Source organism: Aminicella lysinilytica (genome assembly GCF_004362975.1).
Lineage (GTDB): Bacteria > Bacillota > Clostridia > Peptostreptococcales > Anaerovoracaceae > Aminicella > Aminicella lysinilytica.
Map to the genome: position 1 here is coordinate 57672 of NZ_SNXO01000003.1, position 43908 is coordinate 101579.

39 protein-coding genes and 6 tRNA genes (1 of these 45 cut by a window edge) are annotated in these 43908 nt (G+C 47.5%); 40 read left to right on the top strand and 5 right to left on the bottom strand.

The genetic code is table 11. The features are described from left to right. On the top strand, window positions 1–941 hold the 3' portion of the coding sequence (locus tag EV211_RS01340) for a hypothetical protein (RefSeq protein ID WP_133527636.1). 199 nt of this gene lie to the left of the window's left edge; the window shows 941 of its 1140 coding nt (coding positions 200–1140); the start codon falls outside the window, past its left edge; it ends in the stop codon at window positions 939–941. Between the two features lie 5 nt (window positions 942–946). Here EV211_RS01340 and ychF read toward each other — a convergent pair whose 3' ends face one another. Together ychF and lgt are read right to left on the bottom strand one after the other, a co-directional pair. After that, a complete protein-coding gene (gene ychF / locus EV211_RS01345; protein WP_133527637.1) occupies window positions 947–2044 on the bottom strand; it encodes a redox-regulated ATPase YchF in 1098 nt (365 codons plus the stop codon). Then, on the bottom strand, window positions 2041–2799 hold the full coding sequence (lgt, locus tag EV211_RS01350) for a prolipoprotein diacylglyceryl transferase (protein ID WP_133527638.1): 759 nt from the start codon (window positions 2797–2799) through the stop codon (window positions 2041–2043). The genes ychF and lgt overlap by 4 nt, the downstream gene beginning before the upstream one ends. A gap of 65 nt (window positions 2800–2864) precedes the next feature. On the opposite strand from lgt, the gene sfsA reads away from it, so the two are divergent. From sfsA to EV211_RS01395, 9 genes are all read left to right on the top strand, one after another. Beyond that, window positions 2865–3566: a DNA/RNA nuclease SfsA gene (sfsA, locus tag EV211_RS01355; RefSeq protein ID WP_133527639.1), complete on the top strand. Its 702-nt coding sequence runs from the start codon at window positions 2865–2867 to the stop codon at window positions 3564–3566. A gap of 133 nt (window positions 3567–3699) precedes the next feature. After that, complete coding sequence (locus EV211_RS01360) at window positions 3700–4950, top strand: Y-family DNA polymerase (protein WP_133527640.1); 1251 nt, start codon at window positions 3700–3702, stop codon at window positions 4948–4950. Beyond that, a complete protein-coding gene (locus EV211_RS01365) occupies window positions 4947–5210 on the top strand; it encodes a hypothetical protein (RefSeq protein WP_133527641.1) in 264 nt (87 codons plus the stop codon). Before EV211_RS01360 ends, EV211_RS01365 begins: the two co-directional genes overlap by 4 nt. A 133-nt stretch (window positions 5211–5343) precedes the next feature. Then, a tRNA-Met gene (locus EV211_RS01370) sits at window positions 5344–5420 on the top strand. A gap of 4 nt (window positions 5421–5424) precedes the next feature. After that, a tRNA-Val gene (locus tag EV211_RS01375) sits at window positions 5425–5500 on the top strand. Between the two features lie 339 nt (window positions 5501–5839). Continuing rightward, window positions 5840–5916 (top strand) — tRNA-Asp (locus EV211_RS01380). Window positions 5917–5986: 70 nt separating this feature from the next. Beyond that, window positions 5987–6062, top strand: a tRNA-His gene (locus EV211_RS01385). A 15-nt stretch (window positions 6063–6077) separates the two neighbouring features. Then, window positions 6078–6152 (top strand) — tRNA-Gln (locus tag EV211_RS01390). Window positions 6153–6230: 78 nt separating this feature from the next. Then, window positions 6231–6305: transfer RNA gene (locus EV211_RS01395), tRNA-Cys, on the top strand. Window positions 6306–6410: 105 nt separating this feature from the next. On the opposite strand, the gene EV211_RS01400 is transcribed toward EV211_RS01395, so the two are convergent. Both EV211_RS01400 and EV211_RS01405 read right to left on the bottom strand, forming a co-directional pair. Continuing rightward, window positions 6411–6599 carry a (2Fe-2S)-binding protein gene (locus EV211_RS01400; protein WP_166635329.1) on the bottom strand — a complete coding sequence of 63 codons (189 nt, stop codon included), beginning with the start codon at window positions 6597–6599 and terminating at the stop codon, window positions 6411–6413. A gap of 144 nt (window positions 6600–6743) precedes the next feature. Then, complete coding sequence (locus EV211_RS01405; protein WP_133527643.1) at window positions 6744–7583, bottom strand: transglutaminase domain-containing protein; 840 nt, start codon at window positions 7581–7583, stop codon at window positions 6744–6746. Between the two features lie 469 nt (window positions 7584–8052). On the opposite strand from EV211_RS01405, the gene EV211_RS01410 reads away from it, so the two are divergent. The 5 genes from EV211_RS01410 (at window position 8053) to EV211_RS01430 (ending at window position 12853) form a co-directional block, all read left to right on the top strand. Continuing rightward, window positions 8053–8553, top strand: coding sequence for a YbaK/EbsC family protein (locus tag EV211_RS01410; RefSeq protein WP_133527644.1), 501 nt, complete (start codon window positions 8053–8055; stop codon window positions 8551–8553). Window positions 8554–10035: 1482 nt separating this feature from the next. Beyond that, window positions 10036–10476 carry a 4Fe-4S dicluster domain-containing protein gene (locus tag EV211_RS01415; protein ID WP_133527645.1) on the top strand — a complete coding sequence of 147 codons (441 nt, stop codon included), beginning with the start codon at window positions 10036–10038 and terminating at the stop codon, window positions 10474–10476. A 22-nt stretch (window positions 10477–10498) separates the two neighbouring features. Then, window positions 10499–11065 carry a 5-formyltetrahydrofolate cyclo-ligase gene (locus EV211_RS01420; protein WP_133527646.1) on the top strand — a complete coding sequence of 189 codons (567 nt, stop codon included), beginning with the start codon at window positions 10499–10501 and terminating at the stop codon, window positions 11063–11065. After that, window positions 11055–11996, top strand: coding sequence for an AEC family transporter (locus EV211_RS01425; RefSeq protein WP_243108527.1), 942 nt, complete (start codon window positions 11055–11057; stop codon window positions 11994–11996). Before EV211_RS01420 ends, EV211_RS01425 begins: the two co-directional genes overlap by 11 nt. A 38-nt stretch (window positions 11997–12034) precedes the next feature. After that, a complete protein-coding gene (locus EV211_RS01430; protein WP_133527647.1) occupies window positions 12035–12853 on the top strand; it encodes an Mrp/NBP35 family ATP-binding protein in 819 nt (272 codons plus the stop codon). A 59-nt stretch (window positions 12854–12912) separates the two neighbouring features. Here EV211_RS01430 and cysK read toward each other — a convergent pair whose 3' ends face one another. Continuing rightward, a complete protein-coding gene (cysK, locus tag EV211_RS01435) occupies window positions 12913–13845 on the bottom strand; it encodes a cysteine synthase A (RefSeq protein ID WP_133527648.1) in 933 nt (310 codons plus the stop codon). Between the two features lie 169 nt (window positions 13846–14014). On the opposite strand from cysK, the gene EV211_RS01440 reads away from it, so the two are divergent. From EV211_RS01440 to EV211_RS01560, 25 genes are all read left to right on the top strand, one after another. Then, the gene (locus tag EV211_RS01440; RefSeq protein ID WP_133527649.1) at window positions 14015–16588 is read left to right on the top strand and encodes a translation factor GTPase family protein; all 2574 of its coding nucleotides are present in this window, start codon (window positions 14015–14017) and stop codon (window positions 16586–16588) included. Window positions 16589–16650: 62 nt separating this feature from the next. Continuing rightward, window positions 16651–18051, top strand: coding sequence for an aminopeptidase (locus EV211_RS01445; RefSeq protein WP_133527650.1), 1401 nt, complete (start codon window positions 16651–16653; stop codon window positions 18049–18051). A gap of 11 nt (window positions 18052–18062) precedes the next feature. Beyond that, window positions 18063–18890 carry an NAD(+) diphosphatase gene (gene nudC, locus EV211_RS01450; RefSeq protein ID WP_133527651.1) on the top strand — a complete coding sequence of 276 codons (828 nt, stop codon included), beginning with the start codon at window positions 18063–18065 and terminating at the stop codon, window positions 18888–18890. 10 nt (window positions 18891–18900) lie between these two features. Further along, window positions 18901–19806, top strand: a complete 906-nt coding sequence (locus EV211_RS01455; protein WP_133527652.1) for an NAD(P)/FAD-dependent oxidoreductase — start codon at window positions 18901–18903, stop codon at window positions 19804–19806. Between the two features lie 95 nt (window positions 19807–19901). After that, window positions 19902–20606: a UMP kinase gene (gene pyrH / locus EV211_RS01460; protein WP_133527653.1), complete on the top strand. Its 705-nt coding sequence runs from the start codon at window positions 19902–19904 to the stop codon at window positions 20604–20606. Window positions 20607–20618: 12 nt separating this feature from the next. Beyond that, window positions 20619–21176, top strand: a complete 558-nt coding sequence (frr, locus tag EV211_RS01465; RefSeq protein ID WP_456298055.1) for a ribosome recycling factor — start codon at window positions 20619–20621, stop codon at window positions 21174–21176. A gap of 60 nt (window positions 21177–21236) precedes the next feature. Next, window positions 21237–21959: an isoprenyl transferase gene (locus tag EV211_RS01470; RefSeq protein WP_133527655.1), complete on the top strand. Its 723-nt coding sequence runs from the start codon at window positions 21237–21239 to the stop codon at window positions 21957–21959. A 2-nt stretch (window positions 21960–21961) separates the two neighbouring features. After that, the gene (locus EV211_RS01475; RefSeq protein WP_133527656.1) at window positions 21962–22762 is read left to right on the top strand and encodes a phosphatidate cytidylyltransferase; all 801 of its coding nucleotides are present in this window, start codon (window positions 21962–21964) and stop codon (window positions 22760–22762) included. Window positions 22763–22775: 13 nt separating this feature from the next. Next, the gene (locus EV211_RS01480; RefSeq protein WP_133527657.1) at window positions 22776–23915 is read left to right on the top strand and encodes a 1-deoxy-D-xylulose-5-phosphate reductoisomerase; all 1140 of its coding nucleotides are present in this window, start codon (window positions 22776–22778) and stop codon (window positions 23913–23915) included. Further along, window positions 23915–24910, top strand: a complete 996-nt coding sequence (rseP, locus tag EV211_RS01485; protein WP_133527658.1) for an RIP metalloprotease RseP — start codon at window positions 23915–23917, stop codon at window positions 24908–24910. Before EV211_RS01480 ends, rseP begins: the two co-directional genes overlap by 1 nt. Then, the gene (ispG, locus tag EV211_RS01490) at window positions 24907–25953 is read left to right on the top strand and encodes a flavodoxin-dependent (E)-4-hydroxy-3-methylbut-2-enyl-diphosphate synthase (RefSeq protein WP_133527659.1); all 1047 of its coding nucleotides are present in this window, start codon (window positions 24907–24909) and stop codon (window positions 25951–25953) included. The genes rseP and ispG overlap by 4 nt, the downstream gene beginning before the upstream one ends. Next, entirely contained in the window at window positions 25950–29669 is a 3720-nt protein-coding gene (locus EV211_RS01495; protein WP_133527660.1) for a PolC-type DNA polymerase III, read from the top strand. The genes ispG and EV211_RS01495 overlap by 4 nt, the downstream gene beginning before the upstream one ends. Window positions 29670–30147: 478 nt before the next feature. Then, entirely contained in the window at window positions 30148–30693 is a 546-nt protein-coding gene (locus tag EV211_RS01500) for a ribosome maturation factor RimP (RefSeq protein ID WP_133527661.1), read from the top strand. Window positions 30694–30717: 24 nt separating this feature from the next. Further along, window positions 30718–31992 carry a transcription termination factor NusA gene (nusA, locus tag EV211_RS01505; protein ID WP_133527662.1) on the top strand — a complete coding sequence of 425 codons (1275 nt, stop codon included), beginning with the start codon at window positions 30718–30720 and terminating at the stop codon, window positions 31990–31992. After that, window positions 31973–32257: an RNase P modulator RnpM gene (rnpM, locus tag EV211_RS01510; protein WP_243108528.1), complete on the top strand. Its 285-nt coding sequence runs from the start codon at window positions 31973–31975 to the stop codon at window positions 32255–32257. The genes nusA and rnpM overlap by 20 nt, the downstream gene beginning before the upstream one ends. Beyond that, window positions 32247–32576 carry a L7Ae/L30e/S12e/Gadd45 family ribosomal protein gene (locus tag EV211_RS01515; RefSeq protein WP_133527663.1) on the top strand — a complete coding sequence of 110 codons (330 nt, stop codon included), beginning with the start codon at window positions 32247–32249 and terminating at the stop codon, window positions 32574–32576. Before rnpM ends, EV211_RS01515 begins: the two co-directional genes overlap by 11 nt. Then, window positions 32576–35458: a translation initiation factor IF-2 gene (gene infB, locus EV211_RS01520; RefSeq protein ID WP_133527664.1), complete on the top strand. Its 2883-nt coding sequence runs from the start codon at window positions 32576–32578 to the stop codon at window positions 35456–35458. The genes EV211_RS01515 and infB overlap by 1 nt, the downstream gene beginning before the upstream one ends. A gap of 15 nt (window positions 35459–35473) precedes the next feature. Then, window positions 35474–36226 carry an EFR1 family ferrodoxin gene (locus tag EV211_RS01525; protein WP_133527665.1) on the top strand — a complete coding sequence of 251 codons (753 nt, stop codon included), beginning with the start codon at window positions 35474–35476 and terminating at the stop codon, window positions 36224–36226. 13 nt (window positions 36227–36239) lie between these two features. Then, window positions 36240–36620, top strand: a complete 381-nt coding sequence (rbfA, locus tag EV211_RS01530) for a 30S ribosome-binding factor RbfA (RefSeq protein WP_133527666.1) — start codon at window positions 36240–36242, stop codon at window positions 36618–36620. Beyond that, window positions 36610–37587, top strand: coding sequence for a DHH family phosphoesterase (locus EV211_RS01535; RefSeq protein WP_133527667.1), 978 nt, complete (start codon window positions 36610–36612; stop codon window positions 37585–37587). The genes rbfA and EV211_RS01535 overlap by 11 nt, the downstream gene beginning before the upstream one ends. Beyond that, complete coding sequence (truB, locus tag EV211_RS01540; RefSeq protein WP_133527668.1) at window positions 37577–38566, top strand: tRNA pseudouridine(55) synthase TruB; 990 nt, start codon at window positions 37577–37579, stop codon at window positions 38564–38566. Before EV211_RS01535 ends, truB begins: the two co-directional genes overlap by 11 nt. Next, a complete protein-coding gene (locus tag EV211_RS01545; protein ID WP_133527669.1) occupies window positions 38563–39507 on the top strand; it encodes a bifunctional riboflavin kinase/FAD synthetase in 945 nt (314 codons plus the stop codon). The genes truB and EV211_RS01545 overlap by 4 nt, the downstream gene beginning before the upstream one ends. Window positions 39508–39512: 5 nt before the next feature. Continuing rightward, window positions 39513–40754: a phenylacetate--CoA ligase family protein gene (locus EV211_RS01550; RefSeq protein WP_133527670.1), complete on the top strand. Its 1242-nt coding sequence runs from the start codon at window positions 39513–39515 to the stop codon at window positions 40752–40754. Between the two features lie 170 nt (window positions 40755–40924). Beyond that, window positions 40925–41191 carry a 30S ribosomal protein S15 gene (gene rpsO / locus EV211_RS01555; protein ID WP_133527671.1) on the top strand — a complete coding sequence of 89 codons (267 nt, stop codon included), beginning with the start codon at window positions 40925–40927 and terminating at the stop codon, window positions 41189–41191. A 118-nt stretch (window positions 41192–41309) separates the two neighbouring features. Continuing rightward, a complete protein-coding gene (locus tag EV211_RS01560; protein WP_133527672.1) occupies window positions 41310–43415 on the top strand; it encodes a polyribonucleotide nucleotidyltransferase in 2106 nt (701 codons plus the stop codon). Window positions 43416–43908: the final 493 nt, after the last annotated feature.

The following is a 43908-nucleotide window of genomic DNA, read 5'->3' on the forward strand; positions in this document are numbered from 1 at the left end:
CAGTTATCGGAGCTAAATATACGGGAAATCCCATAGTTCCGCCTATTACCATAAATCTTTCCAACGGCAGCGAACTGGTATGCGGTCGCGACTACACTATAACTTTTGCGGATAATATCATGCCGGGCACAGCCAGCTACGTTATCACCGGCACCGGCAGGTACGGCGGCATGCACAAAGGTACCTTTGTTATAGACAAAGCTGACATAGGCAGGGTGGCATCGGTCATGGCCCTGGGTGCGGCCGTATACAATGGCAGGCAGCATACTCCGAAGTTCAGCCTGGCAGCCCCATCACAGTATGGCCCTTTGATCAAGGGGAAAGACTACACAGTGACTTATGGAGATAATGTTGAAGTTGGCCTCGGTTATATAACAGTAAATGGTATGGGGAACCGCTTTAAGGGGTCGGCTCAAACGGCCTTCTATATAGAAAGAGCCAATATAGCATCAGCATCGACTGCCGCTGTAGCCGATGAACTATACACTGGCCTCGCATTCACGCCTCAGCCCCAGTGGGCAGTATATGAAGGAATGAATCTGATAAACGGTCAGGATTATACTTTGTCATATATCAACAATGTTGCAGAAGGCACGGCAAGCGTAGTCATGACGGGTATCGGAAAATATCAGGGAACTAAGGTTGTACCTTTCAGAATCGTCAAGATACCGGAAATCGTAACAGGATTCAAAGTAAAGAAGCAGAGCAAAAACAGGATAAAGATGTACTGGCATAAGGCCAGCAATGTGGAAAAGTATCAGATACGCATCTGCCAGGATAAAAAATTCAGGAAAAGCGTAAAAAAATACACCATTAAAAACTATAACAGTGCATTGAAGGTAGCATCCAAATACAGGAAATGCTACATACAGATAAGAGGCTGCGCGACCCTCAATGGAAAGACCATCTACGGGCCGTGGAGCCGTATGTGCAGAAAATAATTACCCTACACGTTGAAGAGGAAGGTGATGATATCGCCGTCCTTGACAACATATTCTTTACCTTCGGAGCGGAGCAGACCTTTTTCCTTGGCTTTGGACATGCTTCCATCACAGCTGTCCATAAGGGCAGCATAGTTGATGGTCTCAGCGCGGATGAAGCCTTTCTCGAAGTCGGTATGTATCTTACCGGCTGCCTGAGGAGCCTTGGTGCCATTTGTAATGGTCCAGGCCCGGGTCTCATCCTCTCCGGTGGTGAGGAATGAAATCAGATTCAACAGTTTATATGAAGCCTTGATCAGTTTGTCCAGACCGGATTCTGAGATGCCCAGCTCCTCCAGGAACATAGTCTTCTCATCGTCGTCCAGTTCTGAGACTTCCTGCTCTATTTCGGCGCAGATAACGACTACTTCAGCGCCTTCGCCTTCTGCGAAGTCGCGTACAGCCTTGACATATTCGTTGTTGGAATCGTCGGCAGCATCGTCTTCAGCTACATTTGCTACATATATTATCGGTTTATAGGATAAAAGCTCCAGAGTATCAACGAAGGCGGCCTCGTCGTCGGTGAGCTCCATAGCTCTGGCTGATTTTCCTGTTCCCAGGAACTCGTTTACCTTCTGGAGGATGACCAGCTCCTTTGCGAGACTTTTGTCGTTCTTGGCGCCTTTTTGAGCCTTTTGGATGCGTTTGTCCAGAGACTCCATGTCAGCCAGTATAAGTTCGGTGTTTATAGTTTCTATATCATCGAGAGGATCTATTTTCCCTGATACGTGGACTATATTGTCATTTTCAAAGCATCTTACCACGTGCACGATGGCCGCTACCTCTCTGATGTGACCGAGGAATTTATTTCCCAGGCCTTCACCTTTGGATGCGCCCTTTACCAGACCTGCTATGTCGCAGAATTCTATGGTAGTGTAGATGGTTTTCTTGGAATGATGTATATCGCTCAGCACTTTGATGCGTTCGTCAGGGACCGTAACGACTCCGACGTTTGGCTCAATAGTGCAGAAAGGATAATTGGCAGCCTCCGCGCCGGCCTTGGTTATGGCGTTGAAGAGGGTGCTTTTGCCTACATTTGGAAGGCCTACTATGCCTAATTTCATTGCTTGTTTGCTCCTTTGCTAAGTTCTTTTTTGTACAAAATAATATATATCACGAGGCAGACTATGAAAGCCACCGCGCTTATTACCTGTGCCTGCCTGAAAGGGCCGATCATGAGACTGTCCGTGCGCAGATGCTCCACGCAGAAACGTTCCACAGAGTACAGCATGCCGTAGAGACATACGATCTGACCCGGGAAAGCCCGTCTTTTGTCCACCCACAGCAGAAACCAGAACAGCGCGAAGCACCATAATGATTCATATAAAAATGTAGGATGAACGTATTGCCCGTCGACCAGGATCGCCCATGGCAGATCCGTTGGAGTGCCGTGAGCCTCGGAGTTGAAGAAATTTCCCCAGCGCCCGATGGACTGAGCCAGTGCTACTGCAGGAAAGACCAGATCGGCCATTTCCAGGAACCTGATCTTATAGTGCCTGCAGACCAGCAGAGCGACTATGAGCCCTGCGATGATGCCGCCGTGTATGGCAAGGCCTCCCGCTCGCGTATTGAGAATCATACTGGGATATTCTGAATAGTAACTCCAGTTAAAAATCACATAATAAGCTCGCGCTCCAAGGATGGAGAAGGGGATGAGCCATATGGCGAAGTCGATCACGTGCTCGCTTTCTATGCCGTGTCTGGGCGCCCGTTTGTAACATATTATTATGGCCAGTACGAACCCCAGACCGATGAGGATCCCATACCACATTATGTCGACGCCGAATATTGTAAAGGCGATTGGACCCGGTGATGCCATGAAAATCCTCCTTTCTGCAGTAAAACATATTCCATTATACCGTGATTTCTGTTAAAATTCAATGTATGAAGTACGAAAACATTGTAAAAGGAAATTTCATAGAAAGGCCCAATCGCTTCGTGGCTCTGGTGCGCATAGGCGGCGAAGAAGTGCGGGTCCACGTAAAAAATACCGGCCGCTGCAGGGAATTGCTGGTGCCGGGGGCTGTAGTTTACCTGGAGGACTTCGACGGCCGCATGGGAAGCCGCAAGATGCGATACTCTCTCATCGCCGTGGAAAAAGGCGACCTGCTGGTGAATATGGACTCACAGGCCCCGAACAAAATAGCCGCTGAAGGGCTTTTGTCTGGCCGTATTCTTCTGCCGGACATGGACAGACTGACGGTAGTAAAGGCCGAACAAAAATACGGCAATTCGCGTTTTGATTTTTACATAGAGGACGAGGCGGGCCGCAAAGGCTGGCTGGAGGTGAAGGGCGTGACTCTCGAGGATGACGGCGTTGCCAGCTTCCCCGATGCGCCGACGGAGCGTGGACTCAAGCATGTCAACGAACTGTGCCGGGCGAAAAGCGAGGGCTTCTCAAGTTACGTTTTGTTCATAGTTCAAATGAAGGGTATGCGTTGGCTGGAGCCGAATGATGACCACGACCCGGATTTTTCAACTGCGCTCAGGCAGGCCAGCACGGAGGGCGTCCATGTGATCGCCTGGGATTGCCGGGTTAAGCCTGATGAAATCGAGGCTGACGAGCAGGTCATGGTAAGGCTCTGATATGCGCCCGTAATTATTTATACAAATAATCAAAACACCTGTTGAAATCATTTCCGGCAGGTGTTATACTATACCTACTAAAAGAACATTTGTTCGTGTTTGAAAGATGCTATTGATCGGGAGGTGTGTGAGTATGACTGTATTGCAGGTAGACGCCAATTCTGCATATCTGAGTTGGACGGCGGCAGCCCTGCTGGAACAGGGATATCCCGTCGATATAAGAACGGTACCGGCAGTGATTGCCGGAAACCCTAAGAACAGGCATGGAATAATTCTGGCCAAGTCCATACCTGCCGGGAAACTGGGCATAGGCACGGGTGTCAGCTTGTTTGAAGCTCGCCGGAAATGTCCTGAACTGCTGGTCTTTCCGCCGAACTTCGATCTGTATCTCGGGTGCAGTGATGCTATGTATGAAATTTTAAAGGAATATTCCCCGCTTATAGAGAGATACAGCGTAGACGAGTGTTTTTTAGATCACAGGACGTGCGCAGGTCATCCTGCGTCGCCTGTGGAAACAGCTTATGAAATAAAGGAACGTATTAAAGCCGAGTTGGGCTTTACTGTAAATGTAGGAGTGGGCCGCAACAAACTGCTTTCTAAAATGGCCTGCGAACTTGAAAAACCGGATAAGGTCCACTGCCTGCTTACAGATGAAGATATACGAGATAAGATGTGGCCTCTGGATGTGAGGGAGTTGTTTATGGTAGGCAGGGCCACTACACGCAGGTTGGGAAAGATAAATATCAGAACCATTGGCGGCCTGGCGAAAACCGATCCCTTGTTACTGAAGGCTATGTTTAAAAGCCACGGCACGCTTATATGGGAATACGCCAACGGCATAGATAATGGCCGGATAATACCAAACGACCAGATCGTGCAGAAGGGCATAGGGAACAGCATGACGATCAAATATGATCTTTTGGATCCTCAGGAAGCCAGGTCGTATTTACTGTCTTTGACAGAAAGGGTAGGCGGACGATTGCGCCATCACAGGTGCAAAGCCAGTCTTGTAGTTGTCAGCGTATGCACCGGTAGTTTTATTCGGTACACGCATCAGCTCAAGCTGCCTTTCTTCACATCAGATACTACGACCATATACAGATATGCCTGCCGGCTTTTATCAGAATCCTGGAAAGGTGAGCCTATAAGGCAACTGGGAGTGCGGGTAGGTGAATTCGTTCGTGATGATGAATACCAGCTGACAGTTTTTGACGTGGAAACAATAGAGAAGGACGAAGCCCTTAACGATGCTGTAGATCAGATAAGAAGCAGATTTGGCTCAGAGGCTATTTACCGCGGTGTCTTCGCAAACTCTGATCTGAACCCTATTGAGGGTGGAGTAAACGGCGGCAATTTTCTTATGATGGGAGGTTTCAGACAATGAAAATAGTAGCGAAACCGGTGGATATGATAGCAACATTCAGCGTGCAGGGAAAACCTACGCCGTATAAATTCAGATATGAAGATCGCTCAGGGCGGCGTATAGAGGTCAGGATAGATAAGATAATAAGTGCTGACAGCAGAAAACTTGCCGGAATAGATTCTATAGTATACACATGCCAGTCCGAGATAGATCAGACACTGCGGATCTTTGAATTGAAGTATATAGTGGGGCAGTGCAGGTGGGAGTTATATAAGGCATAATAGCTCAGGTCTGGAATCCATGAGCTTATATAAGAAATAAAGCAAAATAACGATTATAAACCAAAAAACAGGTTGACAGGGGCCGGGAATTTTGGTAGTATATTTCTTGCAGTGATTTCACATAATGCAATGTGGCGGTGTAGCTTAGTTGGCTAGAGCGTCCGGTTCATACCCGGAAGGTCGGTGGTTCGACTCCACTCGCCGCTACCATTATGGGCGTTTAGCTCAGCTGGGAGAGCATCTGCCTTACAAGCAGGGGGTCATAGGTTCGAGCCCTATAACGCCCACCAAATCACTACATTCAAAGTATATGTAAAGTATATGCAGAGAAAATTGCGAAGGACTGAGCAACGCAGTAATTCACAATTTTAAAGATTCAAAGTATACGCAGAGAAAATTGCGAAGGACAAGGCGCACAGTGTGAGGAGCGAGAGAAACGTACTTTTGTACGTGATCGAGGACGAGGACTGAGCAACGCAGTAATTCACAATTTTAAAGATTCAAAGTATACGCAGAGAAAATTGCGAAGGACAAGGCGCACAGTGTGAGGAGCGAGAGAAACGTACTTTTGTACGTGATCGAGGACGAGGACTGAGCAACGTAGTAATTCACAATTTTATCAAGTATGAGGCCAAGTAGTTCAGTTGGTTAGAATGCCAGCCTGTCACGCTGGAGGTCGACGGTTCGAGCCCGTTCTTGGTCGCCAATTTTTTACTTAATTGTTCCATTATGCTTTGCATTTGCAGGGCATATATGGTACAATTACAGTTACTATGGTGGGTATAGTCAAGTGGTTAAGACACAGGATTGTGATTCCTGCATGCGTGGGTTCGAGCCCCACTACCCACCCCATTATATTGTTCGCGATGGGGTATCGCCAAGTGGTAAGGCAATGGATTCTGATTCCATCATGCGCAGGTTCGAATCCTGCTACCCTAGCCAATATCGAGACGCGATCTAATCGCGTCTCACAATTAATGAACTGGGCAACACAGCAGTTCACAATTTTATCAAGCATATGGCGACATAGCCAAGTGGTAAGGCAAAGGTCTGCAAAACCTCTATTCCCCAGTTCGAATCTGGGTGTCGCCTCCAAATGAAAACCTGTAATCGCAATGATTACAGGTTTTTCTTTGCATTAATATTTTTATGGCAGATAGCGAAATGGTCAAGTTTTTGCGACTTTTCTGTGACAACTTATTAGCTGTTCACCTCAGACAGTATCATATCGAGATCTTCCCGGCAGCCGCCGCACTTGTCGCCAACTTTGGCGACCTCGCAGAGGGTCTTAAGATCTCTGATGTTGTTTTCCTTTATCATGTCTTCAATTTCACCACGGGTGACATGATAACAAAGGCATACTTCGTAATCTCTGGATTCCTTATCCATATATAAACCTCCAATCCGATTTTCTATATTAATATACCACAAATAAAAAAGATGTACACACACACCGTACATCTTTTTTATTTATCTTATTGTAGAAGTATAAGTTATAAGAGTTGTTATATATTAATTATAGAAGTAACAATTTTAGTAGTTTGAAGCTGCTGTAGGGTATTCGCTTGTGAATGATGAAGTCTTGAATGCAGATGCTCTGCTATGACTCTTGAATCCTTTGGATCCTTTCAGGAAGTAGCTGTAGTGGCTATCTCCTGCATCCCATGTAGAATCTACGTTATAATATTTGCTTCCAACCTTTACTATGTTCCATGCATGTCCTTCGCCGTAGCTTGAACCTGTTATAACTTTTGCATCAACGCCTGCTGCATCGCACATTCTGTAGAACAATGTTGCATAACCCTGGCAAACTGCTTTGCCTTTGTTCAGTGCTGCATATGCAGTGTACTTAGTTGCGCTGGATGAATTGTAGTCATACTTTACATGCTGGGTGATCCATTTATATATTGCCTTTGTCTTGGCGTAATTGCTCTTTCCGCTTAATTTAAGTGCCTTAACTGTTTTGTTGAGCTTTTTTTCAAATGCTTTATCCTGGCTCAATGTTGTCTTATATTTCATCTTGTATGTGAATTCGTAATGTGTATTTCCGTTTGATGTGTAGTAACTCCAGTTAACATTGTATCCGTTATAAACGCTGTACTTGTAGTAGTCGCCTATATCACTGCTTGCGATCGCGTTATTGAAAACGCTCTTGCTTACTTCTGATCCGCTATCATTAGAACTTACAACGCTTACTTTGATGGTGTTGCTGTGGTTTATTATATTCTGCATCATATACTGTCCAGCTGCTGCCGTTGAAGTATACTCTGAGCTTGCATATGTATTCTGGGTGGTTCCAGTTAACAGCATTACTGCTGCAACTATAGTTGCCATCGCCAGTATTGTTATTCTCTTCATCATGTTGGTCTTCATGATTTCCACCTCCTGTAACTTGAAACTTATTATCTCTTTTTGTAACTATATAGTAACCTATAAGTAACCAAAGGTCAATAGTAAAAGTTACTTTTTAGTTACCTTACGATTAAAAAACTTTGAAAAATAATTTTGCCAAAGAACATAATACAATATATTGTAGAAATATAGAAAATTAATAAATTATAGCACAACATATTGCGTAAAATGAGAAAACTGCTCAGCGTAATTCTTACCTTTATTATGTATATATTGGCCATAAAGTTACTTTTAGGTTACCAAAATACGTTGAAAACTAGTAATATCAATGGTTGGAGAGGCTGACGCCGTAACCATCGTTAATTTCCATGAAATCTGAAAAAATACATCGAATGGTGTTACCTAGAAATAACTGTGATATAATATAAGGTTAATGTATTGTCAAATATGTCAAATTTGATGTAAAATAACACTGGGAGGCTGATAGAAAATGGATAATAATGAAACTAGATTATATGAAATATTTAATGAAACAGGGATCACTGATTATGTGGTCCATGAGCATGATGCGATTTTTTCCACAGAGGATGCTGAAGAAAAAGGTTTGATCATGGAAGGCCTTAACTTGAAAAATCTTCTGATCAAAGATAAGAAACGTGGGAATTATTATATGCTGATCATGGATGACAATCATCATATGGATACCAAGCATTATAAGCAGGTGACAGGTTGGACCAAGATCAGATTCTCTACTGAGGAGGAAATGTGGGATCTGCTCCAGCTGAAACCCGGATCGGTCACTCCATTTGCTTTGTTTAATGATGTAGATAAACAGATCACCGTGGTACTGGAGAAGATGATCGTAGATGCTTCTGATGATGAGCTGGTCAATTTTCATCCATGCCGGAACACGGCGACACTTTCATTAAAGAAAAAGGATTTTATGAAGTTCCTTGACTATGTGGGTAACAAAGTTATAGAAGAGCAATGACCGTCAGGAGAGAACTGCTGGCCGTAAGCAAAAAATGGTAAAGTAAAGGGGCGGTTGTGACCAAACAACCGTCCCTTCGTCGATAATAATTTCAATTCACAGCGTTTAAAAAAACACTTCCTTCTTTTCGGTAACTATAAAGTAACACACTCCGCAGCACTTGTCAATAGAAATAGTTAATTTTGGGTTACTAATATCTCAACTATATTTCACAGGGCGCAGCTAAGGTAACCGACAGTCTGATAAGGCAAAAAGTATACAGGATATTTGTTAAAATACCATTGACTATTGAAGTAAAAATGTTATACTTTATCTACTCAAAGCGATAAAGCGATGAAGAGCAAGGGATGAAGTAGAAGCCTTTGCGTAATAAGTCTCATCCGTAGGGATGTGGCGTATGAAGGAGGGTGAGTCCACCAGAGGTGAATATTAACAATCATAGAGATTAGTATCAGCTGTATAGTTGGATCTGTGGTTATCCGGCAGGAACATGAAACGTGAAACGGGAAGCAAGGATCAGGGAACATAGGAGCATGTACCAGGAAACATAGGAGCGTGAACCAAGGGAACGTAGGAACGAGAAACAGGTGACGTAGGAACGGGAAACAAGGGACATGGAACGTGAGCCAGGAGTCGTGGAACATGGAACGTGGAACAGAGAACGGAAGCCGAGGATCTGTGCCAAAGCAGAAAGTTATGATAATCCGCCGTGAGGCTGGATGATAGATAAGACGGACGCTTTGGAGGGAATTAATATATGCAGCTGATACTTTTTTATTGCAATTGATGATCACGACCGGGCAGGAAGTCCGGCTTTTTTATTTGCTGATAAAAGTAATTTGGAGGCAAAATAAATTCCACAAACTTTGGATACTCACAATAGAAAAGGGCCCTTGCCATTAGCAACAGCCCTTAAAACAATCGATCCATATTTAATTTTCTTTTCAGAAAACATATCGTAATCTATGTCAATTTTTCTTCCTATCTATAAATCAACCTCGGAATACTGCTTTGCCACGTTCTCGTAGCTCCAAAACTCATTCTGCAGTTTCCACAACTGTATTACGATAACTATTGTGGGCTAGCGTCCTGCTCCAGCAACTTCTCTTATCAAGTAGTCGATCAGTGCTTTCCGGTAGGTTATCACCTGCGCCCGTTTCAGTCATACTGTCTGATTTCTAATCCTACTGATCAAGTTCCTGAAGCGAAAGGCTACGCCCTGATATGTCTCCTGGTCCGGTAATTCTATGCTGCATTGGCCCTCACTCCTTTCTTTCTTTCTTCTGGATGTACTTTATTTAGTACATCTTCTATGGCTACATAGTAACGCTTTAACGCAAGAAAGTCAATAGCTTTATTGAAAATACCAGAAAATACCAAGATTTACCTTGGCTTCATGATGTTTACTTAAAATGATATTCATGTTATTATATTCTCTGTATCGTGGCAGCGTAGCCACGGAGAAATCGAGGAGTCAAAATTATGCAATTATTAGAAAGAGTACCTGATTGTAATGGTTGCGGTGCCTGCGTCGTCGGATGCAAGGACCGCTGTGTCAAGATGATAAAGGATGAAAACGGATATTTCAGACCGGTGGTAGACGAGGGCGGATGTAACAAATGCAACAACTGCATTCTGTACTGCCCGTTGTACAATCCGGTGGAATTGCCTGAGTTCAGCCAGTATTACGACTATAGCGACGACTATTATAACAGAGATATGCCTAAGACATACAGAGCTACTTTGCGCGAGGCCAAGACAGGGAAGGTTACGGAATTTGCAGGGACCCTTTGTCAGATAGCGGGACTTAAGTCGCTGATGGGCGATAAGCTCAGACCTAATCTGAAGCTTTATCCGCTCCATTGCGACCCTGATGAACCTAAGAGACCTGAATGTGTGAAATGCCAATATATTAAAAGGTAAGCAGCATTTAAGAAAGGCAGATATGGAAGTTAAAGAAAGAAAAAAAGAACTCAGAAAGAAGATCAGAGTCATCGACCGTTCTCTGACGCCTGACTATTGCCGGGAGGCAAGCAGGATCATCTGTCAGAAGATAACGAGGCTGGAAGAGTACAAAAAAGCCAGCATGGTATTCTGTTTTGTCGGCGTAGGCGCAGAGCCGGACACGACGGCTATAATAGAAGACGCCCTGCACCGGGGAAAACGCGTATGCTTACCTTTGTGTATGGATGACACGACTATGCAGGCTATGGAAATCACCGACATTGACAAAGATCTGGTGCCGGGGGCTTATTATGACATACCGGAGCCGAGGCAGGGCCTGCCTGTAGTAGATGCCTGCGACATAGACTTCGCACTGATACCCTGCGTTACCTGCGATCACAAAGGCAACCGCCTGGGTCATGGTAAAGGCTATTACGACAGGTATCTGGCGGATACGGGATTCCGTAAGGCTATGATATGCTATGAGAAGCGTACTGTCGCCGAGGGCGAGATTCCTGTGGAAGAATTTGATAAGACCATAGAAACGGTGGTCACTGATGCTGAATAATTTCATCGTATGTCTGGAGGCAGTACTGCCAATGTTCATTCTCATGGTCATAGGCATCTGCGTCAGACGAGGAAAACTCCTGACCAGGGACGAGGTCAGAAAACTGAATCATATGGTATTCGTTGTGTTTTTCCCGCTGATGATGTTCGAGAATCTCTACGGAGCTGATATCAAGGACGCCCTTAACGTGAAGCTGATAATCTTCGGAGTAGCCTGCGTGCTGGGTGTGTTCTTTATTTCCATGCCTGTAGTTTTCCGCATTGAAAAGAATTCTCAAAGCCGGGGTGCCATGATACAGGCCATATACAGAAGTAATTTCGTGATCATGGGCATACCTGTGGCTATGAATATTTACGGCAGGGGAAATCTGGCTGTGACGGCTATGATGGTAGCTATCATCGTGCCTTTATATAACGTAATGGCAGTCATCACATTGGAAACTTTCAGGAAGGGAAAGCTGAAGCCCTGGCGCATAGTCAAGAGTGTTCTGACTAATCCTCTGATCATTGGAGCATTCGCCGGAATAATTTCGGTTGTTTTCAATATCAGATTGCCGGGTATATTAGAATCTGTGGCCAGCGATATGGCAGGGGTGGCAACACCTATGGCCCTGATCATTCTGGGGGCATCCTTTGACTTTCAGAGTCTGGGCAGAACGGCGAGGAATACCGTGGTTTGCGTCATTGCAAGGCTCGTAATAGTGCCGGGCCTATGTCTGTCACTGGCGGCATACCTGGGGTTCCGAGGGATAGACTTTGTTACTCTGGTAGCTATGCTTGCGGCGCCTACGGCGGTATCGTCATTTACCATGGCAGAAGACATGGGAAGCGATGGGGAACTTGCAGGGAACTGCGTAATATTCTCATCGGCAGCAGCGTGCTTTACCATGTTCCTTTGGTTGTTTATATTTAAAAACATTGGAGTGTTTTGATAAATTATATTGATTAATAATAAAGGAGAAAAATAATTATGGCAGATTGTAATCACGATTGTGGTTCTTGCGGTGAAAACTGCGAGGAAAGGGAAAATCCGGGGATCCAGAAGGCTCCTATGAATAAGGAGTCCAACGTCAAGAAGGTAATCGGCGTAGTCAGCGGCAAGGGCGGCGTAGGTAAATCCTCCGTAACCTCCATGCTGGCAGTAGCGGCTCTCAGACAGGGCAAGAAGGTAGCGATACTCGATGCTGATATCACAGGGCCGTCAATACCTAAAATCTTCGGCATAACTGATAAGGCAACAGGTTCGGACGACAGGATCGTACCGGCTGTAACAGAGGGCGGCATCAAGATAATATCTCTGAATATGTTCCTTGAGAATGATACGGATCCTGTAGTATGGCGTGGTCCAATGCTGGGCGGAGTCATCCAGCAGTTCTGGAGCAATGTAGTCTGGGGAGACATAGATGTAATGTATGTGGATATGCCTCCGGGAACAGGCGATGTAGCCCTGACAGTTTATCAGAGCCTGCCTGTTGACGGAATGGTCATTGTCACATCACCTCAGGAACTGGTTTCCATGATCGTTGCCAAGGCAGTGAAGATGGCGGAAATGATGGACATTCCTGTAACAGCTATAGTTGAGAATATGGCATATTTCAGATGCCCTAACTGCGGTATGGAACATAAGATCTTCGGCGAAAGTCACGTGGCGGCACAGGCTGAGAAGTTCGGTATCGAGCACATAGCCAGCCTGCCAATAGATTCCGATCTGGCTGAGGCCTGCGACAAGGGTACTATAGAGAAGTATCACAGCACGCCTATACTTAAGCTTGCAAAGGAAATGGAATAATAACAAAAGAAAACCGGCGTTGTAAGACGTCGGTTTTTTGGTGGAAAAGTCGAAGTTTATCAGTCTGCGAAGAGTGGCGTTGACAGATAACGGTCGCCTGTATCAGGCATGAGAACTACTATATTCTTGCCTTTGTTTTCCGGGCGCTTAGCCAGTTCTATTCCTGCCCACAGAGCGGCTCCGGCTGATATACCAACCAGTATGCCTTCGTTTTTGCCCATGAGCTTTCCTGTTTCGAAGGAAGCGTCGTTTTCTACGGCGATGATCTCATCATAAACGCCGGTATCCAGTACTTCAGGCACGAAACCTGCGCCTATGCCCTGAATCTTATGGCTTCCGCCTACGCCCTTGGAAAGAACAGGGGAGGAGGCCGGTTCAACGGCCACGATCTTAACATCAGGCTTCTTGGATTTCAGATATCTGCCGACTCCTGTTATAGTACCGCCGGTACCTACGCCTGCTACGAAGATGTCCACATGGCCATCTGTATCCTCATATATCTCAGGGCCTGTAGTATCGAAGTGGGCCTGAGCGTTGGCCGGATTTACAAACTGACCCGGAATGAAACTGCCCGGTGTCTCGGCAGCCAGTTCGTCAGCCTTTTCGATAGCGCCCTTCATGCCCTTGGAGCCTTCAGACAGAACAAGTTCAGCACCATAGGCTTTCATGATCTGACGTCTTTCGACAGACATGGTCTCAGGCATAACTATGATTATCCTGTAACCTCTGGCAGCGGCAACTGAAGCAAGGCCGATACCGGTATTCCCTGATGTTGGTTCTATGATAACAGAGTCAGGGCCCAGCTTACCGGACTTCTCTGCATCATCGAGCATAGCTCTCGCAATGCGGTCCTTGGCAGAGCCTGCCGGGTTGAGATACTCAAGTTTAGCAAGGATCTTAGCATCCAGGTTGAACTTCTTTTCGATATTTGTCAGCTCCAGCAGAGGCGTGTTCCCTATAAGCTGCTCAGCTGATGTGTATACTTTAGACATTTATTATTACCTACCTTTCCGATATGTTAATATGATTATAGCATCAAAAAGCCTGTTGTCAATAGTTTTTTCGAAAATTTGTCGGGCATATATGGGGCATCGGATATTTATTTGTAGGCTTATTCGTGTTACAATAGTTCCAACGACTTTAAAGTGATGGGAATGAGATATGAAGAAAATTACTATAGGCATTCTGGCCCACGTAGACTCAGGCAAGACTACGCTGTCAGAGGCCATGCTATATAAAACAGGAGAGATAAAAGCCCTTGGAAGGGTGGATCACGGCGATTCAGTTCTGGATGGAAATCAGCTGGAGCGGAACCGCGGTATCACCATATTTTCCAAGGAGGCAATCCTGGAGTGGGATGATATCTATGTGTCGCTGCTGGATACGCCGGGCCATGTGGATTTTTCCGCGGAAATGGAACGGACTCTGTCGGTGCTGGACTACGCCATACTGGTCATAAGCGGCAGCGATGGCGTCCAGAGTCATACTAAGACTCTGTGGAAACTGCTGGCCCATTATAATATTCCGACGTTTATTTTTGTGAACAAGATGGATCTGGCGGCAGGTACAAAGGCTGACCTGGCTGTGAATCTGGCGGAGGGTCTCTCTGAGGCCTGCGTGGACATGACCAGTGGCAGCGGCGAGACTTTCTTCGACGATATATCCATACACAGCGAAGTGCTGACAGAGAAACTTTTGAACAAAGGTACTCTTACGGATGACGATATAGCCTCGGCTGTGGAGAAGCGTGAGATTTTCCCGTGTTACTTTGGTTCAGCTTTGAAGCTTGATGGCATTGATGAGTTGCTGGCTGGTCTGTCACGGTTCACCAAGGCAAAAACGCCCGGGAAAGACTTCGGCGCCAGGGTATTCAAGATATCCCGGGACGAAGCCGGCGTCAGGCTTACCTTTGTTAAAATCACAGGGGGAAGCGTACGCATAAGAGACAGCATCAACGGGGAAAAAGTCAACTCCGTCAGAATATATTCGGGAATGAAGTATGAACTAAAAGACGAAGCGGGCCAGGGTATGGTCTGCGCGTTGACAGGCCTGACCAAAGCTAAGATAGGCGACGGCCTTGGAAATGAGAAGACTGGAGATGACGACATACTGGAGCCTGTCATGACCTATGGTGTCGTGCTGCCCGAGGGCAAGGACCCAAACGAGGCCTTAAGGCAGCTTATGGAACTGGCCGAGGAGGATCCTAAACTGTATATCAGATGGAACGATGAGACTCAGGAGATAAATGTTCAGGTCATGGGCGAGATACAGCTTGAGATACTTAAGAGCCTGATCATGGAAAGGTTCGATTTCTCTGTGGACTTCGATCAGGGGAAGATAGTATATAAGGAGACCATCGCTGATACAGTAGAAGGAGTGGGACATTACGAGCCTCTCAGACATTACGCCGAGGTACATCTGGTACTTTCTCCAGGAGAAAGAGGCAGCGGACTGACATTCACAACCAGCTGCAGTGAAGACGACCTGGACAGAAACTGGCAGCGGCTTATTCTGTCACATCTGGCAGAGAAGGTACACAGAGGGGTCCTGACAGGGGCTCCTGTAACAGATATGAAGATGACCCTGGCGGCAGGCAGGGCAAGCCGCAAGCATACAGAAGGCGGCGATTTCAGACAGGCTACGTACAGAGCTGTAAGGAACGGTCTCATGAAGGCTGAGAATATTCTGCTGGAGCCCTGGGCAGCTTACGAGATACAGGTGCCTACGGAGAATGTCGGCAGGGCCATGTCTGATATACAGAAGATGGGCGGCACCTTCGGCGAACCTCAGTCCGGTGAAGAATTTTCCATAATAACAGGCAGAGGCCCGATTTCTGAACTGAAGGATTATCAGAGACAGGTGAACACTTATGCCAGAGGTCTTGGCAGATTCAGCTTCAGCATGGATGGGTACGAGGCCTGTCATAATCAGGCTGCGGTGATCGCAGGGTCTGACTACGAGGCTGAGCGGGATGTGAACAACAGTGCGGATTCCATATTCTGCAGTCACGGATCGGGAGATCATGTCAAGTGGGATCTGGTAGAGGAATATATGGATCTGCCTTCGGTACTGAAGGATGAAGATCCAATGGAAGATGTTGAATATGTGGCCCGGAGGGCCAGGGCATATTCAGGAGTCATGGCCACAGACAAAGAACTTATGGATATTTTCGAGCGGACTTACGGGCCTGTCAGAAGCAGGCAGCCGGGATCGCCGGGGGCCAGAAATAAAGTCGTAGCTCACGGTAACGCAGGCGCCGGAGAGCAGATGCCGCGACCGCGGAAAAAGAAAGCCAGCCCTTTGAGCGGGCCCACTTACCTTTTGATCGACGGATATAACCTGGTGCACGCATGGGACGAGCTTGACGACCTGGCAAGGACGGATTTTGCCGCAGCCAGAGAACGGCTGATCGACATCCTCTGCAATTATCAGGGATTTACGGAGTATGTAGTAATAGTGGTATTCGACGCATATAAGGTCAAGGGCGGCATAGAGTCTTCGACTAAGGTCAGAAATATCAACGTAGTTTATACTAAGGAGGCGGAGACCGCCGACATGTATATAGAGAGGGTGACTCACCAGATGGCCGGGAAGAAGAAGGTCAGAGTAGTGACATCCGATGGATTGGAACAGCTGATCATCATGGGGCACGGAGCCCTGAGGACGTCTTCCAGGGAGTTCGTGGAGGAGATCCGAAAGGTGGAGAAAGCCATATATGATGCTTTCAGTCAGTAACGGTGGGTATAGTAACTATATGTAAACAATGGACGTCTGAGGACGCCGGAAAGGAAAGATATATGAAATTACAGAACACATGGGAGAAGTATACAGATAAAGACGTGAAGGCCTGCAATGATTTCTGCGTAGGTTATATGGATTTCCTCAGCCAGGGAAAAACTGAGAGGGAATGCGTGGAGATAATCAGGAGGGATATAGAGAAAGCCGGATACAAACCGCTGGATTCATTCAAAGAACTGAAGAAGGGCGATAAGGTATACAGGATAAACATGGGCAAGGGTGTCGTTATGTTCAATATAGGCGAGGAACCTGTGGAGAATGGTATGAACATTCTGGGAGCTCACATCGATTCGCCGAGGATGGACGTGAAACAGAATCCGCTATATGAAGACGGCGGTTTCGCATTTCTGGATACGCACTATTACGGCGGTATCAAGAAGTATCAGTGGGTGGCTCTGCCCCTGGCCATACACGGCGTTTTTGTCAAAGAGAACGGCGAGAAGGTCACGGTCAATGTAGGCGAGAAGGACAGCGACCCGGTATTTTTCGTTTCGGATCTGCTGATCCATCTGGCACAGGAACAGATGGAAAAGAAGGCGGACAAGGTGATCGAGGGCGAGGCGCTGGATATCGTTATCGGCAATAAGCCTATCAAGATAGATAAGACAGCCAAGAAGGATGCTGATGAAGAGGGTCCGGTAACCAAGGCCATCCTGGCCATACTGAAGGATGAGTACGGAGTGGTCGAGGAAGATTTCATTTCAGCCGAACTTGAAGTAGTTCCGGCAGGCAGGGCAAGAGAAGCAGGCTTCGACCGCAGCATGATCCTGTCCTATGGCCAGGACGACAGAGTCTGTGCATATACTTCGTACATGGCTATGCTGGAGGTAGAGGCAGTCAGGCGTACTTCCTGCTGTATCCTCGTTGATAAGGAGGAAATCGGCAGCATCGGAGCTACGGGCATGGAGTCGAAATTCTTTGAGAACACGGTGGCAGAAGTCCTGAACCTTATGGGAGACTATAATGAACTGACTTTGAAGAGGTGTCTTGCAAACTGCACTATGCTTTCATCAGATGTGAGCAGCGCCTACGATCCGACATACCAGTCCAGCTTCGACAAGAAAAACGTGGCTTATCTGGGAAACGGCATGGTCTTCAATAAATTCACAGGAGCAAGGGGAAAGAGCGGCTCTAACGATGCCAACGCTGAATATCTCGGCCACCTGCGCAAAATTTTCGCTGAAGAAAACGTAAATACTCAGATGGCGGAACTGGGCAAGGTGGATCTTGGCGGAGGCGGTACTATCGCTTACATTCTGGCTCTATACGGCATGAATGTCATAGACAGCGGTGTGGCTGTGCTGAATATGCACGCTCCATGGGAGGCTACCAGCAAGGCTGACGTTTATGAAACAAAGAGAGGCTACGTAGCATTCCTGAATAAGGCTGAAAGGCTGTAACGGTAGATAATATGATACAGGATATAGAACCTAAGAAAATGAAAAATCAGTTTGTTGACACCCAGGTAGAGAACAGCGACAGCGTCTTTGCCTTTGATGGGGAACAGCTGGTGATACATAAAAATCGCGAAGGGATACTGACCTTGCCCGAACGCAGGGGCATGAAGGGTGAAAACGGTGACTTTACCTATCTCTTTGCCATAGACAATACAAGATACTTTTTGTACAGGAAGGAGATCGAGGCCCTGCCAATGGGCTTTGAAACAGTCAACGTCAGAGGCCTGCGCCAGATAACGTCCAAGGATGTATGCTTCGCGGCGGCCACGGCTTACCACCTTTATGTCTGGTACCGTGACAATAAAATCTGCGGCAGATGCGGCGTGATACTGGTCCATAGCGATGCCCAGAGAATGTTGAAATGCCCCGTCTGCGGCAATGAAGTCTACCCGAAGGTGGCGCCGGCAGTCATAGTGGGCGTATGCGACGGCGATAAAATTCTGCTTACAAAGTATGCCGGCAGGGCATATAAAAGATACGCCCTGATCGCAGGCTTTACGGAGATAGGCGAAACCGCTGAGGAAACGGTGAAGCGCGAGGTAATGGAAGAAGTCGGGATCAAGGTCAAAAATATCAGATATTACAAAAGCCAGCCATGGGGCACTGACAGCAATCTGCTGCTGGGATTCTTCGCGGATCTGGACGGATCCGGAGAAATAAGCCTTGACAGAGAGGAACTATCCACAGGGGAGTGGTTCCCAAGGGATAATATTCCCGTTGAAGACGACGGCATCAGCCTCACGAGAGATATGATAGAGGCTTACCGCTCGGGAAAGTATTAGAGGTAACATAATGTACGACATAGTTATAATCGGAGCAGGGCCGGCAGGCCTGACAGCGGCCATCTACGGACAGAGAGCAGGAAAGAGCACTTTGGTACTTGATGAAAAGGGCCACGGCGGTCAGATCGTAAATACGCCGGACGTTGAAAACTACCCGGGAATCAAGCATATTTCCGGAATAGATTTTGCCAACGATCTCTACGAACAGGCCCTGGGCCTGGGAGCAGAGGTCAGGACAGAGAAGGTCACAGGCATAACCGGGGATCAGATCAAGACAGTGACTACAGGCTCAGGAGCCTATGAAGCCAGGGCTGTGATCATAGCCACCGGCGCCAAGAACAGAGTACTGGGATTTGACGGCGAGGTCAGGCTCACAGGCTCGGGTGTATCATACTGCGCCACCTGCGACGGAAACTTCTTCCGCGGCAAAGACGTAGCTGTTATAGGCGGGGGAAATACTGCCCTTGAGGATGCGGAAGTCCTTGCAAACATTGCGAACAAAGTTTATCTGGTGCACAGGCGCGATCAGTTCAGAGGCGATCAGGCTACAGTAGACAGACTGGCTGCAAAGGAAAACGTAGAATTCGTATTGGATTCGGTGCCTCTGTCAGCTGAAGGAGAGTTCATGGTAAGCGACCTTCTGGTGAAAAATGTCAAGACCGATGAAGAACGTAAACTGGATGTCCAGGGAATATTCGTAGCGGCCGGACAGGTGCCTGATAATAAGGATTTCGAGAATGTAGCCGAACTGGATAAGACTGGATATGTCAGCGCTTCCGAGGATTGTCACACTAAGACTGACGGTATTTTCACGGCGGGAGATTGCCGCACGAAAAAGGTCAGACAGCTTACTACGGCGGCGGCCGATGGAGCTGTGGCTGCTTTGGCTGCTTCTGAGTATATCAATCAGCTGTAGAAAGAGAAAAAACTAGTTAACATGACACGCTTACTTATGGTATAATATTTCTATGACCGACATGGCGCGGCCAGTAGTAAAAGTAAGGAGCGAATATGGAACCTAAATATAAAAGAGTGCTTTTGAAAATCAGCGGAGAAGCCCTTGCCGGAGAAGACAAGACAGGCATCAATGTGGAAATGACCGAGAAGGTGGCTAAGGAAATCAAACAGCTGAGAGAACTGGGAGTTGAAGTAGCCATAGTTGTAGGCGGAGGCAATTTCTGGAGAGGCAGAAGCAGCCAGGATATGAATCGGGAAACTGCCGATTACATAGGTATGCTGGCCACAGTCATGAACAGCCTCGCTTTGCAGGATGCCCTTCTGGCGGAGGATGTACCTGCACGGGTGCAGACATCCATAACCATGAGAGAAGTAGCTGAGCCGTATATCTGGAGGAAAGCTCTGAAGGAGCTGAGCCAGAAGGATGTGGTGATTTTCGGAGCGGGAATAGGTGAACCTCATTTCTCTACGGATACTGCAGCAGCTCTCAGGGCCGTCAATATCCAGGCGGACATTATACTGCTTGCCAAGAATGTAGACGCTGTATATTCAGATGATCCGGCCACCAATCCGGACGCTGTGAAATATGATGAACTGACTATGCGTCAGGTCATCGATAAGGATCTGAAGGTAATGGATCTGACAGCCGCAACGATCTGTATGGAGAATAACATGACGATCCAGGTTTTCGGCCTGTCAGCAGAAAACAGCATGGTCCGCGCAGTCTGCGGTGAAAACATCGGAACACTGATAAAATAATGGAGGTATATTATAATGAGTCACTCACATAAGAATCTAGAAGAGAAAATAGAAAAAACCATGCAGGTCCTGAAAGAGGATCTGAACACTGTAAGAGCAGGCAGAGCCAACCCGGCATTGCTTGACAAGGTAATGGTGGACTACTACGGAACGCCTACACCTTTGAAGAATCTTTCGAATATCTCAGTGCCTGATCCGAGATCACTTCTGATCACGCCTTTTGATCCTAAATCAGTAGGCGACATCGAGAGAGGCATCAATACTGCTAACATCGGTATTACGCCAAACAACGACGGAAAATGTGTAAGACTTGAGATACCTCAGCTGACTGAGGAGAGAAGAAAAGAACTTACCAAGACTACCAAGAAAATGGGAGAAGACGCCAAGGTAGCTCTCAGAAACCTGAGAAGAGAGTCCAATGAAAGCCTGAAGAAACAGCAGAAGGACGGAGATCTGACTGAGGACGATCTGAAGGAAGAACTGGATAAGATACAGAAGACTACAGATAAGGCAGTCAAGGATATAGATGCTCTGGTAGCTGCCAAAGATAAGGAAATACTTGAAGTATAATTGATGAAATTTTGATGATGTGGCTGTAATTGAGCAGCCACATTGAATTATGAGGGAAAAATGCTTGATTTAAACAAGATGCCTACACATGTAGCTATTATCATGGATGGTAACGGCAGGTGGGCAACCAAACATAAGGTTCCAAGGCTGGCGGGACATAACGCCGGAATGGAATCCATGAAGGAAATAGTAAGATGCGCGTCAGACCTGGGAATCAAATACCTGACGGTGTACGCTTTCTCTACAGAGAACTGGAAACGGTCTGAGGATGAAGTCTCCGGCATATTCAAACTGCTGGTGAAATTCGTCAAACTTGATCTGGACGAATTGGATGAGAAAAACGTAAAGGTTAAGGTACTTGGAGACTATAAGGTCATTCCTGACGGAGCGGAGAAGAGTCTGGAACGTACTTTGAAAACCACGGCTGACAATACGGGCATGCAGTTTAATATTGCATTGAACTACGGTGGCAGAGGTGAGATCACCAGAGCGGTCAATCATATCATGGAAGATATGAAGGCGGGCAAATTAGAGGGTCAGATCACCGATGAGATGATCAGCCGTTATCTGTACACAGGCGATGAGACGGGCAATGTGCCTGATCCGGACCTTATCATCAGGACCAGCGGCGAGAAGAGGCTGTCCAACTTTATGTTGTGGCAGGGAGCCTACAGTGAGTTTGTATTTTCAGACGCCCTGTGGCCGGATTTCACACCGGAAATTTTCAAGGAAATGCTGGAAGAATACCAGCATAGGGACAGACGTTTTGGAGGAAGGAAGTAGAAATGAAACAGCGTATTATTTCAGGATTATGTATGGCGCCATTTCTGATATTGTTATACCTTGGGAGCTACTGGCTGGCGGCCATGTGCATATTCGTCGGCTTCGTGGGAGTCAGGGAATTCTATAACGGCTTCAGAGCAATGGATATCCATCCATCATCAGCCATAGCCTATGCGGCCCTGTTCATACTTTACTTCATAAACGGTTTATGGCCGAATAATTACCTGCTGATCCTGGGATGGTTCGTAGCAGTCATCATGGCCAGTTCCATATATATGTTCAACGTGAAGAAATATCACCCCGTGGATGCCATGGCAACTATGACGGGAATAATTTACATAGAATTCTTCTCCTTCCACGTGGTACTTGTAGACCAGACGGGAGAATACGCTATTATGGTATGGCTGGTAGTACTGGCGGCCTTCGGCTCGGACATCTTCGCTTATTTCACAGGAGTTTTCCTGGGAAAACACAAGCTTTGCCCTGATCTCAGCCCTAAGAAGACCATAGAGGGAGCAGTCGGAGGAGTCATAGGCAGCGCAGTAGTCTGCGGCTTATTCGGATATTTCGTATGTCCGCAGTTCCTGGTACATTGTGTCATCATAGGCCTGGTCGGATCAGTGATCTCCATGTGCGGAGATCTGACGGCATCAGCATATAAACGCAAGATGGGCATCAAGGACTACGGCAATCTCATACCGGGTCACGGCGGGATCATGGATCGCTTCGACAGTGTACTGTTCACGGCACCTTTCGTATACTATTACATCGCCATCGTGATGATACACTTTCAATTAGCATAACAGAGGCAGGATAATGAAGAAAGTAGCAATTCTCGGGAGCACAGGTTCCATTGGTACTCAGGCTCTCGATGTTATTGAATCAAATAAAGACAGGTTCAAGGTCACGGCACTGACCTGCGGCAGCAACGTCAGACTTCTGGCTGAGCAGATCAGAAAGTTCACGCCGGCGCTGGCTGTTTGCATGGACAAAAAAGATGCTGCGGCTCTGTCCGCAGAATTTCCCAAGGTGCAGGTGCTGTGGGGAGGTGAAGGTCTAATTACCGCGGCCGAATCTGACTGCGACATACTCCTGAATTCTCTTATGGGAATGCGTGGGCTTGTGCCTACGTATCACGGTATAATGGCAGGCCATGACATAGCATTGGCTAACAAAGAAACTCTCGTGGCCGGCGGTAGCGTCATCATGGAAGCCGTTAAAGAAAAGGGTGTCAGGATGGTTCCCGTTGACAGTGAACATAGCGCTATATTTCAATGCTTAGAGGGGAACCGTGACAAGAAGATAAAGAAGATACTCCTGACTGCGTCAGGGGGACCGTTCAGAGGCTGGAGTCTGGACAGGCTGAAAACAGTCACTCCGGAAATGGCCCTGAAACATCCTAACTGGTCTATGGGTCGTAAGATCACTATAGATTCAGCTACAATGATGAATAAAGGTCTGGAAATGATAGAAGCCAAATGGCTCTTCGGAGTGGACATAGATGACATTCAGGTCCTGGTCCATCCTCAGAGCATTATGCATTCAGCCGTAGAGTTCTGCGACACATCGATACTGGCACAGATGGGAGTGCCGGATATGAGGATACCTATCAGCGTAGCCCTCGGCTACCCTGACAGACTGATATCAGATGGCAGAGAACTGGACTTTTTCAAGGAGGCGGCTACGCTTACCTTTGAAAAACCGGACATGAAAGTTTTCAAATGTATGAAGCTGGCAGTAGATGCTGCCAGGGCCGGAGGCAGCTACCCGGTAGTTATGAATGCGGCAAATGAAGTACTGGTTGAGGCCTTCCTTAAGGGAAGGACAGGCTTCACAGATATAGGGGACAATATCGAGAGGATAATGGACGAGCATGAATCGATCAGTGAACCATCCCTTGAAGATATTATAGAAATCGACAGAAAGACCCGTGAAAAGGTGGAGAGAGAGATTTAATGTTAACAGCAATACTGGCAGTTTTTCTATTTGTAATAATGATATTCCCCCACGAGCTGGGCCACTTCGTCGTGGCGAAAGCAGTGGGAGTCAAGGTGAACGAGTTTGCCTTCGGAATGGGTCCCGCCATCTGGAAGAAACAGAAGGGCGAGACTTTGTATGCCATTAGGATATTTCCCATAGGCGGTTATTGCCTTATGGAAGGGGAAAATGAAGAGTCTGACAATGAGAGGGCCTTCAATAATAAATCCGGCAAAGCCAAGATAGCCGTTCTCCTGGCAGGATCCGTCATGAATGTACTCATTGCAATTCTGGTAATGATAATACTGATGGGTGTTATCGGTTCACCGACGACTACTATCGCTAAGGTGGAATCCGGAAGTCCGGCCTACACGGCGGGAATACAGAAGGGTGATACTATAGTTGCTGTCAATTCCAGTAAAGTGAAAGAATGGAACGATCTCAGCACTCTTATAAGTAAAAACACCAAGGGAATGACCATCACAGTAAACCGTAATGGAGCGGACAGGGAGCTTCAGGTCACGCCTGTAAAGAGTGACGGCAGATACATAGTCGGCGTGACGCCGGCAGTTTCACATAATGCATTTACAGCCGTGAAGAACGGGATCATATCCACAGTCACTATGACCAGGACTATGTTCATATCCCTGCAGCAGTTGTTCTCAGGACAGGTGGCTGCCAAGAATCTTTCCGGGCCTGTAGGAATAGTATCCCTGGTTCATCAATCGGAATCATATGGATTGTATTATTTCTTCTATCTGCTGGCCTTCATAAGCATCAATCTGGCAGTGATCAACATGCTGCCCCTGCCGGCTTTAGACGGAGGCAGAATAGTATTCGTTATAATCAGAGCCATAACGGGCAAAAAAATAACCGACAGTATGGAGGCTACAGTTCACGCGGCAGGTATGATCCTGCTTCTGGGGCTCATGGTATTTGTCACCTGGAATGATATAGTGAGGTTGTTTCAATGAGTAAACAGGTAATGTGCAGAGATGTTGCCATAGGCGGCGGAGCACCTATATCCATACAATCTATGACTAACGTGGATTCACGTGATGAAGCCGGGCTTATAGAGCAGATAGCAAGGCTTAAGGATGCAGGCTGTGACATAGTCAGGATAGCCGTGCCCGACGCGGAATCACTGGACGTCTTCAGCAGAGTCAGAAAAGTAACCGACATGCCCCTGGTGGCAGACATCCACTTCGACTACAGACTGGCCATCGGTGCCATTGAAGCCGGAGCTGACAAGATAAGGATAAATCCCGGAAACATCGGTTCTGCAGATAGAGTACGTGCAGTAGTAAATGCTGCCAGAGAACATCAGATACCAATCAGAGTCGGCGTCAATTCCGGCTCTCTTGAGAAAGATATAGTAGAGAAAGACGGAGGAGTGACAGCGGAAGGCCTTGCAGAAAGTGCTCTTCGCAATGTCAGGCTCATAGAAGACATGGATTACGACGATCTGGTCATATCCATCAAGTCTTCAGATGTGGCCATGAATTACAAGGCTCATCAGATAGCTGCCAGGCAGACATCTCACCCATTTCATATAGGCATAACCGAGGCGGGAACAGTTCGCCGAGGCAAGGTAAAGTCTGCAGCAGGCATAGGAGCCTTACTTTTGTCAGGCATCGGCGACACCATGAGAGTATCCCTGACGGCCGACCCGGTGGAGGAAGTATATTTTGCGAAGGAAATACTTGAATCCATAGGTTTGCGCCAGAGCAGATACGACCTGGTTTCATGTCCGACCTGCGGACGCACCAGAATAGACCTTGAAGGGCTGGCGGAAGAAGTCGACAGAAGACTTGCGGCTATGGAAGATTTGCCGGAGGGCCTGAAGGTAGCCGTAATGGGCTGCATCGTCAATGGACCGGGAGAAGCGGCAGAGGCGGATTTCGGCGCCTGCGGAGGCGACGGCAAGGGCCTTATTATCGCAAAAGGCCAGGTAGTAAAGACAGTTAAAGAAGAAGAATTGGCAGACGAGCTGATTAAAGTGATAAGAGGAAAATGAACAAGTTATTAGAGGAAAACATAAGTTGGAAGGATATTGAGGGAAGCGCCAGAGGCAAGATGGAATGCGATCTGGAGGACGCTTTCATATCTAAGGAGACCGGCGTGCTTATGGTGCGCGTAGGTCTCAATTTCGTTGTGCCTGTGAAAGATGACAAGAGTATAAAAAAGGCTTTGAAGGCCTCCGTACCGGGACTCAGCGGAGTTGAGCTGATTTACGATTATCATAAAGATGATCTGGTCATGGACAGAGATGAAATGATCAGGCTTTTTATAGGGAGACTGGCTACTGCAGGAGACAACGCCATAAGGAACGCCATCAAGACTGATAATATCATGGTAGACGGCGATGATGTCACCGTACATTCCCTTGGGAAACTGGCTACGGACAGACTCAATAAAGATTTTGCGATGGTCTACGAGGGCAAACTGAAGGACGCCTTTGGCATTAAGGTGAATATAGAGTTCAGGAACGACGAAGAAGGATACAAGGCTACGGCGAAGAGCCTGAAGGAGAAGCCTCTGGAAATAAGCCGGCCACGTAAATCGGCACCTAAGTCGTCATCACCGGGCAAAAGCAAATCTTCCGGCACTATCACCGGCGGTCGCATAATGGGGAAAAAGATCACAGGCGAGCCTATGCCGCTGTCAGACCTGGCAGCAGACACAGGCAAAGTCGTCGTAAGCGGAACTTTGTTCAAAAAGGAAGCCAGGGCAATCAAGAACGACAAACGCCTGGTGACTTTGCTGATCACGGACAAGAAAACCTCTGCCTGCCTGAAGGCTTTTACCAAGGCCGATAAGTGGGAAGAAATGAATGATGCTTTGGAGCTGGGTGATTACATAGTTGCCTGCGGCGAGACGGAATGGAATAGATTCGAGAACTGCCTGGATGTCATGGTCAGGGATATAGAGAAATCCAGCGCGCCTCACCGGGAGGATACTTATGCCGGCAAGAAGCGTGTGGAACTCCACTGCCATACTAAGATGAGCGCCATGGATGGTCTCAACGATGCGGAACAGCTGGTAAAGACGGCGGCAGGCTGGGGACAGCCGGCAGTGGCGATTACCGACCACGGCGTTGTACAGAGTTTCCCTGACGCGGCCAATACGGCGGCCAAACTGGGCAAGAACGGTCATCCGATCAAGATCCTCTACGGCATGGAGGGTTATGTCTTCGGTGATTCCGACTGCCACAATCAGGACGGATCTATAGATTATAAGAAGAATCCTACTTATCATATAATACTTCTGGCCAGAACTCAGGAAGGACTGAAGAATATATATAAACTGGTTTCTCTGTCCCATCTGGATTACTTTTATAGAAGACCGAGACTGCCTAAATCTCTTATTCAAGAGCACAGGGCCGGTATTATAATTGGTTCAGCCTGCGAGGCCGGAGAGGTATATCAGGCGGTGCTTCATAACAACAGTGACGAAAGATGCGAGAAAATCGCAGACTTTTACGATTATATGGAAATTCAGCCTCTGGTAAATAACAGGTTTATGATAGAGGAAAACATACTTCCTGATTACGAGGCCCTCAAAGAGGTCAACCGAAAGGTCGTTGCTCTGGCTGACAGAATGGGGAAGCCTATTGTAGCTACGACGGATGCTCATTATGATGAGCCGGAATCGGCAATTTACAGGAACATACTCATGGCCGGCATGGGATTCAAGGATGCGGAAAACGGCCAGGGCCTTTACATGCGTACGACTAACGAGATGCTGGATGAGTTCTCGTATCTTGGCGAGGACACGGCCTACAGAGTTGTAGTGGAAAATACCAACAAGATCGCCGATATGATAGACGACGGCATCAAACCTGTGCCTGACGGCAAATACCCGCCGCGCATAGAAGGCGCCGAGGATACTTTGCGCACTACCTGCATGGACAGGGCCCACGAGATCTACGGCGATCCGTTGCCTGATGTCATAGAGGACAGGCTGGACACGGAACTGAATGCCATAATCAACAACGGCTATGCCGTCATGTATGTGTCGGCACAGATGCTGGTTCACAAGTCTTTGTCAGACGGTTATCTGGTCGGATCCAGAGGTTCCGTCGGATCGTCTCTGGCTGCTACCATGGCCGGGATCACCGAGGTAAATCCGCTGGAGCCTCATTACATCTGCCCTGAATGCAAGCACCTGGAGTGGGGAGACATGAATCTCTACGACTGCGGTATCGATATGCCGGAGAAGGCCTGCCCTGAGTGCGGCACCATGATGAAACGCGACGGCTTCACCATACCTTTTGCCACATTCCTTGGATTCAACGGCGACAAAGAGCCGGATATAGATTTGAATTTCGCAGGTGAATATCAGGCACGAGCCCATAAATATGTAGGCGAGATCTTTGGCGAAAAAAACGTGTACAAAGCCGGCACTGTAGGCACTATAGCTGATAAGACGGCTTATGGCTACGTTATGAAATACTTCGAGGAAACGGGCAGGGCGGGCAATAAGTTCGAAGCTGACCGTCTGGCTTCCGGATGCACAGGAGTCAAGCGTACGACGGGTCAGCACCCAGGCGGCATAATCATAGTCCCTGACGATCACGAGATATATGAGTTTTGTCCCGTACAGCACCCGGCCAACGACGTGAAGTCGGACATCGTGACGACCCACTTCGATTATCATAAGATAGACAAGAACCTTTTGAAACTGGATATCCTGGGCCATAATATCCCGTCTATGATACGACAGCTTCAGGACATGACAGGCAAAGACCCGCTGACTGTAGACCTGACGGACCGCAAGGTCCTGAGCATCTTCAACGGCATCGAAGCCTTGGACATAAAGGATAAAAACTATAAATATACTCACGGCACTTACGCCATACCGGAGTTCGGCACGTCCTTCGTAAGACAGATGCTGGACGACACCAAGCCGGACAAGTTTGCTGACCTGGTTCGAATTTCCGGGTTTTCCCACGGCACGGACGTGTGGCTGAACAACGCCCAGGATTATATCCGCTCGGGAACTGCGACTATGCGTGAGGTTATCTCCACTCGAGACGATATTATGAACTACCTGATCCTCAAGGGCATAGAGAAGAAGACGTCTTTCCAGATCATGGAGGACGTCCGCAAGAACCGCCCTCTGAAGGACGAACAGCTGGCCGTAATGAAGGAGCATGACGTTCCGGACTGGTACATAGATTCATGTATCAAGATTCAGTACATGTTCCCGCGGGCTCACGCTGTGGCTTATGTGATGATGTCTTTCCGTATGGCGTGGTACAAAGTGTACTATCCGGCGGAGTTTTATGCGACGTATTTCACCAGTGTTCAGGCGAATTTCGATGTGGAGACTATTCTGAAGGGCCCTCAGGCTTGTCTTGACCGTATAGCTGAGATAAATATCAAGGGTAACAACGCAACGGCAAAGGATAAGGATGATATCCTGGTCCTGGAGGTGGCTTACGAGATGTACGCCAGAGGTTATGAGTTTGCTGATGCCCGTCTGGGCGCTTCTCACGCCCTGAAGTTCTGGGTGGAGGACGGCAAAGTGCTGCTGCCTTTTGTGGCTTTCGACGGAGTAGGCGAGAATGCTGCCAAGGCGCTGGCTGATGCTTATAATGAGAAGCCTTTCGATACTGTGGAGGATGCGGTGACCCGCGCCCGGCTTACGAAGTCGGCAGTGGAGGTGCTGCGTGCTCATGGGATTTTCGAGGGGCTGCCTGAGACGGATCAGCTGACCTGGGCACTATAGGCTGTCACTTCTGCCCCGGCTGGTCCTCGTGCGCAGGCAGTCATATAGTCTCACTCGCGAAGAATAGAATATGTCGCAAACTAGGCGAAATTTTTAAAGCTTCCTGCGGAATCTTCCGATGCTGACATTGTCGGAATAACTGTACAAGTACAGTATTCCTTCCTCGTCAGCATCGATTTCGCCGTCACACAGTGCGACATATTTGTCTATCCTTCCTGCTCGCTTACGACTATGACTGTATCTGCTCCTGCGGAATCGCCGGGGCAGAAGTACAGCCTGTTGGTTGAAAGCCTCCTGGATTTTAGTTCTGTTATTTAATTTGTTGGCATTGTTCGCAATGTCTGGGGTGTGCAATTTCCTGATTTCGGTTGACAGAGACAGGCAGGTGTGATAAGATGAAAAGGCTGGAAATCTAATACTGGCAGGCAAAAAGAGTGGGCATAACCCACTCTTTCAATTTTGTTAAGAGGAATTAAGAATGGCAAAAGTACAAATTAAAGAATTGATTTCGAATATGGCGGGGGATTTCCTCCGGGAGAACGGCTTGGAACTGTATAATACGCAGTTCAAGAAAGAGGGCCGCGACTGGTATCTGAGAGTCTTTATTGACAAGGCTCAGGCGCCAGAGAATGACAAAGCCCAGGCACCGGCAGACGGCGAGACACAGACCGACCAGAATGCAGAAGAAGAAGAAGAAGAATATGTCAGCACCGATGACTGCGAGAAGGTAAGCCGCTACCTCAGCGAGAAGCTGGACGAGGCAGACCCTATACAGCAGAATTACTTCCTGGAAGTAAGTTCGCCGGGCATGGACAGAGAACTTTTTGCGCAGAAAGACTACGACAGATTCGCAGGCCGAAGAGTCGAGGTAAAGCTCTATCAGAACTTCGAAAACAGCAAGGAATATGAGGGTACACTCATTGGACTTATAGATGGAAAGGTCGTCATCAGAGACGACGATGAAAGAGAAATGGCATTTCCACTGGAACAGGTTGCCAAGACAAACCTGGCAGTGGTCTTTTGAAAAAAGCATATGGAGGTTATATAAATGAACAAAGAATTTATCGAGGCCATGGATGAACTCGAAAAGGAAAAACATATTTCCAAGGACATTTTGCTTGAGACCATAGAATCAGCGCTGGTATCGGCGTATAAGAAGAACTATGGAACAGCGGAGAATGTACGTGTGGAGATCGATCGTGACACCGGCGACATCGCCGTACTCATGAGGAAGGATATCGTCAACGAAGATGATATAGAAGATGATATGATCCAGATGTCACTGGAAGAAGCTCAGGAAATCGACGAGAGATATGAAATCGGCGACAGCATAGAATTCCAGGTGACTCCGAGAGATTTCGGAAGGATCGCTGCTCAGACTGCCAAGCAGGTAGTAGTTCAGCGCATACGCGAAGCTGAGAGAGGAATGGTCTATGACGATTTCATCAACAGGCAGGGCGAGATAATCACAGGAACAGTACAGAGAAAGAGTGGAGACACTTTATTTATCAATATAGGCAAGGCAGAGGGAATCCTATCGGCCAACGAGCAGGTGCCGGGAGAGCATTTCGATGTTCGTCAGCGTCTGAAGGTCTATATAATGGATGTCAAGAAAACCACCAAGGGACCGCAGGTATTCCTTTCAAGATCCCATCCGGGACTTGTAAAGATGCTGTTCGAGCTGGAAGTTCCTGAGATCCAGGACGGCATAGTCGAGATCAAGGGCATAGCCAGAGAGGCCGGCTCCAGAACTAAAATGGCAGTATTCTCAGAGGATGAGAATGTAGATCCTGTAGGAGCCTGCGTCGGAACCAGAGGAAGCCGTGTTCAGTCTATCGTAGACGAACTCTACGGCGAGAAGATAGACATAATCTTCTGGAGCGATGATCCGGCAGAACTGATAAGCAATGTTTTGAGCCCGGCGGAAGTCGAGGAAGTAATCATCGAGGATGAGAACATAATGTCGGCAACGGCTATCGTGCCTGACTATCAGCTTTCACTGGCGATAGGCAAGCAGGGACAAAATGTAAGGCTCGCGGCTAAGGTCAGCGGGTGGAAGATAGATATCAAGAGTCATACTCAGTACTTCGGCGATGGCGAAGACGAGGAAGGCTATGATGACGATGAGGAAATCGTTGAAAACGATCAGGCTCCGGAAGAGGAAATCATCGAAGCAGACGAAGCGCCGGCAGAAGCATACGATGAACCTGAAATCGTCGAGATAGACGAGGCGCTGGCAGAAACTGAAGAAGTTTCCGCAGAGGCAGACGAAGCGCCGGCAGCCGACGCAACGGAGGAAGAACTTGAGCCAGAAAAAGAGTAGCGACAATTTCAAAAAGCCTATGAGAAGGTGCATCGGATGCATGGAATCCAAACCGAAAGACGAACTGGTGCGGATAGCCTATTACGAGGGCGACCTTACCGTAGACGCAAGCGGCAGAGCCAAGGGACGCGGCGTATACCTTTGCAGAAATGCAGAGTGCATGGAGCTGGCCCAGAAGAAAAACGCCCTGCAGAGAAATTTTAAGACTAACTTTGATAAAGAAACTATAAACAGGATATTTGAGGAGTTAAGGCATGTTGAATAATAAGTTGGCCGGGTATCTGGGGTTTGCCGCCAAAGCGAGAAAGCTTCAGACGGGTTACAACACATGCTTGTCGCTGATAGAACGAAGAAAGGTCAGATTGCTGATAGTAGCGGAAGATTCATCTCCCAACACCATAAAGAAAATGACGCAGAAATGCGAGTCTAGTGGTACTGACTGTAGAATATTCGGAAGCAAAGAAGAACTTTCCAGGGTTACCGGAAACAGCGGCAATGGAATATTTGCTGTAACTGACAGTAACTTCGCGAAGGTTATAACTGAGGAGATTGACCGCAATCAATCGGAAGGAGAGGTGTTCTAATGACAAAAAAGGTATTTGAACTTGCTAAAGAAATGGGCATCGCAAGTAAGGACCTGCTTGCCAAGGCAAACGGCATGGGCATAGAACTGAAAAGCCACATGAGCGTTTTGTCGGATGCTGATATAGAAAAAATAAAAGGAGGCCCCAAGAAGGAGGCAAAGCCTGGTGCGCCGGGTAGAAAGCCGCCAATTGGAAAGCCTATAGTTGACGAGAATTTTCTCGCCAATAAGCATAAACCCCCTGTAGGAAAGCCTATAGTTGACGAGAGTTTCCTCGCCAACAAAGATAAGAAGGAAGAAGATCCTAAGACTCCTGCAAAGGCTAAGACTGAGTCGAAGGCTGCGGGCACAAAGGAAACAGCCAAGACTAAGGTCGAGGCTAAGATAGAGGGCGCAAAGGATACTGTGAAGGCTGCTGTTGCCAGTAAGGCCGGCAAAGCCGAAGACAAGAAGCCGGAAACTAAGAAAGCAGAAACCAAGAAGCCTGAAGAAAAGCCTATCAGAACTATCAAGACCATAGAACCCCTGAGAAGACCTTCAGTTAAGATAATCAAAAGAGCCAGCGAGGAAGATCATAAGAAGTCTGAGGCGGCTAAGGCAGCAAATGCCGGCAAGCCTTCAGGAGATAGAAAATCCTCAGGAGACAGAAGACCGTCAGGTGATAGAAGAACTGACGGAAGATCAGGCGGAAGAAACGATAACCGCAACGGAAACAGCGGAGACAGAAACGGCTCACGCGGAAACGATTCAAGACGCAGACCATCAGAAGGCGGAAACAGATCCGATAACCGCAATGGCGGTGGAAGAAATGACAACCGCAACGGAGGCGGAAGAAGCGATAACCGCAACGGAGGCGGAAGAACCGACAACCGCAACGGAAACGGCGGAAACAGAAATAACAGAAACGAGGGTAGCAACAGACCGGCTTCAGAGGGCGGAGATTCCAGAGGAAATCGCGCTACCAGAAGAGGAAATAATAACAACAACAACGGCGGCCATAATGGCAGACGTGATAATAGAGGCAAATTCTCAAGATTCGAGAAGAAGTCCCTTGAAAAGAAGGAAAGAAAGAAGTACACAAGCAAGCAGAAGGAAGTCGAGGAAGAAGTCGAAGAAGAAGTTTTGCCAGAAGGCACTTTCAAGGTCAATGTTCCTATTACAGTAGCAGGACTTTGCGAGCAGACTGAAGTCTCCACATCCAGAGTTATCATGACCCTCATGAAGATGGGCATAATGGCTAACATAAACCAGAACATAGACGAGGATATACTCCTGATACTGGCAGACGAGCTGGGCATCAAGGTAGTAGTCGGCACTATCGAGAAGGAAGAAGTCGAAGAAGGTATAGAGGACTATACTGACGGAGAGAAAGATCTGAAGGACAGGCCGCCTATTATCACCGTCATGGGCCATGTAGACCATGGTAAGACATCACTGCTGGACGCTATAAGAAGCACCAATGTAACAGCTTCCGAGTCCGGTGGTATCACACAGCATATAGGAGCTTCAGAAGTAAGCATCAACGGACATAAAATCGTGTTCCTGGATACGCCGGGACATGAAGCTTTCACCGCCATGCGTGCCAGAGGAGCTCATATAACAGATATCGCTGTACTGGTAGTTGCAGCTGACGACAGTGTCAAACCGCAGACTATCGAGTCCATAAGTCATGCCAAGGCAGCCGGCGTACCTATTATCGTAGCCATCAATAAGATGGATAAGCCGGGAGCAAATCCTGACAAGGTAAAGAAGGACCTGGCTGATAACGGAGTACTGGTAGAAGACTGGGGCGGCGACGTCATCAGCGTACCGGTATCCGCCAAGACAGGCGAAGGAATCAAGGATCTTCTGGAAATGATCATCCTGCAGTCAGAGGTGCTGGAACTTAAGGCTAATCCGAACAGACTGGCCATGGGTTCAGTTATCGAGGCAAGACTTGATAAGTCAAAGGGCCCTGTAGCCACTTTGCTGGTACTTAACGGTACACTGCAGGCAGGCCAGAGCGTAGTAGCCGGAACAAGTTCAGGCAGGATCAGACTTATGACTGACTATAAAGGAAAGACCATCAAGAAGGCCGGACCTGCTACAGCAGTAGAAATCCTGGGACTTACAGACGTTCCGGAAGCCGGAGATGATTTCAACGCAGTCAAGGATGACAAGACTGCCAGAGAAATCGCCGAGCACAGACAGGAAAAACTTCGTGAAGAAGTAATGGCAAGAAATTCAAGCACTACACTGGAAAAACTCTTCAGCCAGATACAGGAGGGAGAGACCAAGGAACTGAACCTTATCATCAAGGCAGACGTTCAGGGTTCAGTAGGAGCCACAATTTCTTCACTGGAAAAACTCAATAATGAAAATGTCAAGGTCAATGTCATACATTCAGGCGTCGGTACAGTTACCGAGTCCGATGTAATGCTGGCAGAGACTTCAGACGCAGTAATAATCGGATTTAACGTAAGACCGAGCACAGCAGTCAGCAACATGGCAGATCAGAGCGGAGTAGAAATCAGACTTTACAGAGTCATCTACGATGTGATCAACGATGTTGAAGCTGCTATGAAGGGCATGCTTGATCCGGAGTTCAAGGAAGAAGTTCTGGGTAAAGCCGAGATCAGAGAGACCTTCAAGGTTCCTGGAGTTGGCGTCATCGGCGGCGGATATATTACTGACGGCAAAGTCGTAAGAAACGCAGAAATCAGACTGGTCCGCGATGGCATAGTCATCCACGAAGGCAAGATATCTTCTCTGAAACGTTTCAAAGACGACGCCAAGGAAGTTGCTCAGGGATATGAGTGCGGAATTGGAATCGAAGATTACAACGATATTAAGGAAGGCGACGTTATAGAGTGCTTCACAATGGTTGAGATCAAGGCTCAGTAGTGACGGAGGATCCAGATGATATTTTACTATAGCGGGACCGGCAATTCCAAGCATGCGGCAGATTTTGTCCATGAGAGATTTGGCGGCCACATGATGGACATGGCCCACGCCATGAGAAAAAGTAAATTAGAGTACACACTGGAAAAAGGCGAAAGAGTTATCTTCGTCTTTCCGGTGTATTTTGGGGGACTTCCGCGAACAGTGAGAGAGTTCATCGCAGCCGTAAACATTCAGGGCGAAGACCTGGAATTCTGCGGCATCGCGACCATGGGCAAAATGGCCCTGGGCGTGGATCACAGGTTCAAGAAGGCGCTCAAGGTAAGAGGCATGACAATGCGGGCCTTTTACGATGTGAAAATGGTGGAGAACTGCATTTTCCTCCTGGACACACCTATCAAAGAGGCGGCGCTCATGACCCTCAAGCGGTCTGACGCAAGGCTGAAGGATGTGGCAGATTCCATGGAATTCAACCATCGCAAGCCTTATAAGTCCGGCCCGTTGGAGTGGCTGGCTTCAGCAGTAATGTACAGCTTTTACGGACCTACATCAGGCACAAAAAAGTTCCTGGTGGAGGATTCATGCATAGGCTGCGGTCTTTGTCAGACGGTTTGTCCGCTCCAGATAATAGAAATGGAAGATGGCAGGCCCGTATGGACTAAAGAGACCTGCGATCACTGCGCAGGCTGCATTATGAGATGTCCGGTCCAGGCCATCCAGTATGGCAGAGGCACCAGAAAACGTTTCAGGTATGTACATCCTGACGTATAGAAAGGAATCATAAATGGGGAAAGGTTACAGGCAGGGACGCCTGGGCGGCGAGATACAGAAACTCGTAAGTTCTATGCTCCTGAGAGAGCTGAAGGACCCGAGACTTTCAGGAATGATCAGCATTTCCGATGTAGATGTGAGCAAGGACAACAGTTACGCCACATGTTATGTCAGCGTTCTCACCACATCTAAAGATGAGGAAGCCGTAAGGAAAGAAGAAGAGCAGGTCATTGACGGTCTCGACAGCGCCAAAGGCATCATAAGAAAAGAAATAGGCAAACAGATGAAACTTCGTCATGTGCCGGAACTGACATTCAGGATCGACAGATCCATGGAATATGGCAGGCATATAGATGAAGTAATCAAAAAGTTGGAAAAAGACAATGAAGAATAATAGTTTTGAAGAAATAAGCGAACAGTTAAAAGCAGCAAGAAGCATACTTTTGTTCACGCACATAAACATGGACGGTGACGCCATCGGCTCAGCCGTAGCCATGTGCAAGGTTTTGCGGAATATGGGCAAAGAATGTTATGTTCTGCTTGAAGACAACATCTCGGACAACCTTTTGTTCCTGGACAATGGTTACTGCACCAAAGATCAGAGCATAATTGATACGCCGGACGTGTCAATGTGCCTGGATTGCGGCGACGTGGGCAGGTTCCCGAAGCGCGAGGAAAAATTCATGACGGGCAAAGTGAGCATCTGCGTGGATCATCACGCCACGACAGATCCTTTTTGTGCATATAATTACATCGATCCCGGCGCGGCAGCCACAGGTGAGCTGGTGTATAAGCTCATAAATACCATGGGCGCCACCATAGACAAGGAAATAGGCGAGGCTCTCTTCGCGGCGATCACAACGGACACGGGGAATTTTCAGTATTCTAATACGACCAAGGAGACTCACTGTATAGTGGCCAGCCTCTATGACGCGGGCATCGATTCCAACTACGTGAGCGTGCAGATATATGAGACTGTTCGCATGGAGAAACTCATGCTGAAGAACAGAGCCCTGGGAACGCTGACAATGGCGGCTGACGGAAAGTTTGCCATGGCCTATGTGGACCAGAAAATGCTTGCGGAAACGGGAGCCAAGATGGAAGAAAGCGAAGGCATAGTCAGCGAACTCCGCAGTATAGCGGGAGTTCAGATAGCGGCTTTCCTGAAGGAAGACAGTAGAAAAGTAATCAAAGTAAGCCTCAGAGCCAAGACTGAAGGGGATGTATCGGCTATATCCACTCAGTTTAACGGCGGCGGGCATAAGAAGGCGGCAGGTTGTACTATGCACTGCAGTCTGGCCGAGGCAATGGAACAAATAAAGACAGCATCTTTGGAGAATTTAGCAGAATATGATAAATGACGGAATAATCAACATCAACAAGGAACAGAACATGACTTCTCATGATGTGGTAGGCAGAGTGAGAAAAATCTTGAATATGAAGAAGGTAGGCCACACAGGAACTTTGGATCCGATGGCGACAGGAGTCCTTCCTATATGCATAGGAAGAGCCACCAGAATAATCGAGTATCTGGATCTGGACCTGAAGGGTTATCTTTGTACGATGAAACTGGGCGTAGATACGGATACTATGGATGCCTGGGGCAATGAAACTGCCAGAGCCGACGAGGCAGCTGTCAACGCTGTCAGCGAAGACGATGTAATGGAAGCATTTATGGATTTCAACGGCCCTGTGTCTCAGATACCGCCGGCCTATTCAGCCATCAAGGTAAACGGTAAGAGGCTTTACGACTACGCAAGGTCCGGGGAGAAGGTAGATGTTCCCAGCAGGGATATTTACATTACGAACCTTGATATAGAAGAAATGCAGCTTCACAAGGGATATGACACGACCATTACATTCTATGTAGAGTGTACCAAGGGAACATATATACGTTCCATCTGTCATGACGCAGGAGAACTCATGGGAGTTCACGGCATGATGACAGCCCTGGAGAGGACAGACAGCGGAGTATTCAGTGTGGAAAACGCTGTTACTCTGGACGAGCTGGCTGCTATGGACGAGGACGAGCTGGAGGAAATCATACATCCGGCTTATGCGCCTCTCATACACTTTGGAGAAATAGAGGTCAATGAGTACGACGCCATGAGGCTGGTCAACGGCCTGCCTGTGTGGGTGTCTCACTGCAATATGCTCAGAAGACCGGAATATGAAATGAAGAGCTTTCTCATAGACCTGAGAGAAGAATACAGGCGGGCATACAATGTCTTCGGCCTTATGGAAGAAGGACGCAAGTTCATCGGAGTTGTTTTCACCGATGAAACAGTAGAGAATGTCATGCCTATAAAGATATTTTATGATGGAGGACAGAAGGATTGAAGATATTCACAGAACTGTACCAGATAGAGGAAATGGAGCCTACGGCAGTTGCTCTCGGCAACTTCGACGGAGTCCATCTGGGACATCAGAGGCTCATTAAGGAAGCCGTAGACTACGCGGCCAGGAATGGCGTCAAGTCAGCAGTATTCACATTTTCCAATCATCCTAAGGACCTGTTGCCAAAGGCGAAAAAGGTCAAGAATATTCTATATAAGAATGAAAAGACCGAGATAATCGCTTCCCTGGGAGTAGATTACCTCTTCGAAATACCATTTACCAAGGCTATAATGACCATGGATCCGGTGTATTTCATAGACCATATACTCTTAAACAGATTCAACATGAAGGCGGCCTTCTGCGGCTTCAACTACCGCTTCGGGCTGGAGGCTGCTGGAAACCCTGACGTTCTCAGGAACGTAGGCACTGACAGAGGCTTCGAAGTATTTGAAATGGACCCTTACAAGATCAAAGGGAACATAGTGAGTTCGTCACTAATCCGTACTCTCGTGGCGTCAGGCCAGGTGGAGCAGTGTAAGACTTACATGGGACGCAACTATGAGATCGGCGGCGAGGTAGTCGTTGGAAACAGACTGGGCAGGAAGCTTGGCTTCCCTACATCCAACCTGGTAATAGACACTTCCATGGTGACTCCGCCAAACGGAGTATATGTCACCTTCTGCGATTACAACGGAGTAAGGTACCCAAGTGTTACTAACGTGGGCAATAAGCCGACCATAGGACATTACAATAAGAACGTGGAAACTCACATTTTCGACTTCGATAAGGAACTTTACGGTAAAAAGATTATTGTAGAATTCCTCAAGAAGACCAGAGATGAGGTGCAGTTCGACAATGTTAAGGACCTTTCAGAACAGATAGTACGTGATTGCCGTGAGGCTAAGATATACCATGAAAAACTGGCGGAAGCCGAGAAGGAGTGACCTAAATGACTATGAAAAAGGAAACACTTGAGCAGATCAAGCATCAGATGAGAAGAGTCAAGGCAGCCGGCGGCTTTTACGCCAAGAGGCTGGCAGACATAGATGTGGACAAGATCCAGAGTCAGTCAGATTTCGAAGAACTGCCTTTTTCCGAAAAGGCTGACCTGAGAGATGCATATCCACTGGGCCTTGCCGCAGTTCCCGAGGAAGAAATAGTCCGCATCCATTCATCCAGCGGAACTACAGGAACCCCCGTCATCATCCCTTACACCAAGAAGGATGTAGACGACTGGGCTACTTTGTTCAAACGCTGTTATGAAATAGCGGGCATAACCAATAAGGACAGAATACAGATCACGCCGGGCTACGGTCTGTGGACTGCCGGCATCGGATTCCAGCTGGGAGCCGAGAAGCTGGGCGCCATGACCATCCCTATGGGTCCGGGCAATACAGCCAAGCAGATACAGTTCATGGAGGACATGGAGTCTACGGTCATCTGCGCCACATCGTCCTACGCATTATTACTTGCCGAGGAGATAGAAAAGCGCGGAGTCGGGGACAAAATCAAGCTTAGGAAGGGCGTCATCGGTTCGGAGCGCTGGGGCAGCAAAATGAGGGCAAGGATAGCCAAGGAACTGGGAGTAGAGCTGTACGACATCTACGGTCTGACTGAGGTTTACGGCCCGGGCATCGCCATCAACTGCGAATATAACACAGGCATGCATTACTTCGATGACTATCTGTATTTTGAAATAATAGATCCTAAGACAGGTAAAGTCCTGCCTGACGGCGAACTGGGAGAGCTGGTCATCACCACCCTGCAGAAGGAGGGCGCGCCGCTGATCAGATACCGTACTCACGACTTGACCAGAAAAATCCCTGATGATATACCTTGTCCGTGCGGCAGGAAACTGCCGAGAATCGACGTTATCCTGGGACGCACCGACGATATGGTCAAGGTCCACGGAGTCAATATGTTCCCTGGACAGATAGATGATATACTCAAGGAAATCGAAGGGGCCAGCAGTGAATATCAGGTGTTCATAGATCATGAGAACGGCAAGGACAAGATAACCGTATTCGTTGAGACTACACTGGTACCTGAGGAGCGTAAGAACTTCGAGAAGACTCTGAAGGACACCTTCAAGTCCAGAATCAACATAGGCATCATACCTAAGGCCGTAGAAGTCGGCGACCTTCCGCGAAGCGAGAAGAAGGCAACGAGAATATACGATTACAGGTATTAAGGACATTTCAGGAGCCGGCCGGAGTTGGGCAGCCCTGGAAAAAAGTTCTTGCGTACATTGTAAATATATGCTAAAATTAATATTCGGTAAACATTACCTTTACTTAGTCCGTCGAAACTCCAACGAAGACTCAGTGAAGGCTAATAGCTAAAGCAGAAAAGGAGAATAACATGATAACTAAGGAAAAGAAGCAGGCTATCATCAAGGAGTATGCTACTAAAGAGGGAGACACAGGTTCCCCGGAAGTTCAGGTAGCTATTCTGACAGCAAGAATCAATGAGTTGAACGAACATCTGGCTGATCACAAGAAAGACCACCATTCAAGGAGAGGTCTTCTGAAAATGGTCGGAAAGAGAAGAAACCTTCTTAATTACCTCAAGGAACTGGACATCGAAAGATACAGAAGCCTTATCACTCGTTTGGGATTAAGAAAGTAGTTTACACTTGGAAAAATTTTGGCGGGGCATCTAACCCCGCCGGTTTTTTTAATAATTTACCGGTGCTATTGCCGGTATAGTATGAAGTTAATAAACAGGAAGGAGTTGTTTATTAAAAATGGCAAGATTTACAGATTATAGAACATTCAAAACAGCAGTCGGAGGAAGATTGCTACAGTTGGAGATCGGTAAAGTCTGCGAGCAGGCTAACGGTCAGGTAATGGTAAGATACGGAGATTCAGTGGTAAATGTTACGGCATGCGCTTCCAAAGAGCCTAGACCGGACATTGATTTCTTCCCGCTGAGCTGCGAATATGAAGAGAGAATGTACGCCGCAGGAAAGATCCCAGGCGGATTCATCAGAAGAGAAGGAAGACCTAGCGAGAAGGCAACATTGACATGCAGGCTAATGGACAGACCGCTGAGACCTTTGTTCCCTAAGGGATACTTCAACGACGTAGTAGTCGTTGCTACAGTAATGTCAGTAGATCTGGACTGCGAGACAGATATAATGGCAATGATAGGTTCATCAGTAGCCCTGGCAACATCGGACATCCCATGGGACGGCCCGACAGGCTCAGTAAGAGTCGGCAGAGTCGATGGAAATTTTGTTATAAACCCTACCCTCGAACAAAGGGAAGCCTCAGACATCAACCTGACGGTTGCAGGAACCAAGGAAGCAATCATGATGGTCGAGGCCGGCGCTAACGAAGTTCCTGAGGATGTAATGCTGGAAGCTATCCTCTTCGGACATGAAGAGATCAAGAAGATCGTCGCATTCATCGATGAGGTAATTGCAGAGGTAGGCAAACCTAAGAAGGATGTGGATCTTTACACTATTCCTGAGGATATCGACAAGGTAGTAAGAGAATTCGCTTCAGATAAAATGAGAGAAGCAGCTCATACTCAGGAGAAGCAGGAAAGACTGGACAATATGGACGCTGTAGAGGTAGAAACTCAGGAACATTTCGCTGAGGAGTATCCGGACAGTGAGAAGGACATCGCTAATGTCCTCTATAATATAACCAAGGAAAATGTTCGTGAAAGGATCCTGGATGAAGGCGTAAGACCTGATAACAGGAAACTTGACGAGATCAGACCACTATGGTGCGAGACAGGACTGCTGCCAAGAGTTCACGGCACAGGCTTGTTCAAGAGAGGACAGACTCAGGCTCTGTCATCATGCACACTGGCTCCGCTCAGCGAAGTTCAGAGGATAGACGGACTGTCAGAACAGACAGAGAAACGTTACATGCATCATTACAACTTCCCTGGATATTCAACAGGAGAAGCAAGAGCACCAAGAAGCCCGGGCCGTCGTGAGATCGGTCACGGAGCACTGGCTGAGAGAGCTCTGATGCCTGTACTTCCAAGCAAGGAAGAGTTCCCGTACGCAATCAGAGTCGTATCGGATATCCTTTCTTCTAACGGTTCGACTTCTATGGCTTCAACATGCGGATCATGTATGGCCCTTATGGATGCCGGAGTTCCAATCAAGAGACCTGTTGCAGGTATCGCTATGGGACTTATCGAGAGAGTAGAAGAGGATGGAACCAGCAAGATGGCCATTCTGAGTGATATCCAGGGAATGGAAGACTTCCTTGGAGACATGGACTTCAAGGTAACAGGAACTGAAGTAGGCGTTACAGCCATGCAGATGGATATCAAAGTCCACGGACTTTCCAAGGACATTCTGGCTCAGGCTCTGAAACAAGCTCGCGAGGGCAGGATGCACATTATGGCAGCCATGCTCGAGGAGATTCCGGAACCTCGCAAGGAAATGTCACCATACGCTCCAAGATGCGTATCTATGAGAGTTGATCCTGATAAGGTAAGAATCGTAATCGGACCGGGAGGAAAGACTATCAATAAGATCGTCGAAGAGACCGGTGTCAAGATCGATATCTCCGAGGAAGATGTCGGCCTGATCACTATCTACAGTTCAGGTATGGAGGGAGCTGAGGCTGCTAAGGCTAAGATCGAGCTTCTGACTAAGGATCCTAAGGCCGGAGAGGTCTACACAGGAACCGTCAAGCGCATAATGAACTTCGGCGCATTCATCGAGATCCTGCCGGGCAAAGAAGGACTGCTGCACATTTCCAAGATGGCTAAGGGCAGAGTCGAGAAGGTCGAGGATGTCATGAATATCGGAGATACTGTAGAGGTTAAAATCGCAGAAATCGACAGCCAGCACAGGATAAACCTGATCAGGAACGATTTATAAGAAAAAAGTTAACTTTCAGTGTAAAAAGATAGATAATTTTAACAAAATTAATTCGTTGAAATTTCAACGGATATGGGCGGAATAATTGGATATTCCGCCCATTTTTTAAGTATGACGGGCATGCCGTCAATCTGTGGTGAAAGTCCACGTGGGGCGTAGTTGCCGACGAACCCCAAAGCGACTTGCAAGTTTCACATCGTGAGGTGTGGGAGAGAAGAAGCAATAGCGAAATCGTAGCCTGACGAACAGAAACCTAATACTAAGGCTCATAAAATGGATAAGCTGACTTAAAGTAGCGAAGTCCGAAAGGCAATCGTAACTTTTATGGGTAAATTAGGCAGGCAGACGAGGAAAGATTGGCGAGCTTATCCCGTGAGGTTTCATAGACGGAGAAATTCGTAGTAATAACGAACTATGAGAAGTCAGCCGAAGCCATAGTAGCGAGGAAGTTTCTGTAATGGAAATGGAGCGAAGGGCTGAACAATTCATAAAG

Bases quoted from the DNA above. Each gene is read 5' to 3' on its own strand.
- EV211_RS01415 (WP_133527645.1), top strand. From the start codon at position 10,036: ATGCAATTATTAGAAAGAGTACCTGATTGTAATGGTTGCGGTGCCTGC.
- EV211_RS01560 (WP_133527672.1), top strand. From the start codon at position 41,310: ATGGCAAGATTTACAGATTATAGAACATTCAAAACAGCAGTCGGAGGA.
- truB (WP_133527668.1), top strand. From the start codon at position 37,577: ATGATAAATGACGGAATAATCAACATCAACAAGGAACAGAACATGACT.
- EV211_RS01495 (WP_133527660.1), top strand. From the start codon at position 25,950: ATGAACAAGTTATTAGAGGAAAACATAAGTTGGAAGGATATTGAGGGA.
- EV211_RS01360 (WP_133527640.1), top strand. From the start codon at position 3,700: ATGACTGTATTGCAGGTAGACGCCAATTCTGCATATCTGAGTTGGACG.
- nusA (WP_133527662.1), top strand. From the start codon at position 30,718: ATGAACAAAGAATTTATCGAGGCCATGGATGAACTCGAAAAGGAAAAA.
- EV211_RS01525 (WP_133527665.1), top strand. From the start codon at position 35,474: ATGATATTTTACTATAGCGGGACCGGCAATTCCAAGCATGCGGCAGAT.
- cysK (WP_133527648.1), bottom strand. From the start codon at position 13,845: ATGTCTAAAGTATACACATCAGCTGAGCAGCTTATAGGGAACACGCCT.
- rpsO (WP_133527671.1), top strand. From the start codon at position 40,925: ATGATAACTAAGGAAAAGAAGCAGGCTATCATCAAGGAGTATGCTACT.
- EV211_RS01480 (WP_133527657.1), top strand. From the start codon at position 22,776: ATGAAGAAAGTAGCAATTCTCGGGAGCACAGGTTCCATTGGTACTCAG.
- infB (WP_133527664.1), top strand. From the start codon at position 32,576: ATGACAAAAAAGGTATTTGAACTTGCTAAAGAAATGGGCATCGCAAGT.
- EV211_RS01430 (WP_133527647.1), top strand. From the start codon at position 12,035: ATGGCAGATTGTAATCACGATTGTGGTTCTTGCGGTGAAAACTGCGAG.
- EV211_RS01440 (WP_133527649.1), top strand. From the start codon at position 14,015: ATGAAGAAAATTACTATAGGCATTCTGGCCCACGTAGACTCAGGCAAG.
- EV211_RS01420 (WP_133527646.1), top strand. From the start codon at position 10,499: ATGGAAGTTAAAGAAAGAAAAAAAGAACTCAGAAAGAAGATCAGAGTC.
- ispG (WP_133527659.1), top strand. From the start codon at position 24,907: ATGAGTAAACAGGTAATGTGCAGAGATGTTGCCATAGGCGGCGGAGCA.
- EV211_RS01365 (WP_133527641.1), top strand. From the start codon at position 4,947: ATGAAAATAGTAGCGAAACCGGTGGATATGATAGCAACATTCAGCGTG.
- EV211_RS01515 (WP_133527663.1), top strand. From the start codon at position 32,247: ATGTTGAATAATAAGTTGGCCGGGTATCTGGGGTTTGCCGCCAAAGCG.
- EV211_RS01405 (WP_133527643.1), bottom strand. From the start codon at position 7,583: ATGAAGACCAACATGATGAAGAGAATAACAATACTGGCGATGGCAACT.
- rseP (WP_133527658.1), top strand. From the start codon at position 23,915: ATGTTAACAGCAATACTGGCAGTTTTTCTATTTGTAATAATGATATTC.
- ychF (WP_133527637.1), bottom strand. From the start codon at position 2,044: ATGAAATTAGGCATAGTAGGCCTTCCAAATGTAGGCAAAAGCACCCTC.
- nudC (WP_133527651.1), top strand. From the start codon at position 18,063: ATGATACAGGATATAGAACCTAAGAAAATGAAAAATCAGTTTGTTGAC.
- lgt (WP_133527638.1), bottom strand. From the start codon at position 2,799: ATGGCATCACCGGGTCCAATCGCCTTTACAATATTCGGCGTCGACATA.
- EV211_RS01425 (WP_243108527.1), top strand. From the start codon at position 11,055: ATGCTGAATAATTTCATCGTATGTCTGGAGGCAGTACTGCCAATGTTC.
- EV211_RS01475 (WP_133527656.1), top strand. From the start codon at position 21,962: ATGAAACAGCGTATTATTTCAGGATTATGTATGGCGCCATTTCTGATA.
- EV211_RS01470 (WP_133527655.1), top strand. From the start codon at position 21,237: ATGCTTGATTTAAACAAGATGCCTACACATGTAGCTATTATCATGGAT.
- EV211_RS01400 (WP_166635329.1), bottom strand. From the start codon at position 6,599: ATGGATAAGGAATCCAGAGATTACGAAGTATGCCTTTGTTATCATGTC.
- EV211_RS01410 (WP_133527644.1), top strand. From the start codon at position 8,053: ATGGATAATAATGAAACTAGATTATATGAAATATTTAATGAAACAGGG.
- EV211_RS01535 (WP_133527667.1), top strand. From the start codon at position 36,610: ATGAAGAATAATAGTTTTGAAGAAATAAGCGAACAGTTAAAAGCAGCA.
- EV211_RS01455 (WP_133527652.1), top strand. From the start codon at position 18,901: ATGTACGACATAGTTATAATCGGAGCAGGGCCGGCAGGCCTGACAGCG.
- EV211_RS01500 (WP_133527661.1), top strand. From the start codon at position 30,148: ATGGCAAAAGTACAAATTAAAGAATTGATTTCGAATATGGCGGGGGAT.
- sfsA (WP_133527639.1), top strand. From the start codon at position 2,865: ATGAAGTACGAAAACATTGTAAAAGGAAATTTCATAGAAAGGCCCAAT.
- EV211_RS01550 (WP_133527670.1), top strand. From the start codon at position 39,513: ATGACTATGAAAAAGGAAACACTTGAGCAGATCAAGCATCAGATGAGA.
- rbfA (WP_133527666.1), top strand. From the start codon at position 36,240: ATGGGGAAAGGTTACAGGCAGGGACGCCTGGGCGGCGAGATACAGAAA.
- pyrH (WP_133527653.1), top strand. From the start codon at position 19,902: ATGGAACCTAAATATAAAAGAGTGCTTTTGAAAATCAGCGGAGAAGCC.
- EV211_RS01445 (WP_133527650.1), top strand. From the start codon at position 16,651: ATGAAATTACAGAACACATGGGAGAAGTATACAGATAAAGACGTGAAG.